At 65.2% G+C, this 56,387-nt stretch carries 55 protein-coding genes and 1 pseudogene (1 of these 56 running past the window's edge); 7 read left to right on the top strand and 49 right to left on the bottom strand.

Going from position 1 to position 56,387, the window contains the following annotated elements; translation table 11 throughout:
* The 18 genes from EFAMC2_RS07195 to EFAMC2_RS07110 all read right to left on the bottom strand — a co-directional run.
* Nucleotides 1-376 carry the start of a sensor histidine kinase gene (locus tag EFAMC2_RS07195; RefSeq protein WP_187325218.1) on the bottom strand. It extends 914 nt beyond the left edge of the window, so the window shows 376 of its 1,290 coding nt (coding positions 1-376); the start codon lies at nt 374-376; its stop codon lies beyond the left edge, outside the window.
* Between the two features lie 42 nt (nt 377-418).
* Nucleotides 419-1,159, bottom strand: a complete 741-nt coding sequence (locus EFAMC2_RS07190) for an ABC transporter permease (protein ID WP_154028152.1) — start codon at nt 1,157-1,159, stop codon at nt 419-421.
* A 12-nt stretch (nt 1,160-1,171) separates the two neighbouring features.
* On the bottom strand, nt 1,172-1,951 hold the full coding sequence (locus EFAMC2_RS07185; protein ID WP_154028151.1) for an ABC transporter permease: 780 nt from the start codon (nt 1,949-1,951) through the stop codon (nt 1,172-1,174).
* Nucleotides 1,951-2,949, bottom strand: coding sequence for an ATP-binding cassette domain-containing protein (locus EFAMC2_RS07180; protein ID WP_154028150.1), 999 nt, complete (start codon nt 2,947-2,949; stop codon nt 1,951-1,953). The genes EFAMC2_RS07185 and EFAMC2_RS07180 overlap by 1 nt, the downstream gene beginning before the upstream one ends.
* Nucleotides 2,950-3,363: 414 nt before the next feature.
* Nucleotides 3,364-3,627, bottom strand: a complete 264-nt coding sequence (locus EFAMC2_RS10575) for a DUF4160 domain-containing protein (protein WP_222838560.1) — start codon at nt 3,625-3,627, stop codon at nt 3,364-3,366.
* Between the two features lie 13 nt (nt 3,628-3,640).
* Nucleotides 3,641-3,874: a hypothetical protein gene (locus EFAMC2_RS07170; protein ID WP_154028148.1), complete on the bottom strand. Its 234-nt coding sequence runs from the start codon at nt 3,872-3,874 to the stop codon at nt 3,641-3,643.
* Nucleotides 3,867-4,157, bottom strand: a complete 291-nt coding sequence (locus EFAMC2_RS07165) for a hypothetical protein (RefSeq protein WP_154028147.1) — start codon at nt 4,155-4,157, stop codon at nt 3,867-3,869. The genes EFAMC2_RS07170 and EFAMC2_RS07165 overlap by 8 nt, the downstream gene beginning before the upstream one ends.
* Nucleotides 4,158-4,278: 121 nt before the next feature.
* Nucleotides 4,279-5,256: a histidine kinase dimerization/phospho-acceptor domain-containing protein gene (locus EFAMC2_RS07160; RefSeq protein WP_154028146.1), complete on the bottom strand. Its 978-nt coding sequence runs from the start codon at nt 5,254-5,256 to the stop codon at nt 4,279-4,281.
* The gene (locus EFAMC2_RS07155; protein ID WP_154028145.1) at nt 5,253-5,939 is read right to left on the bottom strand and encodes a response regulator transcription factor; all 687 of its coding nucleotides are present in this window, start codon (nt 5,937-5,939) and stop codon (nt 5,253-5,255) included. Before EFAMC2_RS07155 ends, EFAMC2_RS07160 begins: the two co-directional genes overlap by 4 nt.
* A 112-nt stretch (nt 5,940-6,051) precedes the next feature.
* Nucleotides 6,052-6,891 (bottom strand): ABC transporter permease, encoded by an 840-nt coding sequence (locus EFAMC2_RS07150; protein ID WP_154028144.1) that lies wholly within the window; start codon nt 6,889-6,891, stop codon nt 6,052-6,054.
* Entirely contained in the window at nt 6,891-7,724 is an 834-nt protein-coding gene (locus EFAMC2_RS07145; protein ID WP_261980177.1) for a bacteriocin ABC transporter permease, read from the bottom strand. Before EFAMC2_RS07145 ends, EFAMC2_RS07150 begins: the two co-directional genes overlap by 1 nt.
* A complete protein-coding gene (locus EFAMC2_RS07140) occupies nt 7,721-8,434 on the bottom strand; it encodes a lantibiotic protection ABC transporter ATP-binding protein (RefSeq protein ID WP_154028143.1) in 714 nt (237 codons plus the stop codon). Before EFAMC2_RS07140 ends, EFAMC2_RS07145 begins: the two co-directional genes overlap by 4 nt.
* A gap of 101 nt (nt 8,435-8,535) precedes the next feature.
* The gene (locus tag EFAMC2_RS07135) at nt 8,536-9,807 is read right to left on the bottom strand and encodes an MFS transporter (RefSeq protein ID WP_154028142.1); all 1,272 of its coding nucleotides are present in this window, start codon (nt 9,805-9,807) and stop codon (nt 8,536-8,538) included.
* 125 nt (nt 9,808-9,932) lie between these two features.
* On the bottom strand, nt 9,933-10,598 hold the full coding sequence (locus tag EFAMC2_RS07130; RefSeq protein ID WP_154028141.1) for a TetR/AcrR family transcriptional regulator: 666 nt from the start codon (nt 10,596-10,598) through the stop codon (nt 9,933-9,935).
* 189 nt (nt 10,599-10,787) lie between these two features.
* Nucleotides 10,788-11,378, bottom strand: coding sequence for a DUF4143 domain-containing protein (locus EFAMC2_RS07125; protein ID WP_222838559.1), 591 nt, complete (start codon nt 11,376-11,378; stop codon nt 10,788-10,790).
* 231 nt (nt 11,379-11,609) lie between these two features.
* Nucleotides 11,610-11,849, bottom strand: coding sequence for a hypothetical protein (locus EFAMC2_RS07120; protein WP_222838558.1), 240 nt, complete (start codon nt 11,847-11,849; stop codon nt 11,610-11,612).
* Nucleotides 11,850-11,910: 61 nt separating this feature from the next.
* Nucleotides 11,911-12,285, bottom strand: coding sequence for a DUF488 domain-containing protein (locus EFAMC2_RS07115; RefSeq protein ID WP_154028140.1), 375 nt, complete (start codon nt 12,283-12,285; stop codon nt 11,911-11,913).
* Nucleotides 12,286-12,682: 397 nt separating this feature from the next.
* A complete protein-coding gene (locus tag EFAMC2_RS07110) occupies nt 12,683-12,820 on the bottom strand; it encodes a hypothetical protein (protein WP_187325216.1) in 138 nt (45 codons plus the stop codon).
* Between EFAMC2_RS07110 and EFAMC2_RS07105 the strand changes: the two genes are divergently transcribed.
* From EFAMC2_RS07105 to EFAMC2_RS10355, 3 genes and pseudogenes are all read left to right on the top strand, one after another.
* Nucleotides 12,819-13,040: a hypothetical protein gene (locus tag EFAMC2_RS07105; protein WP_154028139.1), complete on the top strand. Its 222-nt coding sequence runs from the start codon at nt 12,819-12,821 to the stop codon at nt 13,038-13,040. The two genes, EFAMC2_RS07110 and EFAMC2_RS07105, sit on opposite strands and share 2 nt — an antisense overlap.
* Before the next feature lie 19 nt (nt 13,041-13,059).
* Nucleotides 13,060-13,647, top strand: a pseudogene (locus EFAMC2_RS10360) (MFS transporter); the annotation flags it as partial.
* A gap of 46 nt (nt 13,648-13,693) precedes the next feature.
* A complete protein-coding gene (locus EFAMC2_RS10355; protein ID WP_261980175.1) occupies nt 13,694-14,446 on the top strand; it encodes an MFS transporter in 753 nt (250 codons plus the stop codon).
* Nucleotides 14,447-14,499: 53 nt separating this feature from the next.
* Here the strand turns inward: EFAMC2_RS10355 and EFAMC2_RS07095 are convergent, their stop codons facing one another.
* The 8 genes from EFAMC2_RS07095 to ileS all read right to left on the bottom strand — a co-directional run bounded on the left by EFAMC2_RS07095 (nt 14,500) and on the right by ileS (nt 22,081).
* The gene (locus tag EFAMC2_RS07095; RefSeq protein WP_187325215.1) at nt 14,500-14,859 is read right to left on the bottom strand and encodes a lactate/malate family dehydrogenase; all 360 of its coding nucleotides are present in this window, start codon (nt 14,857-14,859) and stop codon (nt 14,500-14,502) included.
* Between the two features lie 544 nt (nt 14,860-15,403).
* A complete protein-coding gene (locus EFAMC2_RS07090; RefSeq protein ID WP_154028137.1) occupies nt 15,404-15,595 on the bottom strand; it encodes a hypothetical protein in 192 nt (63 codons plus the stop codon).
* 15 nt (nt 15,596-15,610) lie between these two features.
* The gene (locus tag EFAMC2_RS07085; protein WP_154028136.1) at nt 15,611-16,156 is read right to left on the bottom strand and encodes a hypothetical protein; all 546 of its coding nucleotides are present in this window, start codon (nt 16,154-16,156) and stop codon (nt 15,611-15,613) included.
* Nucleotides 16,157-16,302: 146 nt separating this feature from the next.
* Nucleotides 16,303-16,812 carry a pyridoxamine 5'-phosphate oxidase family protein gene (locus EFAMC2_RS07080; RefSeq protein ID WP_154028135.1) on the bottom strand — a complete coding sequence of 170 codons (510 nt, stop codon included), beginning with the start codon at nt 16,810-16,812 and terminating at the stop codon, nt 16,303-16,305.
* A gap of 85 nt (nt 16,813-16,897) precedes the next feature.
* A complete protein-coding gene (locus EFAMC2_RS07075; protein WP_187325214.1) occupies nt 16,898-17,515 on the bottom strand; it encodes a D-alanyl-D-alanine carboxypeptidase family protein in 618 nt (205 codons plus the stop codon).
* Nucleotides 17,516-17,641: 126 nt separating this feature from the next.
* Complete coding sequence (locus EFAMC2_RS07070) at nt 17,642-18,595, bottom strand: tRNA dihydrouridine synthase (protein ID WP_154028133.1); 954 nt, start codon at nt 18,593-18,595, stop codon at nt 17,642-17,644.
* Between the two features lie 191 nt (nt 18,596-18,786).
* Entirely contained in the window at nt 18,787-19,269 is a 483-nt protein-coding gene (gene lspA / locus EFAMC2_RS07065) for a signal peptidase II (protein WP_261980174.1), read from the bottom strand.
* Between the two features lie 4 nt (nt 19,270-19,273).
* On the bottom strand, nt 19,274-22,081 hold the full coding sequence (gene ileS, locus EFAMC2_RS07060; RefSeq protein WP_154028131.1) for an isoleucine--tRNA ligase: 2,808 nt from the start codon (nt 22,079-22,081) through the stop codon (nt 19,274-19,276).
* 667 nt (nt 22,082-22,748) lie between these two features.
* On the opposite strand from ileS, the gene EFAMC2_RS07055 reads away from it, so the two are divergent.
* The gene (locus EFAMC2_RS07055; RefSeq protein WP_261980173.1) at nt 22,749-24,671 is read left to right on the top strand and encodes a fructose-1,6-bisphosphatase; all 1,923 of its coding nucleotides are present in this window, start codon (nt 22,749-22,751) and stop codon (nt 24,669-24,671) included.
* A gap of 90 nt (nt 24,672-24,761) precedes the next feature.
* A complete protein-coding gene (gene ftsH / locus EFAMC2_RS07050; RefSeq protein WP_154028129.1) occupies nt 24,762-26,660 on the top strand; it encodes an ATP-dependent zinc metalloprotease FtsH in 1,899 nt (632 codons plus the stop codon).
* Nucleotides 26,661-26,807: 147 nt separating this feature from the next.
* Here the strand turns inward: ftsH and EFAMC2_RS07045 are convergent, their stop codons facing one another.
* On the bottom strand, nt 26,808-28,325 hold the full coding sequence (locus EFAMC2_RS07045; protein ID WP_154028128.1) for a L,D-transpeptidase: 1,518 nt from the start codon (nt 28,323-28,325) through the stop codon (nt 26,808-26,810).
* A 164-nt stretch (nt 28,326-28,489) separates the two neighbouring features.
* On the opposite strand from EFAMC2_RS07045, the gene EFAMC2_RS07040 reads away from it, so the two are divergent.
* A complete protein-coding gene (locus EFAMC2_RS07040; protein WP_154028127.1) occupies nt 28,490-29,386 on the top strand; it encodes a TrmH family RNA methyltransferase in 897 nt (298 codons plus the stop codon).
* Nucleotides 29,387-29,566: 180 nt separating this feature from the next.
* Here EFAMC2_RS07040 and ffh read toward each other — a convergent pair whose 3' ends face one another.
* The 22 genes from ffh to EFAMC2_RS06930 form a co-directional block, all read right to left on the bottom strand.
* Complete coding sequence (ffh, locus tag EFAMC2_RS07035; protein ID WP_154028126.1) at nt 29,567-30,943, bottom strand: signal recognition particle protein; 1,377 nt, start codon at nt 30,941-30,943, stop codon at nt 29,567-29,569.
* A gap of 9 nt (nt 30,944-30,952) precedes the next feature.
* A complete protein-coding gene (gene ftsY, locus EFAMC2_RS07030; RefSeq protein ID WP_154028125.1) occupies nt 30,953-31,852 on the bottom strand; it encodes a signal recognition particle-docking protein FtsY in 900 nt (299 codons plus the stop codon).
* Nucleotides 31,852-35,439: a chromosome segregation protein SMC gene (smc, locus tag EFAMC2_RS07025; protein ID WP_154028124.1), complete on the bottom strand. Its 3,588-nt coding sequence runs from the start codon at nt 35,437-35,439 to the stop codon at nt 31,852-31,854. Before smc ends, ftsY begins: the two co-directional genes overlap by 1 nt.
* Nucleotides 35,430-36,167, bottom strand: a complete 738-nt coding sequence (rnc, locus tag EFAMC2_RS07020; protein WP_261980172.1) for a ribonuclease III — start codon at nt 36,165-36,167, stop codon at nt 35,430-35,432. The genes smc and rnc overlap by 10 nt, the downstream gene beginning before the upstream one ends.
* 174 nt (nt 36,168-36,341) lie before the next feature.
* Complete coding sequence (gene plsX / locus EFAMC2_RS07015; protein WP_154028122.1) at nt 36,342-37,334, bottom strand: phosphate acyltransferase PlsX; 993 nt, start codon at nt 37,332-37,334, stop codon at nt 36,342-36,344.
* Between the two features lie 68 nt (nt 37,335-37,402).
* On the bottom strand, nt 37,403-37,582 hold the full coding sequence (gene rpmF / locus EFAMC2_RS07010; RefSeq protein ID WP_154028121.1) for a 50S ribosomal protein L32: 180 nt from the start codon (nt 37,580-37,582) through the stop codon (nt 37,403-37,405).
* Nucleotides 37,583-37,728: 146 nt separating this feature from the next.
* Entirely contained in the window at nt 37,729-38,292 is a 564-nt protein-coding gene (locus EFAMC2_RS07005; protein ID WP_154028120.1) for a YceD family protein, read from the bottom strand.
* A gap of 3 nt (nt 38,293-38,295) precedes the next feature.
* The gene (locus EFAMC2_RS07000) at nt 38,296-38,781 is read right to left on the bottom strand and encodes an ATPase (protein WP_154028119.1); all 486 of its coding nucleotides are present in this window, start codon (nt 38,779-38,781) and stop codon (nt 38,296-38,298) included.
* A 129-nt stretch (nt 38,782-38,910) separates the two neighbouring features.
* On the bottom strand, nt 38,911-39,462 hold the full coding sequence (gene coaD / locus EFAMC2_RS06995) for a pantetheine-phosphate adenylyltransferase (protein ID WP_154028118.1): 552 nt from the start codon (nt 39,460-39,462) through the stop codon (nt 38,911-38,913).
* Nucleotides 39,455-40,039, bottom strand: coding sequence for a 16S rRNA (guanine(966)-N(2))-methyltransferase RsmD (gene rsmD / locus EFAMC2_RS06990; protein ID WP_154028117.1), 585 nt, complete (start codon nt 40,037-40,039; stop codon nt 39,455-39,457). Before rsmD ends, coaD begins: the two co-directional genes overlap by 8 nt.
* Before the next feature lie 74 nt (nt 40,040-40,113).
* Nucleotides 40,114-42,336: an ATP-dependent DNA helicase RecG gene (locus EFAMC2_RS06985; protein ID WP_154028116.1), complete on the bottom strand. Its 2,223-nt coding sequence runs from the start codon at nt 42,334-42,336 to the stop codon at nt 40,114-40,116.
* A gap of 15 nt (nt 42,337-42,351) precedes the next feature.
* Nucleotides 42,352-44,037: a DAK2 domain-containing protein gene (locus EFAMC2_RS06980; RefSeq protein ID WP_154028115.1), complete on the bottom strand. Its 1,686-nt coding sequence runs from the start codon at nt 44,035-44,037 to the stop codon at nt 42,352-42,354.
* 111 nt (nt 44,038-44,148) lie between these two features.
* Nucleotides 44,149-44,496: an Asp23/Gls24 family envelope stress response protein gene (locus tag EFAMC2_RS06975; RefSeq protein WP_154028114.1), complete on the bottom strand. Its 348-nt coding sequence runs from the start codon at nt 44,494-44,496 to the stop codon at nt 44,149-44,151.
* 345 nt (nt 44,497-44,841) lie between these two features.
* The gene (locus EFAMC2_RS06970) at nt 44,842-46,764 is read right to left on the bottom strand and encodes a heavy metal translocating P-type ATPase (RefSeq protein ID WP_154028113.1); all 1,923 of its coding nucleotides are present in this window, start codon (nt 46,762-46,764) and stop codon (nt 44,842-44,844) included.
* Between the two features lie 256 nt (nt 46,765-47,020).
* Nucleotides 47,021-47,869: an energy-coupling factor ABC transporter ATP-binding protein gene (locus EFAMC2_RS06965; RefSeq protein ID WP_154028112.1), complete on the bottom strand. Its 849-nt coding sequence runs from the start codon at nt 47,867-47,869 to the stop codon at nt 47,021-47,023.
* A gap of 1 nt (nt 47,870) precedes the next feature.
* Nucleotides 47,871-48,791: a cobalt ECF transporter T component CbiQ gene (cbiQ, locus tag EFAMC2_RS06960; RefSeq protein ID WP_154028111.1), complete on the bottom strand. Its 921-nt coding sequence runs from the start codon at nt 48,789-48,791 to the stop codon at nt 47,871-47,873.
* Nucleotides 48,792-48,954: 163 nt separating this feature from the next.
* Nucleotides 48,955-49,332 (bottom strand): energy-coupling factor ABC transporter substrate-binding protein, encoded by a 378-nt coding sequence (locus tag EFAMC2_RS06955; RefSeq protein ID WP_154028110.1) that lies wholly within the window; start codon nt 49,330-49,332, stop codon nt 48,955-48,957.
* 1 nt (nt 49,333) lies between these two features.
* The gene (locus EFAMC2_RS06950; protein WP_154028109.1) at nt 49,334-50,080 is read right to left on the bottom strand and encodes an energy-coupling factor ABC transporter permease; all 747 of its coding nucleotides are present in this window, start codon (nt 50,078-50,080) and stop codon (nt 49,334-49,336) included.
* 861 nt (nt 50,081-50,941) lie between these two features.
* Nucleotides 50,942-51,148, bottom strand: coding sequence for a GTP-binding protein (locus EFAMC2_RS06945; RefSeq protein WP_154028108.1), 207 nt, complete (start codon nt 51,146-51,148; stop codon nt 50,942-50,944).
* An 84-nt stretch (nt 51,149-51,232) separates the two neighbouring features.
* The gene (locus EFAMC2_RS06940; protein ID WP_154028107.1) at nt 51,233-53,074 is read right to left on the bottom strand and encodes an ABC transporter ATP-binding protein; all 1,842 of its coding nucleotides are present in this window, start codon (nt 53,072-53,074) and stop codon (nt 51,233-51,235) included.
* Nucleotides 53,074-55,305 (bottom strand): ABC transporter ATP-binding protein, encoded by a 2,232-nt coding sequence (locus tag EFAMC2_RS06935; protein ID WP_154028106.1) that lies wholly within the window; start codon nt 55,303-55,305, stop codon nt 53,074-53,076. Before EFAMC2_RS06935 ends, EFAMC2_RS06940 begins: the two co-directional genes overlap by 1 nt.
* 2 nt (nt 55,306-55,307) lie before the next feature.
* A complete protein-coding gene (locus EFAMC2_RS06930) occupies nt 55,308-55,868 on the bottom strand; it encodes a MarR family winged helix-turn-helix transcriptional regulator (RefSeq protein WP_154028105.1) in 561 nt (186 codons plus the stop codon).
* A gap of 222 nt (nt 55,869-56,090) precedes the next feature.
* Here EFAMC2_RS06930 and rpmB point away from each other — a divergent pair, with 222 nt between their 5' ends.
* Nucleotides 56,091-56,279 carry a 50S ribosomal protein L28 gene (gene rpmB / locus EFAMC2_RS06925; protein ID WP_154028104.1) on the top strand — a complete coding sequence of 63 codons (189 nt, stop codon included), beginning with the start codon at nt 56,091-56,093 and terminating at the stop codon, nt 56,277-56,279.
* Nucleotides 56,280-56,387 lie beyond the last annotated feature (108 nt).

Below are 56,387 nucleotides of genomic sequence, written 5' to 3'. Positions count from 1 at the left end.
CCTCGCGCCGGGGCGCGCGGGCCACGCAGGCGTAGAGCGCGACGAGCGGGAGGAAGTACACGTACGCGAGCGCGCCCATCACCGAGGCCAGCAGGCCAACGACCGACTCGAAGAGCACGGAGACGACCGGAAGGCGGTAGCGCAGGAACAGCGCCGCGCAGCCGACGGCCATGAGGACGAACAGGGCGGCCTGGGACGAGGGCGCCGACAGCGAGGGGTCCGCCCCCGCGAACACCACGCGGGCGAACATCGCCGCCTCCCACGCCACGCAGAGCACGGGCGCGGCGAGCCGCAGAAGGGGCGCGTCGTCCCACGCGTCCAACGGCGCGGCGGCGCCGGAAAGGCCCGGCCCGCATGGCCTCACGTCCAATCCCATCACCTCACATCCCGACACCACATTGTACGAGCACGCCGGGCGCTACTTCGCCGCGACGACGTCGCGCGTGCGGAGCCAGGCCGAAGCGAAGGCGACCGAGCAGGCCACGTAGACGACGCTCAACACGGCGATCTGGGCGATGTGCGGCGCGTCGAGCACCACGAGGGCGTTGCTGTTCATCCCGGACTGCATGAGCGCGTACGGGAAGACGTAGCCAAGGCCGCCCATCGCCGCCATGATCCCCAAGATCCCGCCACCCAGCCCGACGCCCACCGGCACGGCGAAGTTGCGCACGAGCATGGAAACGACGAGCTGTATGCCGCAGATGGCGAGGCTCCCAATCCAGCCCAGCACCACCTGCTCGGCGAACGACGCCACCGGGAAGGCGCCGGGCACGCGCAGGACGATGCCGCTCGCGACGAAGAACGCCGTCATGGCCGCGAACGCGACGAGGTCCAGGAGGGCGAGGACCGCGAGCTTGGCGACGAACACGTCGCGCGCGGGCACCGGGGCGACCATGAGCTCGTTCCAGTTGGAGCCCATGTGCTCGAGCCGCCACAGGTAGCTCGCGCCCGCGCCGATGAGCGCCGGGAGGAAGAAGTAGCAGATGAACAGGGTGTGCTGGGTCCAGAGGTTCTCCCAGCCGGGCGTGAGGAGGTCAAGGTTGGCCACGTAGTTGGCGCTCCCGATGAGCGCCGAGACCGCCGGCAGCGCCGCGAAGACTGCCCAGACGGGCGCCCGGCGCATCTTGATGAACTCGGCGGATATGCAGGATGCAAGCATGGTCAAACCTCCCTACAGCTCGCGGGCGGCGAAGGCGCGCCTGGAGGCGATGAACGCGGCGATGGTCACAGCGACGCAGATGGCGAGCCCCGCGGCCGGGAACGGCGCCGCCCAGAACCTCATGTGCTGCGAGGCGTCGTAGGCCCCGTCGACGAGGCGACACACGAAGAAGTACGCGCTCGGCACGAACCAGCTGAACACCGGAGGCAGATAGGCGATGAAGAGCCCCAGAAAGCAGAGGCCCACGCCCACGATCATCGGGACGAACTGGTTCGCCGTGGCGAGGCAGACCGCCTGCACGATGGTGACGAGCATGGCGCACACAGCGAAGGTGCAGAGGGCATAGCGGGCGAGCAGGGCCGGCCCCGGCAGGTTCTGTTGGAACCCGATCCCGTACGCGACCGCCGCCACGCCCGCCATCTGGACGCCCACGACCACGGCGAGGATCAGGAGGCACGCCGCCCACTTGGCCACGACCACGCGCCGGGCGTCCTCCATGGTGAGCAACAGCTTCCACATGTTCGCGTGGTTCTCCACGTCGGTGACGGTGGAGGAGACGATGGCGCAGAGCAGCGGCAGCACGATGGCGTTCAGCTGCGGCAGCATGTAGAGGATGCCGTCGAAGTCCGGGTTGTGCCTCACGGTGTTGGAGGCGCCCGCGACGAGCCAGGCGAACTGGAACGCGAGCAAACCCAGGCTCGCCAGCCACAGGTGCTTGCGGCGAGCCTTGGCGAACTCGAGGGCGACGGACGCGGCGATGCCGGGCTGGCCGGCGCTGGTGGCGGTTCCCATCAGAGCGTCGCCTCCATCCCCGTGAGCTTGAGGAATATGTCCTCGAGGCTCTCGCTCCGCTCCTCCAGCCGCACGACGCCGATGCCGCGCCTGGCGAGCCCGAGCGTCACCTGCCCGGCGGTCGCGTCGTCCACGGCCCTGATGCGCAGCCACTCCCCGTCGGCCACCGCGCCCGGCAGCGCCCCCGCCGCCGCGGCGTTGTCCGTGGTGCGCAGCGCCAGCCATCGGCGCGCGCGGGCGTGCAGGTCGGCCATGCTCCCCTGCCAGACCATGCGGCCCCTGTTGATGATCCCGACGTGATCGGCCATCTGGTCGATCTCGGAGAGCAGGTGGCTGGAGACGATGACCGTGCAGCCGAAGCGCCCCGGCATCTCGCGCACGAGCTGGCGGATCTCGTGGATGCCGGAGGGGTCGAGGCCGTTGGTAGGCTCGTCCAGGAGCAGCAGCCTCGGGCGGCCCATGAGCGCGACGGCGATTCCCAGGCGCTGCCTCATGCCGAGGGAGAAGTGCCCGACGAGCTTCCCCTGGGTCTTCGCGTCGTCCAGGCGGACGACCGAGAGGGCCTCGTCGATGCAGCTCTCGGGCAGCCCGCGCAGCCGCCGCACGATCTCGAGGTTCTCGCGCGCCGTGAGGTGCGGATAGCAGCTGGGGGCCTCGATGAGCGAGCCCACTTCGCGCAGCACCTCGAGGCGGTTGGCCGGGGTCATCTCCCGCCCGAGCACGACGGCCTCGCCGCCTGATGCGTGCACGAGCCCGAGCAGCATCTTCATCGTGGTTGACTTGCCCGCCCCGTTGGGGCCGAGGAAGCCGTACACCGCGCCCTCGGGCACCTCGAGGTCCATGTCGTCCACGACCGTCGCGTCGCCGTAGCGCTTGGTGAGCCCGCGGGTGGATACGGCTAGGGACTCGCCCGCTGCCGCAGCGCGCCGTGCCATCGTTGTCGTCCATCCGGTCTCCCCCGCCGTGGCCATCGGACGTTCCAATGTCTGAGAAGCCATATCATGTTCCCTTCTCGTGAATCTCCGCAGCCGCGCCGTATCTCACGACGCGATGACATTCTTTCGCAGAAGAGACACGGAACCGGTGCCGCTGAGCCGGTTGACACCTTTGGGTGACAGCGGATATAAAAGGCAAGTCGCTTCACCCTGAAGCCAGCAAAACCCGCCCGAGAAGCGTGGAGGCCCTGGCGACCAGCAGCGTCGCCACAGCCTGGCTCATCATGAGTCGAAGCGTAGAGGACCCGGACGGGAGCCAGATGACGAACACTCAGTCCATGTGCGATGGCCCGGACTACGGGCAAATGCCACCCGTAGACCAGCTCCTAGGCGGCAGGGAGATGACATCCTCAGGCTAGACGCAAGAAAAACCCGCCCGGCCTCCACACCAGAGCGGGATCCTCTTCATCGCTCAGGCTATATAGCGTCTCCGTAAAACCCCTCATGGCTATACTCACGCCATTTAAGATACATCTCGCGAAAGTTCTTCTTTATGAACTTCTGAATGATGCCGATTTCGCGGTCAGTGAGCATACCGCGATGCTGTAGCTCAGTGTCTCCGTTCGCTCTAACGAAAAAATTCGCCGAGCCCGCTTCCGTCAGCCTGCTGTCACTTGCATGAACGTGCATGCACTCAACAATGCAAAACGAGGTGAAATATAGGTAGTATCCGGCAACCATGAATTGAAAGTACTTAGGCATAATTCGCCCCAAGGAACTCCCTGTTGTTGAGGAAATAGCCCTGCACAATGCCAAGCTCCATGTCGTCCATGCTCGTCTCGAGAACGTTGCCTTCGCTGTCGAAAACGGATGCCGTAGTGGGCGAGTTGAGATTGAGGGCCCGGATGCGTCCATCGTCCTCTCGGGTAAAGGCATAACCATTCACGATCATGTCGGATGTACTCGCGACCGTCTCGATGTCAGGCATGAGCCACCTCCACATTTTTAATGGGAAAGAGGAACGCATCCGGGTCTATATACAGGTCCTTAAGAATCGGCACGAGATCGATGTATTCTTCCTCGTCGCCCGCATTGTGCGCATACTTGGCGTCGGCAACGAGATAGCCCGCATCCCATCGCTTCACGCGGGTGTAGTGCTCAAGTGAATACGGAGCACGAAACCGAATGAGAGCGTCTCTAAATCGGAACTCCGTGAAGCCATTTGAATTGCCAAGGGTTGCCGTGTTCTGAACGTTCGTCCTCACCGCCATGGTCCCACCTCCAACTCAGCCTTTATCAATTCTACCCTTGCCATCGATAGGGCAGCCGATGCTCGGACAACATTGACAGGGCAGCACCCGCTCGTGGGATGACAAATGCGCCAGACAAATGTCAGGTTCGGTCCCGCTCATCCTCCCGCCAGGCGGCGATGATGTCGATGAGGGCCGCATCGAGCCGATGCGTGGCATCGAGGATGGCGCGGGCCTCGTCGGCCTGCTCGCCCTGGAGCCGCTCTTCCTCGAGATCTGCGGCAAGGAGCTCGGCGTTGCCCTGGATGAGGGTGAGCGGGGTCTTGAGCTCGTGGGCGAGCGTCTCCATGCGCTGGCGCCGGGTCTCCTCAGACGCCATCTGCTCCTCGAGGGACCGCTTCAGCGAGACGCGCATGCGCTCCATCGCGGCGAGCACGTCGTCGACCTCGGCCACGTCGCTCGTGCCGGCGGGCACGTCGAGGTCGTCGGCGGCAACGGCATTTGCCGCCGCCACGAGCGGCTCCATCTTGCGCGTGAGCACGCGGGCGGCGCGCAGGGCGACGAGAACGACCACGAGAACCGTGCCGATGATGGTCGAGGCGAGCCAGAGGTCCTGGGGGTTCGGCCAGGACGCGTCCCGCGCGCGGTCGGCCCAGTGGGGCATCATGTCCCAGGAGATTGCCGCCCAGGTACCATCGGCGAGCTTCACGGCCGCCACCCGCTCGTACGAGCCGGACGAGACGTCGGGGCCGGGGCGGGCGGACGTCTCACCGGCGGTGACTGCGGAAGAGACGGACGTCTGGGCGCTGGCGAGTGCCTCCTCCCCCATGTCCGAGAAGAGGACGCCGCCCGTGGCCGAAAGCCGCGCCCCGCGGTATGCGGTGGAGAGCGAGTCGGGATCAAGATGACCCGCCGAAGCGATGCCGCCGACAGTCTCGTCCGCATGGGTCGAGCCCCAGTCCGCCGGGAGCACCTCGCCGCGCGCCATCGCGCCGAGGAGCAGTGCCCAGGGCCCGCCCACGGTCAGCAGCGCCCCGAACAGGACGAGGACGAAGTAGCGACCGACTACGAGGGCAAGCGGGACGCGAATGCGGCCGTCCAAACCGCGAAGACGGCTCATCTCCCCGCCTCCCACTTATATCCGACACCCCACACGGTGGCGATGGGGTCGACGCCCGCAGCCCGGAGCTTGGCACGCGCCTTGCCCACGTGGACCGAGACGGCCGCGTCATCCGCCTCGCTCCCCCAGCCCCGCACCGCCTCGCGAATCTGCGACCGCCCGTAGGCGCGACCGGGATGCTTGGCGAGAAACTCGCAGATGCCATATTCGGTAGGCGTGAGGGGAACGGGCGCGCCGGTCGAGCCGTCGGGAGCTGTCACGCTGAGCTCGCGCGCCCCGAGGTCGAAGCGTGCACGTCCGAGGTCGAGCACGCTCCGGCGCACCCGGCGCTCGCGGCGGAGCGACGCCACCACCTTCGCGCGCAGCTCCGCCACGCCGAAGGGCTTGCGCACGTAGTCGTCGGCGCCGAGGCCGAGGCCCAGCACCGCGTCGTCCTCGGCGACCTTGGCGGTGAGGAACATGATGGGCCCGTCGAAGCGCCCCCGGACGAGGCGGACCAGTTCGAAGCCGTCGAGCCTGGGCATCATCACGTCCGTGAGGATAAGATCGTAACGAGAGAGGTCCATCGCGGGGACCGTCGTTGGGTCGTCGGCGCACTCGACCACGTGACCGTCGCGGGAGAGAGCCCGCTCGAGCAGCTGAAGTATGGAACGGTCATCGTCGACCGCAAGGATGCGGGCCATCACACTCCCCCTCAATAGCGGATTTGCTCGTTCCATCCTAGTTCATGTTACCCGTGCGAGATCGAGCGATGGCAGACGCGTGGCGAGCGGAACGGCAGGCACCCCCGCGAGCTCACTCGCCCTTCCTCCCCTCTTCGAAGAAGCCAATCCAGACGAGTAGGACGACAAGGCAAATCGCCGTGACCACCAAGGCAAGGACAGAGGTCACCTCGAGCTGCCTGATGACTGCACGCAGTGCCGCGCCCGTGGCCAGTCCAAGCTCCACGAGCAGCGACCCCAACCGCTCCGCCCAGGCGAACGGCACGTAGCCGAGCACGCCTGAAGAGGCCGCGGTGAGCTCGCCGGTGACAAGCCCGTGCGCGAGGCCACCCACGGCGAAGAGGGCGCAGGCGAGGCCCGCCGCGCCGACCCCGATGGCGGCGTTCCTGCCGAGGGCGAGCGCGAGCCAGACCGACGCGACGTAGAGCACGAGCGAGCCCGCCGCCATGCCCGCGGCAGCGCGGGCGTAGACGCCCGCCGAGAACCCATCGCGCCCGAAGGCCCCGAGCACCGCCGAGAACGAACCGAGCGCCACCGCCACGGCGATGAAGCCGAGCAGCCACAGCACGAGCACGCGCGCCGCAAGGGCAATGCGCCTCGACGGCACCGCGAGCAGGTTGGCAAGGCCGGACGCCTCGCGCTCACCGTCGACGTCAAGACCGCACACGACGGCGACCATGAGGGGCATGAGCGCACCAACGAGCTGGACGAACGCGTCCGAGCCGAGGCGCGGGTCCCACGGCGCCACACCGAAGTAGGCCCCGCAAGCGATGCCGGCGATAAGGCCGCACGCCAGGTGCAATGCAATCAGCGGCGAGCGCCTGAGCCGAACGCACTCCGAGAGCACGGCGCGCCAGAGCGACATCCGGGACACCCGACCGGCGCCCGCAGCAACATGCCTTCCGTTTCCCATCACAGTTCCTCCGATCCCCTGAACCAGACCGCGCCGACGACCGTAAGCATGAGGAACACCGCCGCGCAAACCGCGAGCGCCGCCGCCTGAACAGGCCCGAAGGACCCAATCGCAGCCGCGAGCTCGGGCGACGCCGAGAGCGGCTCGGCCGTGGGCAGCACAGGCAAGAAGGCGCTCGGCATGATGACGGAGGCCGCCGGCGGAAGCGCCCACCACAGGCCTCCCACCGCGGACCACGCGAAGCCCCCGCCGATCTGTACCGCAAGCGGACCCAGCACGCCGGCGAGCATGCCGACCCGGCAGACAAGGAAGAGCGTCACCGGAACCATCCACGAAGTCGAGATGACGCTCGTCACCGCAGCGGCCGCCATCGCGGAAACCGATGGCCCACCCGGGTTCACGACGGCGCCCACGAGGTACACGGCGAGTACGCAAGCGTTCGAGAGCGCCGAGAGCACGAGGCACCAGAGCGCCTTCGCCCACCAGGCCCGCCCGAGCGGAGCCGGGCTGGAGAGCGGCACGTGGCCGCGCAGCCGCGCATCGTAGTTGGCCACGCACGCGGAGATGAGCGTGAGCGCCACGGGCAAGAGAAGCACGTAGTAGTAGTTCCATGCCGAGAACGAGAGCTCGGCGCTCACGCCGAAGCGCCCTGAGAGCGGGCCGAAGAGCAACGGGAACGGCAACGCAAGCGCGATGGCGACCTTGACCGGAGCCCCGTGGGAGCTCTTCAGCGCCTCGGAGCGCAGGGCGCGGAAGAGGCCGGGACGGCGCGCTGATCCCGCCTGCGGCACCGTCCTCGCGACGCGCTCGGACACAGCAGCAGACCGGCTCATGCGGCCACCCCCGTCCGTCGGCACACGTCCATGAACAGGGCCTCGAGGTCCTGGCCCCTCTGAAGCGGCGCCTCATAGGCGAGCCGCCCGCCGACGATGATGCCGATGTCGTCGGCAGTCTGCTCCACCTCGCCCAGGATGTGGCTCGACAAGATGACCGTGATGCCGCGCGCCGGGAAGCTCCGGATGAGACCGCGCAGTTCCTCGATGCCGATGGGGTCGAGCCCGTTGGTGGGCTCGTCAAGGATGAGAAGCCGCGGGCTCGCGAGCAGCGCGATCGCGATGCCGAGCCGCTGCTTCATCCCCAGGCTGAAGCGCCCGGCGCGCTTGGACCCGGTGTCTTTAAGGTCGACCGTCTCGAGCACCTCGTCGATGCGACCCTCCGGGATGCCGAGCAACGTGGTGCGCACGAGCAGGTTCTCGCGCGCCGTGAGGTTGGGGTAGAGCGGCGGCTGCTCGATGAGCGAGCCGATGGCGTACAGGTCGTCGCGGCTCCACGGGTGCCCGTCGACCAGGATCTGCCCCGAGGTGGGGCGCAGCATCCCCGTCACCATCTTGAGCGTGGTGGACTTGCCCGCGCCGTTGGGGCCGAGCAGGCCGTACACGCGCCCCTCCCCCACGTGCAGGCTCACGCCGTCGACCGCCACCTGCGCGCGGCCGCCGCGGCCGAACCGCTTCGTGAGCCCGCGCGTCTCCAGAACATATGCCATAGGGGCCTCCGTCCGTAGGATTCCTTGTTTGCGATTCCAAGGATGGAGGCCAGTTCTAAAGAAGCGTTAAAGATAACAAAACAACCCGACCGGTTTGTCATCTAAAACCGTCGCGCTGCCTTCGCGACCAGCGGCAACAGGGCCGTTGTCAGCACGAACGTCACCGCCAGCACCCTGCCCGCAGGCCATGCGCCGTACGCCCAGCCGTACGCGATCTGCCCGAGGGGCTGCGCGCACATGCTCGCTGAGAGTGCGAGCGACATCACCTTGCCCGTCATGCTCTCCGGGCAGGACATCTGGATAGCCGGCACCGCGATCAGGTTCGAGAGCGTGATGGACACCATGGTTCCGCAGGTACACGCCGTGAGCACTGCGAGCCGCACTCCCGCGCTCGCCGGCAGCGCCATGGCGAGCGCCTGCGGCAAGATGGTGAGCGAGAAAGCGGCGACAGTCACCGGGAAACGCCGCATGGAGAGCGCCTTCGAAACTCGCCCGGCTACGACCGCGCCGAGCAGGCCCGACACGCCAACGAGGCCGTAGGCGAACCCGTACGCCTCGGAACCGAATCCCAGCACGGTCCGCACCATATAGGGGAACCCGATCTCCGCGTATCCCGTCACCAGGAAGTTAAGCGCCGCGCAGAGCAGCACCAGCTGGAGGGCATGGGGACGCCCGCGCGTGAGGAAGCGACCCGCCGCACGCAGGTCGTCCAGGGCAGAGGCCCGACCACCGTCCTCACGCTCGGGCGCGCCGAGGCGGATGAAGCATTCCACGACAGCCGCTACGCCGAAGCCCACGACCGTGATCCCCATCATGGGCATGGCACCCACCGCCGCGTAGAGCACGCCGCCGAGCACGGCCGGCACGAGCGCGCTCGTCTGGTTCACCACGTTCACCACCGCCATCGCGCGGCGCATCACGTCCTCGCCGTGCGAGCGGAACATCTGCGGCAGCGCCGCCTGCACCGTCGGGGTCTCCATGGCGTCGAGCACGGCTAGGACTACCTGCATTGTGGCAATCACCGCCAGGTTGAAGCCTGTCACCGCGAAGGCTGCGGCACAGGCTAGCACCGTTACGGCGGAAAGCGCGTCAAGCGCCACCATGACGGTTCGACGATTCGTGCGATCCGCCACCACTCCGCCCAAGGGCGAGAGCAAGACCGTCGGCAGGATGCTCGCCGTGAGAATGGAGGCGAACGCCGCCGCCGAGCCGGTCTCATCAAGCACCCACATCGACATGGAAAACCGCAGCATGAGGTTGGCGAAGAGCGATATGCCGAGACCCGCGATGAGCAGGGCAAAGTTGCTTGTGCGCAAGGGATTGGCAGCGCCGTCCGAGGACATCGAGACCCTGCATTGTTCAGTGGATTCCATAGTAGTTTCCCTTCATGATTTCGTCTGGATATCTATTCATACCAGCTGTTGGTATGTATATTGGTGAAATGAAACCGGGTGGCGGCACAAAAGACCCGCCACCCGGACGACGTACGTCAAACGGCCTACGCAGCTGAACCCTGCCCGTCCGGCACCAGAGCCATAAGCCCCTCGACCGCTCGCTGGATAAGCGCCTCGTCGAACAGCGGCACATCGATGGCGTCCAGCATCGCGTCCAAGGAGCGGATGCGCCGCTCCATATCGTCATGCGAGGCCGGATAGAAGCAGGGCATGAGCCAGTAGTTGCAGAGCAGCGCGAGCAGCTGCGCCGCCTCCTCGGGATACGCCGTGGGAATCGAACCATCCTGAACCCCCAGGTCAACGAAGGCGCGGAAGGACTTCGGCAGCTCCGTCGACCAAAAGCGCATGTTGGAGGTGAAGAACGCGGGGTCCTCGAGCAAAGCCAGCTGGGAACGGACGAGTCCGAGATGGTCCTTGTCCTCGACGACGGAGAAGATGAGCGCCCGCAGCTTCTCGAGCGCGGTCAGGTCGCGCCGACACAGCAGCTCGTCCCGCAGACGCACGGTAACGGCCCACTCGTCGTTGTTCAGCCGGTCGAGGATCGCTTCCTTCGACTTGAAATGGTGGTAGATGGCGCCCTTGGAGAGGTCGCCGAGGTCGTTCAGGATGTCTTGGATGGACGTCTTCTCGTAGCCCTTCTCGGCAAACAGCCTCCGGGCAGAATCGAGGATGCGATGCTCGGTCTCCTCGGGATGTGCGTTACGTGCCATATGTCCTCCAATCGCCTGGAGACCAGTATACATACCAACGGTCGGTTTGTAAACTAGGGCAGCTGACAAACCGACCCGACCGTTTTGTCATCACCAAAGCCTTTGCTCCAAGCACCTCCGCAGCAAAAACGCACGGAAATGCGGAATTGTCAGCACGTTGTTGCTCTCCCCACGTTTCCTCCGCGAATCTTAACCCCACCAGCTGATATCCGGGTATTTGTCAGACGAGATCAAGGTGCGCATGGACTTCGCGGTGCCGTTTTTCGCCTTCACCTCAATGGGCACCAGGTATGAACCCGACCTCACAAAGAAATCCTCTTCAAGCGTGGAGTTCTCCCGCTTGTAGTAGAACAGGTCGTACCCCTGCTTGACCAGCGCCTCCGCAACGATGTTCTCGTAGAGCCCGCCCTTGTACACGTCGAGGTTCCTGTTTGATCGCAGGTCATCGCTCGACTCGTCATCCAGCATGGACACGAGAAGGCCGCTGTCGCTGAAGTACAGCTTGTACTTCGCCTGGTCATAGTTGCCTTTGATTGGCAGCTCCGGATCGAGCAGGCAGTGGCACATGTTCACCACGCCCGCGCTCGCCAGCCACTCGATGCAGCCCCAGTAGTCCTTGAACCTGGCGCCGCTCGCCACCTTAGAGATCTGGAACTTCTTGTTTTCCTTGGCAAGCTGCACCGGCATGTGCTTGAACACGTTGAGCACGCGCATCTGCTCGATACCCGAAACATACTTGCGTATGTCCTCTTGATAATCCAAGACCAGCTGACGCTGCATGGCGAGCGTTCCCTCGAATGTCCCTCGCTCCACAAAAGAGCTCAAGACGGCAAGCATACCTCCCAGAACGCAGTATTCAAGAAACGCTCAAGAATAGACAGACTCTTCCGTCATGGAAAAAGGGCGCGCCTCGACAATGTGCCCGAGCATCGAGTTGACGACATCCTCGCCGCAGCCCTAAGTCCAGAGATACTCCTCAAAATCGAGTGACCTCATATCATAGTCAGTCTTTTAGCCGACGCTGTTGCTCTCGATGGTCTTGTAGTCAATCCCCAGCATCAATCCCGAACAGATGGCATCGAAGCGACCATCAATCTTGAAGAACATGAGCGAGGCGGCAACGTCAGGAAGCTCCTGAATCTCATCGAAGATGATGAGCGTTTCTCCAGGTACAAATCGCTTGCTCGGGTCAAGCAACGAAATGTTCCGAACGATGTCGGAGGCGATTTCATGAAAGATGCTCCCAGCCATGCAATCTGAACTAGAGCGTTCTTCATGGCCCTTACCTCAGCTTTTCCCAGCCGCCAAGGGCTCAAGCCGTTTTCGTCTTCTCGGCAAGCCAATCCCCAAGCACGACGGCATGGTTGCAAGAGGCGTCCTTCGCGGCATAGAGCAGCGTCACGTTCCGGCCTTGCACGAGTTGATCTCGGCACCTGCTCGCAAGTTCTTCCGCAGCGGATGAGGACGAGAGCTCGTCGCGATACCGAGCAGAAAACTCCGCGAAACGGTCGGGGTCGTGCCCAAACCATTTCCTCAGCTCCGTCGACGGGGCAACGTCCTTGTCCCACGCAGTGAGCCGGGCGCGGTCCTTCGAGATGCCACGGGGCCACAGCCGGTCGACGAGGATGCGCTCCCCGTCCGCATCGCCTGGCTCGTCGTAGATTCGTTTCGTCGTTATGGTCCCCATAGTTTCGCCCCCGATTTCGACGGAATTGTTATACCCGGCACGCGGAGCCGGGAATCCGGGCGAGGTGCGCGACGCGCATGCGCCCCGCACTTGAGCACGTAGTTCTTCGCGAGGATGGACAGGCCAAGAGTCACGAGCACCAAGGTAACGAGCACACCTTGGTACTTCGCGATCTTCCCCTTGACGAGCGGCTGACTTCAACACCCTCTCGAGCATGAACTGCCCCACCCAATACGAGTGGCATAGATATGGCAATGAACACGCGAAGGCGCCGGTTTCAATTTGACATCTACGAACACTCGAGAAGGGCGTTATTGGCGTCAATGAAGGCCTGAACAGAGACGGCGGGCTCAAGCGGATAGAGCAGCGCACACGCCGCCTCGCGCGGCTCCGCGAGCTACACGGTGACGAGCCCCGGATGAAGGCCCGACCAGGCTCCTGATGTCACGAGCACGCCGGCCTTCTCCGCGCACTCGTTGAAGAGTCCAAGGTCATAGCGGTCGACATCAATCACCTCGAGGCCCAAGGCGCGCATGGCGCAGAACCTCGACATCTGGGATTGGCGACTCTCCGACGAGGAGATGGCACGGATCGCCGCGCTCGACGAGGACGAGGGCCTCTTCAACTACGGCACCGCCGCGGGAGCCCGCGCGCGCCGCGCGTTCAAGGCGACGACTAGGCAGCCTTCGCAACCCTTCGCAGCACTTCGCAACCCCTCGGCCCTTCAATCCTTCGACCAGAGAGGATTCACGTGAGCACGATTTCCCTCACCCGATCACCCGAAAGACCCGCGATGGCCACCGGCGGGCAGCCGCGCTCCACGGCGAGCAGCCGGCCCGGCGCGCCAGCATAATCCCCTGCGCCGCTGCCACCCTCGCCATGTTCCTCATCGGCATGGACACGTTCATCGTGAACGTCGCGCTGCCCACCATCGGCACGGAGCTCCATGCGAACATGGCCGCGCAGCAATGGATCGTCGATGGCTTCACGCTGGCGTTCGCCGCACTGCTCCTGCTCGCCGGCAACCTCTCGGACCGCTTCGGGGCGAAGCGCGCCTTCATGGCGGGCACCGCGGGCTTCGCCGTGAGCTCGCTCATCTGCGCCCTGGCCGTGGGCGCCGGCATGCTCGTGCTGGGCCGCACGCTGCTCGGCGTATCCGCGGCGCCCGTGCTACCCTCGTCGATGTCCGTCATCCGCGAGGCGTATCCGCGCGAGGCCGACCGCTCGCGGGCGCTCGCCATCTGGGGCATCGGCGGGTCCTTGGCAGCAGCCGTGGGCCCCATCCTCGGCGGCGCGCTCGCGCCCATCCACTGGAGCCTCATCTTCTCAATCAACATTCCCTTCTGCCTGGCGATAGTTACGCTCTGCCTGCGCCTGGCGCCGTCGCCCGCGAGCGCACCCCTTCGACGTGCCCGGGCAGGTGCTCGCCGCCGCGGGCCTCACCGGCCTCATCGGTGGCATCATCGAGGGCGGCTCCCGCGGCTTCACGGCACCCGTGCCGGCTGCGCTCATCGCTTGCGGCGCCATCGCGCTGGTGGCCTTCGCCTTCTCGCAGAGGCGGGTCCGCTATCCCATGGTGCCGCCCGCACTCTTCCGCAAGCTCGGCATGCGGGCGGCGGTGTTCGGGGGCTTCGCGATGATTCTCTCGTGGAACGGCGCGATCTTCCTGTCCACGCTCATCCTGCAGCAGAGCGCCGGCCTCGACCCGCTGGCAAGCGGTCTGGTCTTCCAGCCTTCGGCCATCACGTGCTCCATCACCAACATGCTGAGCGACCGGCTCTCCGGCGTCTGGTCCACGCGGCGGATCCTCGTGGTGGGCATCGCGATCCTCTCCGCGGGCTATGCGGTGTTCCCTGCTCTCGGCGGGCAGCTGAGCGCGGGCGGGGTCGCCGTGGCGATCGCCGTCGCAGGCTCGGGTGGCGGGCTCATGACGCCCACGTTCGCGGGGATGGTGCTCAGGTACAGCGAGCCCTCGCAAGCCGGCATCGCGAGCGCCGTGTTCAACACCCTTCGCCAGGTGGGCGGTGCCGTGGGCATGGCACTCTTCGGCGCGCTCGCGAGGTCGATGGAGAGCACGGCGGCGGGCGTCATGACCTCCTTCTCCGTCTCCCTCACGCTGATGGCCCTGCTGCTCGTCATGATTGCATGGCTTCGGGAGTAAAAGGCGGCGCTCATCCCAGTCAAATCGAAACCGCCGCTCCGTCAGACCCACCCTCACCCCGAGGAGTCGCCATGCCTCACAGATACCGCGAGACCAGCTTGCAGTGCTCGCGGACCACATCCACCGAGCTCCTGCATGCGACCCTCGCCGGGCTTGGGCCTTGGGCCCGCAGCCACAATCACGATGTCAGTACAGCGACAGTCATCCCAGTCACCGGCGCGAATCGTCGTGAACCCGCCGAGGTACTCGATGCCGTCCGCCAGGTCCATGGGGAGGCCCTCGGTCTTTTGGTGGTTGTGGTTGATGAGCACGAGCTCGTTGCACAGGCCCTGCTGCACGATGGGGCTCGCCACGGCAAACCCAACGCTCCCACACCCCACCACGACCACGCGGCTTCTGTTCGATGAGACCACGACTGACAACCTCTCTGGCTCACGGGCACGGACCACACAAGCTACATTTCTGGTCCGAGACCTTGGCCTATCCGTGGCGCCGCAGGACCGGGAACTTCTGGCTCCTTAGGGGATCGCGCGTGATATATGCCCGCCCGGAACGTGTCTTATAACCCGCATGCACACACCTCAATACGGATTCCCAGCATTCGGCGCCTTCGTCGTCACCTCAATATGGCTCGGATTGACGGCATTCCAACATATGCACTCATAATTCAATTTATCTGCAGTGTTGGCTTATTCTATGCATAAAGAAAACTGAAGGAGAGACCAAACTCAAAATGAGGTGCAGACGAAGAGCGCATACCCAGCAAATGGGGCAGCGAGGTGCAGATGAGGACCATTTTATACGTAGCAATGTGGCTGGCACCACATGAGACGGCAGTGAGATGCGAAAAACGAGTTGGCACACACTGCAGACTCTCAACCGTATGGTTCAGCACCGATTGTGGTCATCGCCCTATCCTTCTTTCGGAAAGCGGCCGAGCGACTCGAACCAATAGGATCAGTCGGTCCCTATCCGTACAGCCCGAACCACGAGTGCCACAAGGACGAGGGGGCCGGCGACCCATTTGGGGAACTGCAGCGCGTTAAGGGCGAGCGCGATCGCGAGTATCAGCGTGTATGCAAGGAGTTCCCACCACATCAGGGCTGGGCGGCGGTAGGGTGCTTCCGGCCTCTCCCCGTACTCTCTCATGGGAACCTCCTCTCGTCAGGCCTGCATGCGACCCAGCAGGGCCAGGCGCCGGTCTGCGAGGGACTCGTCGCGCCAAGGGGATTCATCCCCCAAGAGCAGGCAAGCGAGCCGGGTGGTGTTATCTCCCTGCTGCTCGCCCGCAATGACCTCGAGCTGGTTATGGGCGGCAGCTTCCTCTTCGAGCTCGAGCAGCCTCGCGGCCGCCGTGACACGCAGGCTCGGGACGGGGTCGGCATCCGCGAGCGCCCAACCGAGGGCGGAGCGAGCCTCCTCGCCCCGCTCCGCGAGGCGGGCGATCTCCTCAGCGTCGTCGGCCAGGTTGACCATGCGCATGACCTCGACGAGGACCGCCGCTGCGCCCTCCTCGCCCGCGGCCCTGGCGGTAGTCGCCCACCCGGCGTAGAGCCCGGCAACGGCGACCAGCAGGTTCCAACTCGACCCGTGGTCGCGCAGCTCCCACTCGCAGCGGGCGACGGCGGCGTCGCGGTCAGTCGCGGAGAGCCCCGTGGCCTCCCGAACGATGGCGGCGGCGATGCTCTCGGCGATACTCGTGCTTCTCATGGCTCCTCCTTGCTGGAAGTGGCAGGAGGACCGGTCCTGAGACAGGTAAAGGGCAAGGTACGGTTGACGCAATGGAGCGGTGGTTGACCTTTCCGGGGCTTAGTCAACCGGAGGACGACGAGGCTCGCCATTCAACGCGCAGCCACTCACAGCTCCCCCGCCCGCCGCCTGCGCGCGAGCTCGACGGCTTCCTTACCCGTCATGGTCTCGATGTCGAGAACCAGCACGAAGGTGTGGTCGAAGGCAGGCGCAATCTCCTCGCGGGCCTTCTCCTCGTGACCGGGCCAGAAGCGCTCGGCCATGAAGAGAAGCTCCTCCAAACGCTCATCGGGATCCGTGAGCTGGCGCAGGCGCCCCGTGCAGACCACGCTGCGAAAGTACGAGGTGTATTGCTCGGGGATAATATCATCCTGGCCAATGACCGTGAACGAGGCACGAGCATCGGCTTTGAGCAGGTCGATCTTATGGCCGGTCATAGCCCCGTGGAAGGTAAGCCTGCCATCGCGGTAGCCATAGTTGAGCGGCACCTGGTACGGCGCGCCAAGCTCGAGATCATTGAGCGCGAGCACGCCGGACGTGCCGCGCTCGAGCACCTCGATGCAGGCTTCCTCGCTAAGGGCCTGACGCTTTCTGCGCATGGGAATGAGGTCAATCATGGTCGTCCCTCCAAAGCCGGTCTCAAACTGGAAGCCATCTTAGCCCTCGGCATGCGCGCCGTGCGACGCGGCAACAGTCAGTGCGCTAGAGACACGACGGCCTCAGTCCTGCCGCCCTACCCCTCCGACGACCCACCTCAAGCCTGGCCGCGAGTTCCTCGAGGCACTCGCCCGTACGCCGCAGCTCAGTTGCAACGTCAACGCCAGCGTAAGTGTAGTGCCAGGGCTCGAAGTCCACGCCCGTAAGGGCAGACTTGCCCGGAGGATACCGACAGATGAACCCAAACCGCCACGAATTCTCGAACAGCCAGTCCTGGATCCCCTCGAGACCTCCCGGGCTACCGTCTCCGCAGCTGATGTCGAGCGCGACGCCCAAGGCGTGCTCGCTCCGACCCGGAAGCGCCACGTAGCGGCACGTGGCTCGCCAAGCTTTACAAGGCGAGAGACCCCGCAGCATGTTTGCGCCAACCCTGCAGGCGAGAATCCACGTCTGCCTGACCGGGCTACGATAGGCAGACGTGACCACCGGGTCGAGGCCGGTGGCTCGGCAGGCTTGGAGCAGGGCCTCCGCAGGACCGGCTACGCGAGCGTCAACGAGGCGCCCTCCCTCGATGGGCACAAGATTGGGGATTCCGTGGGAGAAGAAGACTGGCCTTGGCATCGCGATCACCTCGTCCTCGCTAGGGTCTGCGTTCTCCCCCATTGTGCAGCGGGGACACGCGCGACCGATGAGCCGAGGCTTACGGGGCGGTGACGGTTTCCTCACGCGTGGCGCCATGATTGGCGGACGCCTGTGGCGCACGCGTCAGCGAAGGGGCGACGGGCGGCATCACCCCTGGAAACATGGCCTGACAGCAAGCAGTTCGCTGCGAAAGACCTGCTCGGCCGCCGCCCTGTAGTCTTCGACGCGGCGCGCCTTCCGCACCGCTCGATGCACCGCGACGGGGTCCGCGAAGGCGTACCGGGCGTAGGACCACCACTCCTTGAGGCGATAGACAGCATTGCCGCCAATCTCGGCCTCGTAGGCATCGAACAGCCTGTCATGAAACGCATGGAGCTCCTCGGGCGTCATGGGACCACCACCTCGCAGCTGCCGCGGCAACGCGGGGTTGGTGAGGACGCCGCGTCCCACCATCACATGCCGCGTCGCCAGATATGCAGAGAGCAGCGCCTCCAGGTCCTCCGGCGCAAAGATGTCCCCGTTGTAGGCCACTGGGAAGGGCGCCCGGGCAAGGGCCTCGCCATAGGGCTCCCAGCGCGGCGCGCCCTTGTAGAAGTCCTCGCGCACGCGCGGGTGAACGATGAGCCCGGCGAGCGGGTGGCGGCAATACAGGTCAAGCACCGCGCCGAACTCGCCATCATCCGAGACACCGAGCCTCGTCTTGACCGACACGGGAATGGGAGACCGGTCGCAGATATCGCCGAGAAACGCATCGAGTTCGTCGAGGTTGCGCAGGAACCCCGAGCCCTTACCCTTATTGAATACCGTACCAGAGGGGCACCCAAGGTTCAGGTTCACCTCGCAATACCCCATGTCGGCCAAGAGCTGCGCCGCCCACACGAACTCGTCGGCGTTCTTGCCAAGCAGCTGGGGGATGACCTCAAGGCCAGCATTGCGCGCCGGCTCGAGCTCCTTCAGGGCCTTCTTGCCAAAATCGTCGCCGACGCGTGGGGGCGCCACGAACGGCGTGTAATAACGGTCGAGCGCACCGAAGCACTCCGCGTGCACCCGGCGAAACGCGCTGCCCGTAATCCCCTCCATAGGGGCAAGCGACAAAATCATGCAACGAAACCTTTGCCGTACGAAGATAGACCGCCAGATGCGTAACGAGGCCAGGATAACACCGGCGTCGTCCGCGATGCGGCCGAGCAGCCAGACATATGAAGCGTCAAACGCCACGGAAGCGAATGATCAAACGCCAGGCGCGCGGCGCCGAATCGCCCGACCACCAGCGCCGGCACCACGACGCCAGATTACTCGGCGTCCTGCGCCTGGCGCTCGGAGTCCCAACGCCACCAGAGATATATGACGAGCACAACGCCGCAGGTCACAAAGATGTCGGCAACGTTGAAGACCGGAAAGTCGGCGAACGTCGTCGCAAAGAAGTCCGTAACCTCGCCTGCCACCACGCGGTCGATGAGATTGCCTACGCCACCGCCGGCAACGGCGCCGAGCGAGCACACAAGCCCCATGGGCATCTCGCACTCGCGCACCACCCACACCGTGCAGGCGGCAACAATGCCGATGGCCAACAGCGCAAACACCCACGTGGCCCCGGAGCCAATCGAGAAGGCGGCCCCGGTGTTCTTGACGAGCGCGAGGTCAAGGTATCCAGGCACAACCGTGACGGGGCCGCCCGCCAGCGCCGTGCGGGCCCAGGCCTTGGTGACCTGGTCAAGCACGACGCCGCAGACGGCGACCCCAGCAAATCCGGCTATGCGCACGCGCAGCGACAAGGCACTACTCCTCACAGCCACAGGCCGCTACGGCCTCGTGGCAGCGCGGGCAGAGGCCATCGGCGCCAAGGCCGCGCCAATACCAGCAGCGCGGGCACTTCTCGCCCTCGGCCGGCAGCACCTCGGCCGCAAGCTCGTCACCCTCGCGAACCTCGACGGCGGAGCACACGAGCGCCTCGGCAAGCAGGTCGGCGTCGTTGGCGAGCAGCTCGTAGGCGTCGCTCGGCAACGTCAGGACGCAACGGGCGGCCTGCGTGGTCTTCTCGCTGATTGTCTCGGTGCCAAGCGCCTCCTCGTAAGCCTTCGTAAACGCGCCGCGCGCCTCGAGCATGGCGTTGTAGGTCGGCAGGAGCTTCGCCACCTGGTCCTTGGCAAGCGGGCTCTTCCACCAGTCGAGCAGCGCAGCGAAGGTCTGGCCGTCGCGGGCGCTCTCGGGCAGGTGTGCCATGACCTCGTCCGTGGTGAAGGACAGGATCGGCTGGAGGTCGCGGAGCAGCATCTCGAGCAGGTAGTACCAGCAGGTCTGGGCGCTCTTGCGGGCCTTGGAGTCCTTGGCCTCGCAGTACATGCGATCCTTGGTGGCGTTGAGGTAGCCGTTGGAGAGCTCCGTCACCACGAAGTCATAGAGCGCACGATAGACCTGGTAGAAGCGGTAGCCGGCGTAGGCCTCGGACACCTTGTCGTGCATGTCGCAGGCGCGCGCGAGCACGAGCAGGTCGTACGGCTCCATCTCCGCAACCGGCACGAGGTCGCGCTCGGGGTCGAACTGGTCCTCGAGCTCGCCCAGCAGGAAGCGGAAGGTGTTGCGGAAGCGTCGGTAGGCGTCAGAGGTGCGTGCGAGGATCTCGTGGTCGATGGCCACGTCGTTGGACGTGTCCGTGGAAGCCACCCAGAGGCGCAGGATGTCGGCCCCCATCTCGTCGCAGACCTTGTTCGGGTCGATGACGTTGCCGAGCGACTTGGACATCTTGCGGCCCTGGCCGTCGAGCGTGAAGCCCTGGGAGACGACCGCCTTGTAGGGCGGGATGTCGTTGGCGCCAACGGAGGTCAGAAGCGAGCTCTGGAACCAGCCGCGGTGCTGGTCGGATCCCTCGAGGTACATGTCGGCCGGGTAGTGGAGCTCGTCGCGGAACTCGCAGACGGCCTTCCAGGAGACGCCGGAGTCCCACCACACGTCGAGGATGTCCTTGTCGGCCTTGAGGTGATGGCCACCGCACTTGGGGCACACGCAGGCGTCGCCCAGGTAATCCTCGGGCTTGTCGGTGAACCAGGCGTCGGAGCCCTTCTCGTGGAAGAGCTTGATGACGGCGTCGAGCGTGGCGTCGTTCATGACCGTCTCGCCGCAGTCCTCGCAGGTGTAACTCGGAATGGGCACGCCCCAGTTGCGCTGGCGGGAGATGCACCAGTCAGGACGCCCCTCCACCATGGCGTGGATGCGCTTGCTCGCACGCTCGGGGTACCAGGCGACCTTGTGCTCGATGGCGTCGAGCGCCTCGCCGCGCAGGTTCGTCTTGTCCATGGAGACAAACCACTGGTTGGTGGCACGGAACAGGACCGGCTGGTGGCAGCGCCAGCAGTGCGGGTAGCTGTGCGTGATCTTGACCTCGGCCACAAGGGTGCCCTTATCGCGGAGGAACTGGATGATCTTGGGGTTGGCCTCGTCGGTGTCCATGCCGGAGAACGGGCCGCCCTTGCCAAACTCGTCGCCAACGTAGAACTTACCGTCGTCGTCGACCGGCATGCAGATGTCCATGCCCTCGGCGGCGCAGACGTAGTAGTCGTCGACGCCGTGGCCGGGCGAGTTGTGGACGATACCGGTACCGTCCTCTGTGCCAACGTAGTCGGCGAGCAGGGCCACACCCTCGACGCCGTCAAAGATCGGCTGCTTGTAGTGCAGGTGGTCGAAGGTCTCGGCCTTCACCACGTAGGGCTTACCGTCAACCATGACCGGCGTGTAGTCCCACCCCGCGATCTCGCAGACCTTGGGCGCAAGGTGCTCGAGCATGATCTCGGCACGGCCGTCGTGCTCCACGGCCACGTAGTCGGCCTCGGGCTTGAGCGAGACAGCCTGGTCGGACGGCATGGTCCAGGGCGTGGTGGTCCAGATCACGAAGTCCACCGGACCGTCGAAGGACTCGAGGCCGGCCGGCTTGCTCGTGAGCTCGAAGCGCACGTAGATGGACGGGCTCGTCTCGTCGCCGTACTCGATCTCGGCCTCGGCGAGGGCGGTATGGCAGTGCTTGCACCAGTGCACGGGCTTACGGCCGCGATACACCATGCCCTTATCGAACATCTTCTTGAAGACCTCGATGTCGGCGGCGTCGTGCTGATGATAGAGCGTGAGATAAGGGTGGTCCCAGTCACCAAGCACGCCGAGCCTGCGGAAGCCCGCCTTCTGCAGCTCGATGTTCTCGACGGCGAACTTGTTGCACATCTCGCGGATCTCGGCCGTGGGCATCTCGTTGAACTTCTTGGTGCCCACCTTCTCCTCGACCTTGTGCTCGATGGGCTGGCCGTGGCAGTCCCAGCCGGGCACGTACGGGACATCTCTGCCCTGCATCATCCAGTAGCGGTTGATGATGTCCTTGGAGATCTTGTTCATGGCGTGGCCCACGTGGATGGGGCCGTTCGCATACGGGGGACCGTCGTGCAGGACGAACTTGTCGTGGCCCTCGTTCTTCTTGCGCGCCAGCTCATAGACGTTGTTCTCGCGCCAGACCTTGAGGCGCTCGGGTTCCCTGGTGGCGAGGCTTGCCCGCATGGGGAAGCTCGTCTTGGGGAGGTTCATCGTCTTCTTGTACTCGTTAGCCATTGGCTCCGTGCCGCTCCTTTCGCGAGCCTGCGCCCGCATCCTCGTGCCGAGCGCCTTCGCGCGGAGCGTCCGCGCACGAAAAAAGCGCCCGTCCCCACAGCTGGGACGAAGCGCCTGAAAGCAGCCGTGCGTGACACGGTCGCAAGACATCCTCGTTCAACCACCCAGCGAGCGGAGATCCGCCTTACTCGGCTGGCCCGTCACGGCGACCAATCCCGGTGGCGCCTACTGGCGGCTGGCGGTTTTCGCGAGACGTGGCTCGCAAGCACCCCAGCCCTGTTCGGGCCACGGCTCCGGGGTGATGTTCGCCTGGGTGCGGCCGTGGGCTTCCACCATCCCCACATCGCTCTTGCCGCAGTGACCGAGCTACTCGTCCCCATCACAGCTTTCCTGGGCATGGTAGCACGAACGCCGCCAAACTGCGACGCAAACGCCCGCAATTGCGCAACACGTAACACTCGGAAGACGGCCGTAGATGACTATCAACCCATGGTCAATCTGTGACCACGCAACGCACGCAGCTAACTTGGCCCTCTCGGGTCTAGGATTTTCTCACAAGCCGCACGCGGCGGCATGGTCGCAGGGGGCGGCCAAAAGAAGAGCTGGCGAGACGCATGCCCTTGAGACATGCGAAGACAGCTGTCCGCATACTCACAGGGAGGCCAACGTGTCGAGCGTCTTCAGAAACGAGCAGCAGACCAAGTATCTCGAGCTGCTGTCAGAGAAGTTCCCGACCTGCCAGGCCGTCTACACCGAGGTTATCAACCTTGAGGCGATTCTCAACCTCCCCAAGGCAACCGAGCACTTCATCTCCGATGTTCACGGAGACTCGCAGCAGTTCGACCACATCATCAACAACTGCTCCGGCGTCATCCGCGAGCGCGTCAAGGCGGTCTTCCGTCACAAGCTCACCGCCGGCGAGCAGGCCGAGCTCTGCACCCTCATCTACTATCCGGACGAGAAGCTCAAGCGCGTGAAGTCCAACCACCAGGACACGCCCACCTGGTACCGCACCTCGCTCATGCAGCTCATCGAACTCGCCCGCTTCCTCTCGGACGCCTACACGCGCTCGAAGGTGCGCAAGGCCATGCCCGTGGCCTACGCCTACATCATCGACGAGCTCCTCCACGCAAGCGGCGGTGCCCAGACGGACCGGCACGTCTACCATGAGCGCATCGTGGAGTCCATCCTCGAGACCGGCAGCGTCTGTGACTTCATCCGCTCGCTCTCGGCGCTCATCAAGCGCCTCGCCGTGGACCACCTGCACGTGGTGGGCGACATCTATGACCGCGGCCCCCACGGGGACGCCATCATGGACCGCCTGATGGCATACCACTCCCTCGACATCCAGTGGGGCAACCACGACATCTGCTGGATGGGCGCCGCCGCCGGCTCAGAGGCTTGCATCGCCACGGTGGTGCGCAACGCCATCCACTACGACACCCTCAACATCCTCGAGGGCTCCTACGGAATCACCCTGCGCGAGCTGGCACTCTTTGCCGAGGAGACGTACAAGAAGGGCGACGTGCTCTCGCCGGCCGAGAAGGCCATCTCCGTCATCATGTTCAAGCTCCACGGCCGGCTCATCATGCGCCACCCCGAGTTCGACATGGCGAATCGCCTTCTGCTCGAGCGCATAGACCTCAGCCACGGCGAGCACGGCAAGGTCAACATCAACGGCAAGGACTACGACCTGACGACCAAGGACCTCCCCACGCTCGACCACGACCATCCCTACGAGCTCACGCCCGCCGAGCGCCACGTCATGGACAGCCTCGTGGACAGCTTCACCAACAGCCGCCGCCTGCAGCGCCATGTGACCTTCCTCTACGAGCAGGGATCGATGTACCTCGCCTACAACGGCAATCTGCTGTTCCACGGATGCATACCCATGCGCGAGGACGGCAGCTTCCGCCCGGTGCGCATGGGCGAGAACCGGCATCTGGCCGGACGCGCCTACCTGGACGCCTGCGACCGCCTGGCCCGCCGCGCCTGGCACGAGCGCTCCGAGGGCCTGCTGGACTGGATGTGGTACCTGTGGTGCGGCCTGAGCTCTCCCCTCTCCGGCCGCAACATCAAGACCTTCGAGCGCACGTTCGTTGCCGACAAGAGCACCTGGGTCGAAGAGCAGGACCCCTACTTCGATCTCACGAACCGCCCCGAGGTCTGCGACCACGTGCTTGCGGAGTTTGGGCTCTACGGTCCCGGCTGCCACATCATCAACGGGCACACGCCGGTGGCGAGCAGCAACGGCGAGAGCCCCATCCGCGGCGGCGGCAAGCGCCTCGTGATTGACGGCGGGTTCTGCCGCGCCTACCACTCCAAGACGGGCATCGCGGGCTACACCCTCATCGTTGACGCGCACGGCATGCGCATCAAGGCCCACCGCCCCTACGACGCCATCGGCGACGTGGTGGCAGACCGCGGCGACATCTACTCCGACGACGACCAGCTCGAGGTGAACCCGCGTCCCTACATGGTTGCCGACACCGACACCGGTGCCCACATCCGCAAGCAGATCGACGAGCTCACGGCGCTTCTCGACGCGTACCGGTCCGGCGAGCTCCCCGAGCGCGGAAAGACGGCGTAGACGCACAACGGCCTGACATAATCCCAGCAACTTGGGTATCTACGTTCAAGCACTTGCTGCAAGCACTGATACCCGACGCAAGGAAACGGCATGGACAACAAGAAGAAGCGACAATCGATGATCATGTACGCGATCATCGCGATCGCGGCCATCGTCGCACTGAACTCGGTGGTGTACCCGAGCATCCAGCGTGCGACGGTGAAGGACGTCTCGTACACCGAGCTCAACACGATGGTGGATGAGGACAAGGTGAACGTCGCCACGCTCGACCAGAGCTCCGGACGCATCACGTTCACCCTCAAGGACGAGCAGAACGTCACATATCGCACCACTGCCATCTCCGGCGACACCTCGTCGCTCGTGCAGAAGATGCTCGAGCACGGCGTAAACCTCGACGGCAAGATCGAAGACGGCAGCTCAGGCATCTGGACCTACATGCTGCTTGTCTATGGCCTGCCCATCCTGATTGCCATCCTCGGCGGCTGGTGGCTCAACCGCCGCATGAAGAAGATGATGGGTGACGACGGCCCGTCCATGAGCTTTGGCTCTGGCTTTGGCGGCATGGGCGGCGGTCTCGGCAAGTCCAGCGCCAAGGAGGTCAAGGGCGAGGACACCGGCGTCACGTTCAAGGACGTTGCCGGCCAGGACGAGGCCAAGGAGTCCCTCAAGGAAATCGTGAGCTTCCTCAAGAAGCCCGAGAAGTACAACGAGATCGGTGCCCGCTGCCCGCGCGGCGCCCTGCTCGTGGGCCCTCCGGGAACCGGCAAGACCCTCATGGCCAAGGCCGTGGCCGGCGAGGCCGGCGTCCCCTTCTTCCAGATCTCGGGCTCCGAGTTCGTGGAGATGTTCGTGGGCCGTGGCGCCGCCAAGGTGCGCGACCTCTTCAAGCAGGCCAACGAGAAGGCCCCCTGCATCGTCTTCATCGACGAGATCGACGCCGTGGGCAAGAAGCGCGACATGTCGCTCAACTCTAACGACGAGCGCGAGCAGACGCTCAACCAGCTGCTCTCAGAGATGGACGGCTTCGACAACCACAAGGGCATCGTGGTGCTCGCGGCCACCAACCGCCCCGAGACGCTCGACCCGGCACTTCTGCGACCGGGACGCTTCGACCGACGCATTCCGGTTGAGCTTCCCGACCTCGCCGGTCGAGAGGCAATCCTCAAGATTCACGCCGACGACGTGAAGATGGAGCCAGGCATCGACCTGCAGGTGGTCGCCAAGTCCACGCCGGGCGCCTCCGGTGCCGACCTCGCGAACATCATCAACGAGGCCGCGCTCAGGGCCGTCCGCAATGGCCGCAAGCGCGTGACGCAGGAGGACCTGCTCGAGAGCGTCGACGTGGTCATCGCCGGCGAGAAGAAGAAGTCCACGGTCCTCTCAGAACATGAGAAGGAGGTCGTGGCCTACCACGAGACCGGCCACGCCATTGTTGCCGCAGCCCAGAAGGGCACCGCTCCCGTCACGAAGATCACCATCGTGCCGCGCACCTCGGGTGCCCTCGGCTTCACTATGCAGGTTGAGGAGGACGAGCACTTCCTCACCACGCGCAACGAGGCCAAGCAGAAGATTGCCACGCTCTGTGGCGGCCGCGCAGCCGAGGAGCTCATCTTTGGCGAGATGACCACCGGCGCCTCCAACGACATCGAGAAGGCCACGCAGATCGCGCGCGCCATGGTGACGCAGTACGGCATGTCGGACAAGTTTGGCATGGTTGCCCTGGGCCAACAGCGCAACAAGTACCTTGGCGGCGGCGCCGAGCTTACGTGCTCCGAGGGCACGGCTCGAGAAATAGACGCCGAGGTAGAGCGCCTCGTGAGCGAGGGGCACCAGACGGCCGTCGACATCCTCACGGCCCACCGTTTCAAGCTGCACGAGATTGCGCACTACCTGCAGAAGAAGGAGACGATCACGGGAGAAGAGTTCATGAACATGTTTACCCGTGACGACGGCTTCGCGCCAAAGCTGCCGACGGTGGATTCGGAGTAGCGCTTCTGACCTAAAGGGCTGGCCGCTGGAGCCGGCCGTGAAACAGAGTCACGTCAGCAGAAGGGCTCAGGCTTACGCCTGAGCCCTTCTGCTGAATGCTCACATAGTTTCTCGACGAGCCCGCGGCCGTCGACCGCACCCAGCTCGCTACGCGTGAACGATAACCACGTCGCCGACCTTGCAGAGGTTGAAGAGCTCCGCGGCCTTGGCAGGCGGGAGGTTGATGCAGCCGTGGCTACCATTGGTCTGGTAGATGGCGCCACCAAAGGAACTGCGCCAATCCGCGTCGTGGAAGGCCCAGGAGTTGCCGATGAAAGGCATCCAATACTCAACGTGACTGATGTACTCGGGCTCGTTGGTGGCAGGGTCAATCTTGCCGCGAAGCTCCACGTTGCCGTTCGCGCGGTAGTCGTTGAGCCGATAGACGCCTTGCGGAGTGTCATAGCCCTTGGAGGAGTTGCCCGTAACGCAGTCACTCTCCCAGACGAGGGCGCCGCTGTCGTCATACATACGGACGTGCTGCTCCGTCACGTCAACGTCGATGAAGCGATTGCCCCAGTCCTTGCCGCCCGCGTCAGGAACGCTTTGGGCCTTCTGCTTCGTAGGAATCTCGAGCGATGCGGTGGAACCGCTTTCGATTGCGGCCGTGAGATCAGAGCAGAGCTTTGCCTCATCAGTAATCCAGCCATAGTTGTTCTTGCCGGAGTTGGCAACCGTGACCTGCTTGCCATCGGGACGCGTGTACGTGCGGGTGGTGTTGATGGTATCAAACTTGTATCCGATGTTCTTGGCAACCCAGTCCGCAAGCTTGTCCTGGTCCAGCGTGGCATTCAGGTCGTCACCGAGAACGATCCAGCCAGAGATCTGCTCGCGGGTCACCTGACCGGCAGGCTGGCCACCAAGGGTAAGCGGAATGTCAGCGGTGAGGAAGCGATTCGCGTTGTCGACCGCCAAAGCGAGGTTCGCGTCATCCTGCCTGACGGAGGGCTGCACAAGCGCCGTGGACTCGTCAACGGTGATGCGCGCAGGAAGGCCCTCCATCGCTGCGCTCACCGCAGAAACAACGGGGTCTACCTCAAGCGCAGTGCCAGCCTTCTCGGGAACGACGGCGTAAGACTGCGTGTCCTTGTTGAACGCGAACGTGGCGTTCGTGGGCTGCTGGGCCGTCTCGTTGTATGTGTTGACCTGGTCCTCAATGAGCGTACGCAGCTTGTCGGCATCAAAGGTGGCGCCGCTCTGGGCCGTAAGCTCGTGGGAGCCGATGATGCGCAGCGGCCACTCCCAAGAGCTCTGCTGGCCGATGGTACCCTTCTCGTACCTGGCCTCGTCGAACGTGAGGCCAATGTCAGAAGCGCGAACGGCGAAGTTGAGGCCTCCGACGCTCACCTGGGCCTGGTACGTGCCAACCTTCGCGGCATAGGAAGAGCTCACAGTGCTCGCGAGCTTCCAGGACACATTCTGGCCGTCAAGCGTCGTGTTGGGCATGAAGAGGAAGTTAAAGGCAACAACGCCAGCCCCATAGACGAGCCCGAGCACCACGACGATGCTCACGATGACAACGGCAACAAGCTTGCCGCCGTGGGTCTCCTCACGATGGGTAGCGCGACGGCTCTGGACGGGCGCGTAATGACGGGCTCCCGTAGCTGGTGATTTGCGTTCGGTCACTGCGATTCTCCTATGTTAATGACCTGATGCGTAGGCGGACGACCAGGCCCAATGTGCGCATTGGGCTATGGTACCGCTAACGGGTCATTTAGAACACAGGAACTCGACCAGCGTAAGAACCGAAGCATTGGGCTGACGAAATCTTGACAAGGCTTGGAGGACACATGGCCATCGTGCACGTCGAATCAGCGGATGACGAGCGTCTGCTGCCGTATCGCGGCCTCACGGACCGGCAACTCAGGAGCCGCCTGGAACCCGATGCCGGCGTGCTTGTTGCGGAATCGGAGAAAGTCGTGCGCGTGGCCCTCAACTCGGGTCTCTCGCCGCTTTCGATGTTGCTGGAGGAGCGCCAGCTCGAAAGCCAGGCCGAGCTCATAGAGGCCCTCGGCAAACTCGATACGGGCGCCGACGTTGCCATGCGTGCCGGGCACCTCGAGGTCTCAGACGCGAGCCAGGCGCCAAGCGTTTACGTGCTCCCCCACGACGAGATCACCAAGCTCGTTGGCTACAACGTCACACGGGGCGTACTCTGCGCCATGCGGAGGCCCCGAGAGCGCTCGGCGGCGGAAGTTCTCGCCGCACTCCCGGACGCCAGGAGAATCGCCGTGCTCGAGGGCGTGACAGACGCCACGAACGTGGGCGCCGCCATGCGAAGCGCAGCCGCACTCAACGTCGATGCGATGCTGCTCACCCCCACCTGCTGCGACCCGCTCGTGAGGCGAGCGGTACGCGTCAGCATGGGAACCGTGTTCCAGGTGCCCTGGGGCAGATTCAAGGCGTGGCCCAACTCGGACAACTCCGCAGATGGCCTTGGCCTGCTACGCGCGCGCGGCTTCGCGTGCGCCGCGCTCGCCCTCAGAGACGACTCTTACGCCCTCGGCGAGGCAGAGCTCAGGAACATCGAGAAACTCGCCATGGTCTTTGGCACCGAAGGCGAGGGGCTGGCGGACGAGACGATCTCGGCCTGTGACCTCACCATCAAGATCCCCATGGCCCACAACGTCGATTCCCTCAACGTAGCCGCCGCCACCGCCGTAACCTTCTGGGACCTCTGCAATTAACAAGCTGGCGGCCCCGGCGGCACGGGCGGGAAGCCGCAACCCGTAAGCGCAAGGAGGCCCCGGGGGGCCGTCGGGTCTGGCGAGGTTCCGCATGAGCCGAAGGTGATTAACGTCACCTTCGTGCGAGCTCGGAACTGCCTGAGCCAGAAACCGGCGCGCCCCGGGGCCTCCGCCGAAACATTACCAGGGCATCTTCCCGCCCATGCCCATCCCGCGCATCATGTCTTGCAGCTGCCTCTTGGCCTGCCGCTTGTTCATGTTTTGCATCATGCCGCGCATCTTGCCCATCATCTTGTTCATCTCGCCCCACTGCTTGAGCAGCGCGTTGACCTCCTGGACCGAACGTCCGGAACCCTTGGCGATACGCGAGCGACGCATGCCGTTGATGGTCTTGGGGCGGGCGCGCTCGTCCTTGGTCATCGAGTGGATGATGGCCTCGATCTTGCACATCTGCTCCTCAGACTGGTCGCCGCCCATCTGGCGCATCGCCTTGTCGCCGCCCGGCAGCATGCCCAAGATCTTGCCCACGCCGCCCATCTTGCGAATCTGCTGCATCTGGGTGAGCATGTCGTCCATCGTGAAGCCCTCGCGCAGCATGCGCTCGGCCTCTGCGGCCTGCTCGGCGTCGGCCGTGGCCTGGGCCTGCTCGATGATGCCCACAACGTCGCCCATACCAAGGATGCGCTTGGCCATGCGGTCGGGGTGGAAGACCTCGAGCGAGTCGGGCTTCTCACCCATGGAGACGAACTTGATGGGCTTGCCGGTCACGGCGCGCACGGAGAGGGCGCCACCGCCACGGGCGTCGCCGTCAAGCTTGGACATGATCACGCCATCGAAGTCGGTGCGCTCGGCAAACTCCGACACAACGTTCACGATGTCCTGGCCCGTCATGGCGTCGACCACCATGAGCACCTGGTCTGGCTTGACGGCACGCTTTATGTCGACGGCCTCCTGCATCATGAGCTCGTCTATCTGCAGGCGGCCGGCGGTATCCACGATCACCACGTCACGCAGGTGGTCGACGGCGTCCTTCACGGCCTCGCGGGCAATGGCCACGGCGTCTGTGCCGTCGCCGCGATAGACCGGCACGCCAATCTCGTCGCCGAGGGTCTCGAGCTGGTCGGCAGCCGCGGGGCGGTGCGTGTCGCAGGCCGCGAGTTCGGGCGTGCGCCCCTGCTTCTTGAGCATGTAGGCAAGCTTGGCCGCGGCAGTGGTCTTGCCGGAGCCCTGCAGGCCCACGAGCATGATCACGTTGGGCGTGCGGTTCTGCATGAAGACGAGCTTGCTCTCCGTGGAGCCCAGGAGCTCGGTGAGCTCGTCCAGCACAACCTTCACCACGTTCTGGGCCGGCGTGAGGGAGTCGAGCACGTCGGCCTCAAGGCAGCGAGTCTTGCAGGTGGCCACGAAGTCCTTGACCACACGGAAGTTGACGTCGGCCTCGAGCAGGGCCATGCGAATCTCGCGCATGGCGACGTTGATGTCGTCCTCGGTGAGCCTGCCCTTGCCGCGAAGCTTGTCGAAGGTGTCGGTGAGGCGGTCGGAAAGGTTGTTGAACATCTGATCCCCCTAGAGGTTCTCGCCCACGAGGGCGCGGCAGAACTCGAGTGCGTCAAAGGTCTGGAAGTCCTCGATGCCCTCGCCCATGCCAATGCGAAAGATGGGCAGGCCAAGCTGCTCGGAGATGGCGAGCGCGATGCCGCCCTTCGCCGTTCCGTCGAGCTTGGTCACGATGAGGCCGTCGACATCAAGCGCCTCGTTGAACTCATGGGCCTGCGCGAGGCCGTTCTGGCCCGTCGTGGCGTCGACCACAAGCACCACTGAGACCGGCATGGTGGCGCGCTTGCGGGTCACGTTGACCACCTTGGCGAGTTCGCGCATGAGCTCGGGCGAGGTGTGAAGACGCCCGGCCGTGTCGATGAGCACGAGCTTGGAGCCGCACTTCTCGGCGCTCTCGACCACGTCGTAGCAGACGCTCGCGGGGTCTGCGCCACGCTCGCGCGTCACAACCTCTACGCCCGCGCGCCTGCCCCAGACCTCGAGCTGCTCGATGGCGGCGGCGCGGAAGGTGTCGGCGCCGCCGATCACGACGCTCCGGCCATGCTCGCGCGCGTCGGCCGCGAGCTTGCCCACCGTGGTGGTCTTGCCGGCGCCGTTGATGCCCACGAAGAGCACGCAGCTCGGGAGGTCGGTAAACGGATCGCGCTTGGCCTCCGGGAACGTGGCCGCAAGACTCTTGGCCAGTGCCTCGCGCATCTGGCGATCCGTACGCAGGCCCTGCTTCGCGGCAAGCTCGCGCAGCTCGTCGGTTACGCGCATGGCAACCTCTGCACCCACGTCGGCCATGACGAGCGAGTCCTCGAGGTCCTCCCAAAACTGCTCGTCGACCTCGCCGCCCATGTAGAAGATCTCGTTGATGGCCTCGCGGGACTTGGCGAGGCCCTTCCTCAAGCGGTCAGCGAGCCCCATCAGGCATCGACCACCTTTCCTGTTGCGCGGTCGAGCCGCTGGGATACGACATGACTGACACCGTCGGCCTGCATGGAGACGCCGTAGAGCACGTCGGCCTGCTCCATGGTGCGCCGCTGGTGCGAAATGACGATGAGCTGTGTGGACTCCTTGAGCTGGTCGATGGCCATGAGCAGCTTGTCGAGGTTAGAGTCGTCGAGCGCCGCCTCGACCTCGTCGAAGAGGTAGAAGGGCACGGTGCGGGTGCGATAGACGGCAAAGAGCAGCGCAAGGGCCGTGAGGGACTTCTCGCCGCCGCTCATGAGCGTCATCTTGGCGATGCGCTTGCCCCTGGGCTGCGCCACCACCTCGATACCCGTCTCCGAGGGATGCTCGGGATCGGTCATCTCCAGATGGGCCTTGCCGCCCGGAAAGAGCATCGAGAACACCTCGATGAAGTTCGCATTCACGGCCTCGAAGGTGGCGAGGAACTGCCGGCGCATTTTGCGGTCGATGGCGGCCGTGATCTTCGTGAGCGCGCCACGGGCGCTCTCGAGGTCTGCCAGCTGCTCGTGGATGTAGTCCGCGCGCTTCTTGAGCGAAGTGTACTCGTCCATGGCCACCTGGTTCACAGGGCCGATGGACTCGATCTGCCTGCGCAGGTTGGCAACCTCGCGCTCGGTGGCCTCGCGGTCCTCGGGCTCGGGCATCTGGAGCGCCTCTTCCAGCACGTGGCGACCGTCTGCCGTAATGGCCGCGATGGCCTGCTCAACACGCACCTCGAGCCTACCGCTCTCGACCTTGAGGTCGCCTTGCGCGGCCTTGGCGCGCTCGAGCTCAGCCATAGCGGCGCTCACCTGGCCCTTGGCGTCGCTGATGGTCTTCTTGAGGGAGTCCGAGTCTGCCTCGGCGAGGCTCGCGCGGTCTCGCAGGCGCTTGGCCCACTCGAGGGCGCACTCGTGAATTACGTCGTAGCGCTCGTGCAAGGGGTCAACGCGAAGCCTCAGGACCTCGAGGGAGCGCGTGCTCTCCTCGGCGGCCCTCGTGCGCTCGTCAACGTCCATGATACGGTGGGAAAGCTCCTTCGAGCGCTCCTCGAGATGACGGAGGCGCTCGCGTGAGGTGGCCAGGTCGAGACGGGCATCGGCCGCGCGCTTTGCGGCCTCGTCCTCGGCACGGGACGCCTCACGACGACGTTGCGCCGCCTCGTCCAGCTCTCGGGTGAGCTCGCCGAGACGATCCCTCGCGGCGTCAGCCTTCTCCTTGAGTCCGGCGAGGCGAGGCCGAGCCTCGGCGGCCTTACGCCCAGCCTCCTCGCGTCGGCGCGTCACCTGGGTGCGCTCGTCTGCCGCACGGCTCACCTGGGACTCGAGCCTGCCCACCTCAGAGGCCACAGAAGAGCGCTCGCCAGAGAGGCGTGAGATCTCGCCGGCTGCCTTGGCCGAGGCATCGCGCGCCTGTGAGAGCGCGGCCTGGGCTGCGTCGACCTCGGCGGAGGCCGAGACGACCCCCTCCTGGGCGGCGCGCACCTCACGCTCGAGCGCGGGCATGGACTGCTCAAGATCGGCTATGCGACGCCTACGCTCGAGGGTGCCGGCGGCAGCCCCGGCCGAGGTGCCGGCAACGGTGCGCCCGTCTGGGTAGGCAACCACGCCACCGGGCGCGACATAGGTAAGCGTGGGCTCCGCCTCGTGAGCACGCACGGCCTCCGCCGCGTCCTTGACAACGCGGACGTCGCCAAGCAGGGCATCGATGAGGCCCTCGGCCTCGGGTGCCACCCTGAGGCGGGAGGCGAGCGACTCGCCAGCGCCGGTGGCGTGCGCGCGAGCGCGCTCGGCAAGAGAGAGCACGGTAAACGATCCGGAGGCCTTGCGCTGGGAGGCTGCCGAGTCCATAAGCTTGGAGACGTCCTCGCCGTGAGCCACCACGGGAGCCGCGAGCGCCTCGCCGAGGAGCCGCTCCACCAGCTGGTCGAGCTCCGCGGGAGCGCTCACGACATCTGCCAGGCGGCAGCGAACGAGACTCGAAAGCTCGGAGTTCTTGAGCACGCGGCCCTCGAGCGTGTCAGAGCCCGCCTGGAGTTGGGCGTCAACCGAGCGAAGCGCCGACAGCGTCGCGTTGGCCGAGGCAAACGCCGAACGCGCCTCGTCGAGGGCATGGGCGGCCGCCCGCTGAGCGGCCCGGGCTGCGTCGTGCCCGGCAGAGCGAGTCGCGATGTCGGCCTTTGCGGCGTCCGCGACCTTCGTGGCCTCGGCAATTGACGCCTCGAGCTCCTCAAGCCTGGACCTGCGGCTCGCGAGCGCGGCCTCGGCGGTCTCGACCTGCTCGTCAATCTGCTCGAGCCGGCTCGCGAACATCTGGTCCTCGACCTCGGCGCTGCTGATCTCGTCCTTGAGCTTGGCATGCGCGAGCGTGGCGGTGTCCAGCTCGCGCTGGCAGCTACGCTGCTCGCCAACCAAGCGGTTCTGCTCGGAGCTCGCCTCGCGCCGCGCGGCCGTGGCGGCCTTGGCCTCGGGCTCGAGCCGAGCCACGTCGGCCTCGAGCGAGCTCGTGGCAACCCGTGTGTCCGAAAGCCTACCGTCAACGTCCTCGAGCTCCGAGCTCGCCTCGCGGCGCTGCCGCTCGAGCTGCGAGAGGGTCATGCGCGTCTCGGAGAGACGGTCCACCATGTTGCGGCCCTTTTCCTCGAGCAGGCGCATGTCGCTCTCGAGCCTGCCGAGGATATCGGCGCATCGACGACGCTGCTCGCCAAGGTCGCCCACGAACAGGCCCTTCTGCTCGAGCATGCTCTGGAGCTTATCGAGCTCGCCGGTCTTCTCGTCCACGCGGAACTGGGCGAGCTCGATGGCACAGGCAGCCTCGCGACCCTTGGCCTGGAGCCCCTCCCACTGGCCCTGGAGCCGGCGAACGTCGTCAACCGCGAGCTGACAGGTGAGCTCGGAGAGGCGCGAGTCGAGCTCGTTGAAGCGCTTTGCGCGGTCAACCTGCCGCTCCAGCGGCCTGAGCTGTCGGTTTATCTCACGCGCGACGTCACGTGCGCGCACAAGGTTCTTGTCCATATCCTCAAGCTTGCGCAGCGAGCGCTCCTTGCGGCGCCGATGCTTGGAGATGCCGGCAGCCTCCTCGACGAGCCCACGACGCTCCTCGGGGCGGCTCGCAAGGATGGCGTCGAGCTTGCCCTGTGAGATGATCGAGTGGGTGTCCTTGCCAAGACCCGAGTCGTGCAGGATGTCCTGAATGTCCATGAGACGCGCGGGCGCGCCGTTGATGAGGTACTCGGACTCACCCGAGCGATACATGCGCCGGGTGATGCCCACCTCGGAGAAGTCCACCGGAAGCGTGCGGTCCGTGTTGTCCAGCACGAGGGTGACCTCGGCCACGCCGACGGGCTTGCGTGCGCTCGAGCCTGAGAAGATAACGTCCTCCATAGCCTGGCCACGGAGCATCTTGGCGCTCTGCTCGCCAAGCACCCACAGGATGCCGTCGGAAACGTTGGACTTGCCCGAGCCGTTGGGGCCCACCACAACGGTGAGCCCGGGGTCGAAGACCATGTGCGTGCGGTCCGCGAAAGACTTGAAGCCCTTCAGCGTGAGGGACTTTAGGTACACGGAATGCCCTCCTCGGCGAGCCGCTTGATGGCATCTGCCGCGGCGGCGCTCTCCGCCTCCTTCTTGGAGGAGCCGGTGCCTCGTCCCATGCGGCGCCCGGACACGAGGACCACGGAGGTGAAGGTAGGGCTGTGCGCGGGGCCCTGCTCGCCCTCGAGACGATACTCTGGACCGCAGCGAAGCTCGCGCTGCGTAATCTCCTGCAGGCGGCTCTTGGGGCTCACCGGATGCTCGGCGAGGTCGCGAGAGATGTGGGGTCCCAGCGTGCGCATGACGAACTCGTGCGCCACCTCGTAGCCGCCGTCAAGGTACAGCGCGCCAAGCACGGACTCATAGACGTTCTCGAGGGCGGAGTGCATGCCGCGGGCGCCCGTGCCCTTCTCGGACTCACCAAAGATGATGCACTCGCCGATGCCGAGCTTCTCGGCCACAACGGACAGGGTCTTGCCGCTCACGAGCGAGATCTTGAGGCGCGTGAGCTCGCCCTCGTCCATGTCGTGAAAGCGCTCGAAGATGTCGGTGGCGACGATGGCGCCAAGGATCGAGTCGCCAAGGAACTCGAGGCGCTCGTACGAGTGCCACACAGGCTCGCCCTCCACGGCACTCGGATGCGTTATGGCAGCGAGCGCGAGGTCGCGCCTCTTAAACTTGTGGTCGGTGATGGCCTCTATATGACAAATCCGCTCGGTGTCGGCGGCGTGGGGCATGCGCACTCCCCTACCTTCCATGGGTTGATGTACGACGTGCACTGCACGCCACGTGACCTAGGCACGCATCTTTTCATTGTACCCATAGCGAATGGGAAGCGCGGCGAGGGATGCGGAGCCCATGCCCTCACCCCAGCGGAGGACCGCCCCGAGAAGAGCGGCCGCCCGGCCCGGCGAAAACGAATGCCCCCTTGACTACGCCTCCGCCGCCACTGCCGCGGCAAGCTTTCCACACAGGTCCTCGCGGACGCACGTGGCTGCCGTGAGGGTGCCGCTGCAGATGGCCTCGGGGTTGGTGGCACCATGGCCCACGAGCACCGGCGACTTGAGCCCAAGCAGGGCGGCGCCGCCAATCCTGTCGCCGGAGAGCAGGCCCGCAATCTGCTTGAAAGCCGGCTTAACGAGCAGGGCGCCCACGCCCACGAGCTTGCTCTTACGAGCGGCGGCCTTGAGTTCGGCGGCAATGTACTTGGCCGTGCCCTCCATGGTCTTGAGGGCGACATTTCCCGTGAGGCCGTCGGTGACGATGACGTCATACGTGCCGGCAAGCAAGTCGCGGCCCTCGCAGTTGCCGGCAAAGTCTATGCCAGATGCCTCGGCGAGCGCCGCATGGGCGGCCAGGGTGGCCTCGGAGCCCTTGGTGTCCTCGGTGCCGTTGTTGAGCAAGGCCACGCGAGGCCGTTCGACCCCAAGGACAACCTGGGCGTAGGCCGAGCCCATCCGAGCGAACTGGACGAGCATCTCCGTGGGGCAGTCAGCGTTAGCGCCAAGATCGAGCAGGGTCGTCATCCTCCCCGTGACGCCCGGCAGGGCGCTCGCGAGGGCAGCGCGCTGCACGCCCTTGACACGTCCCACGCCCAGGGTTCCGGCGGCGAGGATGGCCCCGGTTGAGCCGGCGGAGAAGAAGGCGTCTGCCCTTCCCTCGCGCACCGCCTTGCAGCCTCGGACGATGGAGGAGTTGCGCTTATGGCGCACCGCCTCGGTGGGATGTTCGGCCATGCCGATGACCTCGGTGGTAACAAGGGCCTCCGCACGAGCATGACTCGCGCAGAACGGCGTCACGACGTCCTCGTTGCCGGTGACGAGGACCTCGAGGTTGGGATCGGCCTCAAGTGCCTTGGCGATGCCCTCGAGCACGACCTCGGGCTTCTCGTCCCCACCCATGGCATCAACGCAGATGCGAGTCATACGCAAACTCCCTTCAATAGCAAAAGGGCCGACCCTTGAGGCCGGCCCTTAGAACGCTAAGCTCTGAGCTACTCGGTAACGATGACCTGACGGTCCTTGTAGTAGCCGCAGCTCGGGCACACGCGGTGCGGAAGCTTGACGGCACCACACTGCGGGCACGTGGAGCGCGACGGGGTCGCGAGCTTGCTGTTGGCGGAACGGCGGCTGTGGGTGGCGCCGCGGCCCTTCTTCTGCTTGGGTACTGCCATGGTTGACCTCTCTTACGAATCTCACGTCCACGCGCGGGGACGGTCTTTCACAGACAAACGGAGACTATAGCACGAACCTGCACATCAACACCAGACAGACACAGGATTTCGTGTGCAGCCCCCAAGAAACAAGCGAGCTGAAAGCCCTACTCGCCGGCCTCGTCATCAAACTTCAGGTCCGCGAGCGCCGCGAACGGGTTCTCACGGGCGGCCTCCTCGGCCCGCTTGGCGGCACAGCCGCAATCACCCTCATTGAGATTGGCTCCGCAGGTGGGGCACAGGCCCTTGCAGTCCTCGCGGCACAGCACCACGTACGGCGTCTCCATCAGGATGGCAGCCATGATGGGCTCGGCAAGGTCGATGGTGTGGTCCTCGCCCACGAGCGAATAGTCGACCTCGTCCTCGTCGTCCGCAAGGTCCTCCTCGGCGGGCGCCTGAAAGAGGAAGTACTCGTCCACCTCGCTGGCGATGTCGAACTCCGCCGCCTCGAGGCAGCGGTCGCACTCGCCTACGACGTGGGCCCTCACGATGCCGGAGGCAAGGATGCCCTCGCCGGCGTTGGTGAGCACGAGGTCGTAGTCAATGCCCTCCGGGAGCGTGAAGTCATGCTCGCCCAGGGAGTAGCCGGGCTCGTCGATGTGACCGGAGACGGGCAGAGCAGCGCCGGCGCCTTCGAGACGCTCGTCAATCAGTATCCGAATCGGCTCCATGGGCTACCTGCGATTGTTCGAGCCGTCATCAAGTGCCTGTCGGCTGCGCTCGAGTTGGGCGATGACGCTCTTGAGGTTGTCCTCGATGCCCGTGAGCACACCCTCTGCGTAGTCGTTGATGTGATAGCGAAGGTCACGCTCGTACTGCGTGGCCTGGTCGCGAATCTCGTCCGCCTGCTGGTTGGCGAGACGCACGACCTCCTGGTCGCCCGCAAGAATCATGGCCTGCTGCTGGGCATCGGCCACGATGGAGTCTGCCGTCTGGTGGGCTCGGGCGAGAATCTCGTCCTCCTCCTTGACGATGCGCCTGGCACCCTGGAACTCGTCCGGGAAGATGCGGCGAATCTCGTCGAGCAGCTCAAAGACGGCATCGGCGTCGACGATGCGGGGGTTGTTGATTTGCCCGCCGCCCATGATCGGCTTCTTGCCGTCGGCCACGATGTCCTCGAGCTCGGCGACTAGGTTCTCGATCTCCTCACCCGGCTGCATGCGCAGGCTCCTTTCCACCTTGCCCCGCACGCAAGGCGCGCGCACGGAACCTCAAATCACTCGAAACGGGCACCTTGGATGCCCTATTCGCTCAACTCTACCATACCCGCAGCTATCAGGCATGCATATCTATCGGTCGTGCATATCAAAGCGTTCATGAAGCTTCTTGACCACGCAGGGCGAGACCAGCATGGAGACGTCTGCGCCCAGGCCCGCGAGCTCGCGGACGATGGAGGACGAGACGTAGCCGTAGGAGGGGTTGCTCATGACGAAGATGCTCTCGACGTCGGGCGCAAGACGGAAGTTGAGGTCTGCCTGCTGGAGCTCGTACTCGAAGTCCGTCATGGCTCGCAGACCCTTCACCACGGCACCGGCCCCAACCTCGCGACAGAAGTCCACAAGCAGGCCCGTAAGCGGCATGACGTCCACTCCCTCGATGACCCCCTGCTCGCGCAGGGCCTCACGGGCGAGCTCCACGCGCTCGTCGATGGAGAAGACGGGACCCGTGCCGTTCTTGCCGAGGCTCGCGGCCACCGCAACCGTGACCCTGCCGGCTATGCGACGCGCACGGCGCACGACGTCGATGTGCCCGTAGGTGATGGGATCGAAGGTACCCGGCACGACGACGTGCTCGATGCGCTCCGCGCAACCGGAGAGGTTGTCAGACGTGTTGTCACTCATTCGCTTGGTCCATTCGGAGAAGGTCGACGGCCGTGATGCCGTAGCGCTTTTGCTTGAGCGGGGAGAAGCCCTCGGGCTCGATAGTTGGGGCAGACGAGCTTCGCTCGTAGAGCACGAGGGCGCCGGCCGCAAGGAGCCCCTTGGCGGCAAGCCCCTCCACGAGCGCGGAGACGCGGGCTGCGTCGGTTGCATACGGCGGGTCGAGCAGGGCGATGTCGAACGGAGCGCCCGCAAGCCTGCCGGAGCCAACCATGCGCTCGACGTCTCCCCTGCCAATTGCGAAGCTTGCGGGTGCGGCACCGAGCGCGGTGGCGTTTCTCCTGACGCGTGCCTGGGCCGAGCGGTCCATGTCAACGAAGGTGCACCAGGCAGCGCCGCGGCTCAGCATCTCGAGGCCAAGGGCCCCAGAGCCGGCATAGGCGTCGAGGACGCGCGCGCCCTCGAGGGAGAGCCCGCGGGCGGAGAGCAGCATGGAGGACACGGCCTCGCGCACGCGGTCCGTCGTGGGACGCGTGACGTCGCGCCCGTCCGGCGCCTCGATGGGGTGTCCGCGCCACTCCCCTCCAACGATTCTCATGCTGTCCCCCTTGACCTCACAGACAGGCAAGCCCGCCCTCATTCCGGTGCGTCATTGTCGCACAAGCAATACGCCTAGCGAGAGCGCTCGCCATCAAAAAAGCTTCCGAAGCGCCTGCGCACCACTCGGGCAAGCGCCTTGTGCTCGGGCGCGGAGAGCGCAGGGTCGGCGCTCACGAGGCCAAGCGCGTCCTCATGGGCGGCCTCGACCAGGTCCGCGTCTGCCGTAAGGTCAACGAGGCGCAGCGTGACGCCGCCAAACTGCCGTAAGCCAAGCACCTCGCCCTCGTGCCTGAGCCTAAGGTCCATCTCGGCGAGCTCCAAGCCGTCGGAGATGCGTTCGAGGGCCTCGAGGCGGCGCTTGGCAGGGCTCGTCCCGCGGGCGGCGCTCACGAGAAAGACGGTTCCCGCCACGTCGCCGCGGCCCACTCGGCCGCGAAGCTGATGGAGGGCTGCCAGGCCAAAGCGGTCGGCGTCCCAAATCATCATCACGGTGGCGTTGGGCACGTCAACGCCCACCTCGATGACCGTCGTGGAGACGAGTATCCGCGTGGCGCCCGAGCGAAACGCGGCCATTGCCTCATCCTTCTCAGAGGCAGGCATGCGCCCGGTAACGAGGCCAATGGAAAGCGAGGGGAACACGCGCCCCCTCAGGCGCTCGAAGGTCGCCCGTGCCGAGTGGGGCTTGGCGGTGGCACGCTCCGCCTCCGGCACGTCCTCGAGCTCGGAGCCGTCGTCGGCGTCATCGACGAGCGGGCACACCACGTACGCCTGGTGCCCCGCGGCCACGGCCTCCGCGATTGCGGTATGGGCCACGTCGGCGTTCTCCGGTGTGATGAGCTTCGTCGTGATGCCGGCACCAGCGCGCGGCCTCGTACGGATGCGCGAGCACGCAAGGTCGCCGTAGATGGAGAGGGCGAGCGTGCGCGGGATGGGCGTGGCCGTCATGGTGAGCTGGTCGGCGACGCGCCCCTTCGAGCGCAGGGCGCCGCGCTGGCCCACGCCAAAGCGGTGCTGCTCGTCCACCACGACGAGGCTGAGGTCCGAGAAGCGTATGTCGTCGCCAAGCACGGCCGTGGTGCCAAACAGCACCGACACCGTGCCTTCGGCAAGGCCTTCGGAGGTCCGAGCGCGCTCAGCCGCGGGCGTGGCGCCCGTCACGAGCGCCCAGGAGATGCCGGCCTCGTCAAAAAGGGGCCCAAGCTTCTCGGCATACTGGCGCGCGAGCACCGAGGTGGGCGCCATGACGGCAGCCTGGGAGCCCGAGTCCGCCACGGCGGCGAGCGCAACCGCGGCAACGGCCGTCTTACCGGTTCCCACGTCGCCAAGAAGCAGGCGGTTCATGGGACGGGCCGCCGCCATGTCCGCGAGGATCTCCTCGGTGGCCTGGCGCTGCTCCTCGGAGAGCTCGAACGGGAGCGCCGCGAGCAATGCCTTGAGGCGCGGCCCGTCCACGACGTGCACATGCGGCTCGAGGCCGTCGAGCGCGATGGCCTGGCGAGAGAGCAGCGCCGCCTGCAGCCCAAGCAGCTCGTCATACGCGAGTCTTCGACGCGCCCGCTCGGCCGCCTTCGCGCCCGAGGGGAAGTGGGCCTCCCGAAGGGCACGCGAGAGCGTCATGAGCCCCAGATTCGCCACGAGCGAGGCGGGTATGGGGTCGCAGGCGTCACCGTAGTCTGCAAGGGCGGCGGACTCGATGCGCCGCATCCAGGCGGAAGACAGGCCCTCGGTAACGGGATGCACGGGAAGCATGCGCGCATAGGTGACGCAGGCACCCCGCGGGGAAGCTTCGCCACTCGAGGAGCCCTGTGGCTGGGCGGCGTCCTTCACCTGGGCTATGACCTCGTGAAACTGCGGCCTCATCTGTCGAAAGCCAAAGGCAAACGAGACCTTGCCCGAGACGGCCATGGTGTCTCCGGCGCGCAGCTGCTCCGCGAGCCAAGGCTGCTTGAAGAAAGCGCACATGAGCACTCCCGTGGCGTCGATCAGCGCCACCTCAACGATCTGCATGCGTGGCTTAGGCCGTTTGAGGGTCACCTTGTCAATGGTGCCAACCACCGTGACCTCGCTTCCCACGTCCGCATGGCCGATGGGGGTCACACGGGTGAAGTCGAGGTAGCGATGGGGCACGTGCATGAGGGCATCGCGGATCGTCCTCACGCCAATGCGCGCGAGCGCCACCGATCGGGAGGCGCTCGCGTAGCGCAGGCGTGAGACGTCGGCGTCCCATGCCCTCGTGCGGGCGAGGCGCTCGGCGGCCTCGCCTATGGTTGGAAGAGAGCCAGAGACGGCGCCCACGCTGTCCCCGGGTGCCTACTCGATGGAGAAGATGACGGGGTAGAGAGGCTGGCCACCACGGTGGGCATCAAGCTCGAGGTCGGGGTTTGCGGCCTCGATCTTGTCGCAGAGGGCCTGGAAGTGCTCGTCGTCCATGTCCTCGCCGGCGAGGATGGTGAGGGTGTCACCCTCCTCCTCGCCCTGCATCTTGGCGATGAGGTCGAGCGTGACCTGGTCGACATCGCTGCCGACAACCGTGATGGCGCCACCCTCGATGCCCATGATGTCACCGGAGTGGATGGGGCTGCCGTCGGCGGCCTGGGAGTCGCGCACCGCGTGGGTGACCTCGCCGTCGCGGATGTCGCCCAGGGCCTCGCCCATGGCCTCGGCGTTGTCCCCGATGCTCGCCTCGGGGTCAACCGCGAACATGGCGGCAAAGGCCTGCGGGACGGTCTTCGTGGGAACGACGACAACCTTGACGTCCTCGCTCGCGGCGGCCGCGGCCTCGGCCGCCATGCGGATGTTGCCGTTGTCCGGAAGCACGATGACGCTCTCGGCATTGGTCTGGGCCACGGCGTCGAGGATATCGGCCGTGCTCGGGTTCATCGTCTGGCCGCCGGAGACCACCACATCGACGCCGAGGGACTTCAGGATCTCGGCCTCGCCGTCACCGGCGGCAACGGCCACGAAGCCGAGAGGCTTCTTGGGCTCGGAGGGCTTGGCCTCGGCCTCCGCCGCGTCCTTTGCCTGGTCGGCAGCAATCTTGGCCGTGCGGTCGTGCGCCTCGATGTCCATGTTGTGGATGAAGACCTCGTAAATCTGGCCATAACGCAGCATGTACTCGAGCACGCGATTGGGCTCGTTGGAGTGCACGTGCACCTTGTAGTCGGGATAGGAGCCAACCACGAGCTCGCAGTCACCGAGCGTGGAAAGGTAACTCAGGGCCTCTTCAGGCTCGAACGGCTTCTCGGCCTTGAAGAGGAACTCGTTGCAGTAGCGGAACTCCGAGCCCTCCCAGTCGTCGTTGAGCTCGATCTGGACACGGGAGTCGGCCGCGTTGTGCGCGTCGGTGGGGGTGGCCACGGAGGTCTCGAAGTCCGTGAGCTTGCCCTCGTTGCCCAGCGCCGCGTTCACGAACGCCTCGACGAAGGTGGCGAAGCCATAGGCGCCTGAGTCCACGACGCCGTTTTCCTTGAGGACCGGCAGCAAATCCGGCGTGCGCGCCACAGACTCGTAGGCCTCCACGACAAGCGCCTCGAGCATCTCGGAGACCGACAGCTTCTCCTTCTCGCACTTGTCCGCGCGGGCAGAGACATCGCGGATGACGGTGAGTATCGTGCCCTCGACCGGCTTGCGAACGGCCTTGAAGGCCACCTTCACGCTGTTGCGGAAGGCAGCGGCAATGTCGGCCGTGGTGACGGGCTCGTGCGCGTCAACGAGGCCCTCGGCCATGCCGCGGAGGATCTGGCTCGTGATGACGCCCGAGTTGCCGCGCGCGCCCATGAGTGAGCCGTGCGTGATTGCCTTGGCAACGTCGGCCATGGTGGCGCCGGCCGGCAGGGCCTGGACCTCCTTCACAACCGTGCCCAGGGTGAGCGACATGTTCGTGCCGGTATCTCCGTCGGGCACGGGAAAGACGTTGAGCTTGTTGATGTCCTCGGCCTTGTCGGCCACGACCTTGGCGGCAACGGGGAAGCACGAGCGGATCACATTGGCAATCATTGTTGGGACTCTCTCCAAATCGTCGGGCCGCGCACGGCCACATGAGCATCCGGCGCAGCCGGGAAACGCGGACGCGGCCCGGTGTTGGCGGGCCGCGTGGGTGGCTCTCACTTACTTGTGGGTGCGAAGGTCCTCGACGTGCACCGTGACGTCGACGTTCTCGATCTCGGCAAGCTCCTTGAGCGTAAAGCGCACGGCGCTCTCGAGGTTGCGCGAGACGCTCGCCATGTTGACGCCCTGCTCGAGCACGGTGTGGAGGTCGACCTTAACGCGGCCGTCTTCGACGGCAACGTCTATGCCCTTGCGCAGGCTGCCAAGCGAGAGCAGGCGGACGATGTTTTCCTGGGCATCGGTGTAGGCCATGCCCACCACGCCATAGCACTCGAGCGCGGCGTAGCCGGCGAGGTCGGCGATGACGTCATTGGAGACCCGGAGGTTGCCGGGGATGGGTTCGGCCATGTGCCGCTCCTCTCGTAAGGCTGGCGCGGGCGGCGCCCGCCGATGAGAACTCACATATGTCTAAAGTATAGCGCGCGACTGGGCCCAGGGCGGGGCAAACTGAGCAGGGCACGCAACAAGCGCTGTCGCTCCCACATCCAGCAACACGCGCCGACCCTCTTTCCAAAAGCCGAGTGGAGTAGTTTGTCCCTAAATCAGGCCGAAATCGCCCACTCGTCGGGACAGGCCACTCCGCTCGCTCGCCTCCCCACGTGGGAGCTGGCCGTACATGTTGAAGCTAGGCGCGACGGCGGTACGTCCGCGCACGAGAGCGCCACCGCGTCAGCGGCCCTAGGCGCCGGTGCGTCAGCGACGCTCGGCGCGCCGGCGCAGGAGGGTCGCCGCGTTGATCACCACGAACACTGAGCCGCAGTTGTGGAACAACGCCGCCGTCACAGGCGTAAGCGCCCCCGACACCGAGAGACACACGGCAACGAGGTTGATGACAAGGCCGAGTGCGATGTTCTGCCGTACCTTTCGCATTGTCGCCGACGAGAGGCCGAGGATGTAGGGCACGCGCGTGAGGTCGTCGCTCACGAGCACAGCGTCTGCCGACTCGACCGCAACGTCGCTGCCGATACCTCCCATCGCGATGCCAGCCGAGGCGCTCCTGAGGGCAAGCGCGTCGTTCACGCCGTCACCGACCATGCAGACCTGGCGGCCGCCGGCCACGAGCTGCCGGATGTTGGCCAGCTTGTCCTCGGGAAGCAGGTGCGCTCGCACGTCGGTGATCCCCACGGCCTCGGCCACGCCCGAGGCAGCCGCCGCCGAGTCCCCCGTGAGCAAGACGGGCTCGACGCCCTGCTCACGTAGCTGCTCCATGGCGCAGGCGGCCTCGGGGCGAAGCTCGTCGGCCAGGGCCAGGGCCCCCACGCAGGCACCGTCGGCCGCAACCAGGATGAGCGCGGCGCCCTTGCGCGCCCACGAGTCGGCAAACGCGGCAACCTTTGCCGTATCGACTCCGCGTTCGGCAAGCAGCGCGGCCGTGCCCGCCAAGACGGCGACACCCTCGACGACCCCGGCGATGCCGCGGCCCGGGAGCACCTCGAGACCGGTAGGCTCAGGCATCGGCAGAGCATCGGCATCGCTTGCACGCTCCTCCCAGGAGGCGACGACGGCCTTGCCCAACGGGTGCTCCGAGCGCCGCTCGAGCGCCGCGGCCAGGCGGAGCACCCCCGTCTCGCCAAAGCTCAGGTCACTGGCATTCGCGGCGGGCGCACCCGCCATCGCCGCCACCGCGATCACACGCGGGCGACCCATCGTGAGCGTGCCGGTCTTGTCGAGCGCGACGCACCTCACGCGAGCAAGCCGTTCGAGCGCGCCCCCGCTGCGAACGAGCACGCCGTGGGCCGTCGCGTTAGCAATGCCCGCCGAGACGGCCGTGGGCGTGGCGAGCACGAAGGCGCAGGGGCAGAAGACCACGAGCACGGTGACGACGCGAATGAACTCCCCGGTAAGCGCCCAGGCGCCCAAGGCACAGGCCAGGGCCACCCCCACAAGCCACGCGGCCCAGCGGTCCGCGAGGCTCACGACCGGCGCCTTGGAGGCGTCGGCCTCGCGGGCGAGGCGCACCATGCGCGCCAGGGCGCTATCCTGGCAGACGCGCGTCGCCCTCAGCGTGAAGGGGCCGAGCTGGTTGACCACACCGCTCGTGACCTCGTCGCCGACCCCTTTGTCGACCGGAATGCTCTCGCCGGTCATGACCGACTGGTCGACCGACGTCTGGCCCTCGACGACCACGCCGTCGACGGGCACCGTCTCCCCCGCGAGCACCAGTACCTCGTCGCCCACGGCCACCTCCTCGACGGCAACGGTGACCTGCCTCCCCTCGCGCAACACGCGGGCCGTCTGGGGCGTCATGCGCATGAGGGCCTCGATGCCCTTGCGTGCCCGCTCGCTCGTGTGGTCCTCAAGCATCGACCCGATTTGCATGATGAGCGCCACCTCGCCGGCGGCGACCCCCTCCCCCGCCGCAAGGGACGCGATGAGCGCGAGCGACACCAGCACGTCGGCCGTGACGTCGCACTCGACCACGAGCCCGCGCACGGCGCCGACAACGATGGGCACCCCGCACAGCACCACGGCGAACCACGCAACATCAATCGGAAGGGCCTCGCGGGTCCATCCGCCGAGGCTCACCACAAGTGCCACCGCAGAAGCCGCGGCACAGGGAATCGTGACCACCGGCTCGATGTCCACCCATGAAGCAAGCGTCTCGCGCAAACGCATCGGTTACCTCCCATGCGCAGACACTGCGACCATTCCGGAACACAGTGTTTTGTTATTGGTAACCAGAATCTAGTCACAGGCACGTTTCAAAACAAGTAGTTCGGAAACTAAAAACGCGACACCCGTCCGATTGGGAGACGGATGCCGCGAGGGGCTCAGCCGGTTCGTGTAGGGGATGCGAGGGGCAAGGCCGGTTCGTGCGAGGGGCGCGAGGACGTAGGAGCGGGCGCAGGCGCCACTCGCAGAATACCGACCGCTACGCGTGCAGGTCTGCGATGTAGCCTTCGAGCTGCTTGAGGGTGTGGGGAATCCTCAGCTCGCGAGAGAGCACGCCGCGCTCGCACAGGCTGTCGAAGAGCTCGAAGGCCGCGGGCTTCTCGAGGTTGTTCTCCGCCAGCAGCTGATCGTTGGCGAAGATCTCCTCGGTGGACCCCTGCGCGACGACGCGGCCGGCATGGAACACCGCCACCTCGTCGGCCCACTCGAAGGCGTAGTTGACGTCGTGCGTCGCCATGACCACCGTAATGCCGTCGGCGGTCATGCGCTCCACGGCACGGTTCACAAGCGCCGTGTGACGAGGGTCGAGCGCCGCCGCGGGCTCGTCGAGGATCACGAGCTCGGGACGCATCACGAGCACGTCGGCGATGGAGACCTGCTTCTTCTGGCCGCCCGAGAGCGCGTGGGTGGGCTTGCTCGCATAGGGCCTGATCTCCATCTCGTCGATGATGGCGTCGACGCGCCGACGCGCCTCGGCCTCCTCGACGCCCAGGTTCATGAGGCCAAACGAGATCTCCTGGTACACACTCGCGCTGAACAGCTGGTCATCGGGGTCTTGGAAGACGATGCCCACCCGACGCCGCAGGTCGAGAAGCCCCTTGCGCGAGTAGTCCAGCGGCTTGCCGTCGAACGTGATTGACCCGAAGCACGGCTCGAGGATACCGTTGCAACACAGGAAGAACGTCGACTTGCCCGAGCCGTTCGTGCCCATGCAGGCAAGCCGGCTCCCGCGCCTCACCTCGAGCGAGAGGCCGTCGAGCGAGTTCGTGTTGCCATCGTCGTAGGTATAGTGCAGGTCCTCTGCCTTGAGGATGATGTCGTTGTTCATGCTAGAGCCTCACGGTCAGGGATATGAGAATGAGCGCGATCTCAAAGACCACAACGAACGCCACCTCGCGACGACGGGCGGGGTGTTCCTCCGAAAGCACGCGGATGGTGCCGTCGTAGCCACGGGCCTCCATGGCGTCGAAGAGGCGCTCGGAGCGCTTGATGGCCTGGATGAACAGGCAGGAGCACAGGTCGCCGAACGTCTGGAGCGCCCTTCTGTAGGTCACGTTGCCAAGGCGCGAGTTCTGTGCCGTGCGGATGGCCTCGGCACGATCGAGCAGCACGAAGATGTAGCGGTAGATGAGCATCGTGAGCTCGATGAACAGCGGGGGCAGGTGCAGGCGGCGCAGCACCTCGAGGATGTCGGTCATGGGAGTGTTGCACGACAGGAAGTACAGGCACGAGACACACCCGAGCGCCGTACAGAACAGCTGCACGGCGTAGTGCACGGTCGACCAGCTCGCCGTGAGATACCACGAGCCGAAGCGCAGGGCGAACAGCTCGAGCGGGGTCTGGCGAATGGCCGTGCCGATGACCAGCACGTAGGCGATCAGGAAGAATAGGGGGACCATCATGAGGCCACGGTAGCGGCGTGCGGAAATGCCGCCCGCGCGAATGGTGAGCAGCGCCATGGTAACGACGCACGCGAGCGCCACGGAGATGGAGCGGCTCACGAGCAGCACGACGAGTGTGAGCGTGGCGAGCGCGAACTTGACCCCGGCGTTGACGTAACGGAGCTTGCTCTGGTAGGCGAGGTTGTCGATGGCGTGGCCGTGCGCATGGCCATGGTGATGCCCGTGCGTGTGGGAGCGGCGGTCCCCGTGCGTGTAGGAGTGCCCGTCGCTCGCCCCGCAGCAGTCGTGGGAGCTCGCGTGGTCCGCCTCGCAGCAGGCGTGCCCTCCCCCTGTTTGGCTCCGTTCCATATCCCCGCCTCCTTGGGATTCCTCAACATGGGAGGGCGGCCGACGCACAGACCCCGTCGGCCGCCCTCAAACGCCCGAACGCTCGGGCTTGTCGCATGACCAGGCAGCTGCTGGCTTGAACTCGTCCGGCTTGCCCGGTCATGCCATATACGCAGGCAGCTGACTAGAGCTCGTCTGGTTTGCCCCTGCCGTCTTCCCACTTCTTGCGCTCGACGAGCCGGCCCATGACGAAGGCGACGATGCCCACGCCGATGCCGGTCTGGACGCAGAACAGGAAGCTCTCGGTCTCGCCGGGAAGCTCGGAGCCCAGAATCTGCTCGAGCACCGGGGTGGCCCAGACCTCGTAGGTGGGGTCGGTCTGCTCGACGAGCTGGCCGCCCTTGTCATCGGAGCCGCCGAACTCCATGCCCTGCGGAGCGAGCACGAACAGCGGCACGAACGCGATGAGAATGGCCACTATGAGCAGGCCGATAACGAGGCCCTTGTTGCTCTTCTTCTCAGGCTTGTGCACCGGGGTGTGCGTGGAGGTGCTATCCGTCATGCTACTCACCGTCCTTTGCGTAGCCAATGGCCTTGAGCTCGGGCTTCGCGTAGGTCTCGAGTCCGATCATGATGATGACGGTCAGGATGCCCTCGACCACGGCCAGTGGGATCTGGGTGACCGCGAACACGCCGAGGTTCTCGACGAGGGCGGTGCCGAAGCCCACGGCCTCGTTGTGCGCAAGCGCGAGCTGGAACGCCGTGACGCAGTAGGTGAACAGGTCACCGAGAAACGCCGCGATGAAGATGACGACCTTGCGGTTCAGCGAGGTCTTCGAGAGGCCCTTGTACAGGCCAAAGGAGACAAGCGGGCCGGCGATGGCCATCGAGAAGCAGTTGGCGCCGAGCGTGGTGAGGCCGCCGTGCGCGAGCAGGATAGCCTGGAAGATAAGGACGATGAGTCCGAGGACGCTCGTAGCCGTGGGGCCGAAGAGCATGGCGCCCAGGCCGGTGCCCGTCATGTGCGAGCTGGAACCGGTGACGCTGGGAATCTTGAGCGAGGAGATAACGAACACGAACGCGCCGGCAAGCGCAAGCAGCGTGAGCGTGCGGCGGTTCTTGGCAAGTGTCTTCTTGATCGACTGGAAGCCAACCACCACGAACGGCAGGCTAATGACGCCCCACGCGATGCAGTACTGAACCGGCAGGAAGCCCTCCATAATGTGCATGGCATTGGCAGCCGGCATGACGCCAAAGAGAGCCGCGATGTACACGCTCGCTCCCAGTAGCACCTTCTCTCTTCTGTTCATGAAGTACCCTTCTTCCTCTCTGAGCTGGGACCACCCCAAACCCAGGTTCACTACTGTAGAAATAATGTGGAGGACAAACTAGTCACTTTGGTGACAGTTATGGATGGATTTTTGCCTTTCGCCAATACGTCTTTGACAAATGGCCAAAAAAATAATTACACGTTCAAGGCGTGGGCGTGCACACGTTTGCAATGGTCACAGGCCCGCACACGCGCCAAATTGAGCCTTCGCTGCCAGGGCCGGAGTTGCGAATGGCAGCGCCGACGGCTCCCTAGTTCTCATAGTTGTAGACACTGTCGATCAGGCGGTAGCCCTGCTCGAGGGCATGGCCGACCACGGCGAGGACGTCGAGGCCCTTACGCGATGGGTGCCAAAGCCGATCGCGGCAGCTCTAGGCCGTCATGCGCAACACGAGTGGGATGTGCCATGGGAGCTCCTTCAAACGAGGTCGGTGGCCTGGGTCGCCACATCGGGGCGAGGAACTTCCTGCCAGGTCACATCCACACCCTCATCCTCGCCACGGGTGTCGTCCCGTCCGCCGGCTCACGTGTAATCTACGCACCTGGTCCAAACCTGCCAGCTCGCACATGGTCTATGAAATCGCGAAACCCGGGGGTCGGTAGACCGACCCCCGGGTTTCTTGTACCGACTCAATATAAATTGCTTTATTTTGGCCTCGCTGTCACCGAGCTCGAGATTATCGCGCACGGGAACGCCGAGCGCGTCTTTTGGCAATAGGAGCAGGGGACGAGGCGGCGCAAACGACCCGTCGCACACGGCTTACCCAGAGCAGTGGCTTGACCACGAGCGTGAGCATGCCGAGTGCGAGTAGCACAGGCAGCCGTTCGTCGTCGGGATGAGCTAGCCGTCGACCTGCGAGAGGTCGTCCTGGGCGATGAGGCTCGCGCCGGCGTCGATCTCGCCGATGTCGTTCGCAAGCACGGCGGCGCGGATGCCCTTGTCGTTGGCAAGGATGTGGTTGAGCAGCGTCGTCTTGCCAGCGCCGAGGCACCCGGCGAACAGGATGATCTTCATCTGCTTCTGGGCAGAAGCAGATGAATCGGCCATGTAGCACTCCTTCGTTTTTGGCGTGCCCGACAGCTGGCCGGATGCGCTCCGTGTATTCGCAGGCAAGGATATGCCCTGTTCCGCTTACTCGTTGTCGGCAAACTGGCTGTTGTAGAGCTCGGCATAGAAGCCGTTCTTGACGAGCAGCTCCTCGTGGGTACCCTGCTCGACAATGTCTCCGTCGCGCAGCACCAAAATCACGTCGGCAGCCTTGATGGTAGAGAGCCTGTGGGCAATCACGAAGCTCGTGCGGCCCCGCATGAGCTCGTCCATGGCACGCTGGATAAGCTCCTCCGTGCGCGTGTCCACGTTGGAGGTGGCCTCGTCCAGGATAAGCGCCGGTCGGTTGGCGAGCACCGCGCGGGCGATGGTCACGAGCTGGCGCTGCCCCTGGGAGAGGTTGGTGCCCCCCTCGTTGATCTGGAAGTCATAGCCGCCGGCCAGGGTGTGGATGAAGCGGTCGCAACGCGCGGCGCGGGCGGCGGCCTCCACCTCTTCGTCGGTGGCGTTCGGCCGGCCATAGCGGATGTTCTCGCGAATCGAGCCGCTGAAGAGCCAAGTGTCCTGGAGCACCATGGCAAACTCAGCCCTCAGGTCCGCGCGCCGCCAGTCTCGCACGTCAACGCCATCTACGCGGATGGCTCCCGCGTCCACGTCGTAGAAGCGCTGCGCGAGCTTGATGAGTGTGGTCTTGCCGGCGCCGGTGGGGCCAACGATGGCCACCGTCTGGCCGGGCTCGGCCATGAACGTGAGGTCGCGGATGATGGGCTTGGTGGCCTCGTAGCCAAAGCGCACGTGGTCGAACTCGACCCTTCCCTCGCGCGCGGCGGGAAGCTGGGGCGCCACGGGGTCATCCTCCTCGGGTGCCGCGAGGAACTCGAAGACGCGCTCGGTTGCCGCCGCCATGGACTGCAACGTATTGCTCACGTTGGCAAGCTGCTGGATGGGCTGGGTGAAGTTGCGAACGTACTGGATGAAGCTCTGGATGTCACCGGGCGTTGCCATGCCGGCAAGGGCGAGCCTGGCACCCACCACCACGACGCCCACGTAGCCGAGGTTACCCACGAGCGTCATGAGCGGCATCATAAGGCCGGAGAGAAACTGCGAGCGCCACCCGCTCGTAAAGAGCCGGTCATTCTCGCGCTCGAACTCCTCCACGGAGGCATCGGAGCGGTCGAAGACCTGGATCACGCCCTGCCCGGCAAAGTCCTCCTCCACGATGCCGTTCACGCGGCCGAGCACCTCCTGCTGCTCGCGGAAGTACTTCTGGGAGAAGTGCACCATGATGCCCACGACAACCACCGACACCGGCAGCGTCAGCAGCGTCACGCCCGTGAGGGACAGCGATATGGAGAGCATCATCGCGGTGATGCCAACAATCTGCGCAACGCTCGTGATGAGCTGGGTGATGGACTGGTTGAGCGACTGGCCCAGCGTGTCCACGTCGTTGGTGATACGGCTGAGGACGTCGCCCTTGCTGTGCTCGGAAAAGTAGCTCAGCGGCACGCGGGCGATCTTGTCCGAGATCTCGCGGCGCATGCGGTAGACCACCTTCTGCGTCACGCCCGTCATGAGCCAACCCTGAATGAGGCTGCACAAAGAGCTCGCAAGATAAATGCCGAGCAAGATGGCAAGCGTGCGCCCAATCCAGACAAAGTCGACCTCGCCCGTGCCTTGGACCTTGGCCACCAGCCCCTCGTAGAGCTTGGTGGTGACCTGCCCCAGCACCTTGGGCCCCACGACGTTGAACACCACCGAGCCGATGGCGAACAAAATGCCCGCCAACACGGCAACCTTGTGCCGCCCGATGTAGCCAAGCAGGCGACGGAGCGTACCCACGAGGTCGTGGGGTTTCTCCACCACGCCCCCGACGGGCCCGCCCGCCATTGGCCCGCGGCGCGGCGCAGACTTGCTCTGGTCTGCCATTAGCGAGCACCCCCTTCCTGATCAAGGCCAAGCTCGGCACGCGAGAGCTGGCTCTCCGCAATCTCGAGATATACCGGGCAGCTGCGCAGAAGCTCCTCATGCGTGCCGCGCCCGACGACGCGGCCCTCGTCCAGCACGATGATCTCGTGGGCGCGCATGATCGTTGCCACGCGCTGGGCAACCACTACGACAGCCGTGTCCGTGAGCTCCTCGGCGATGGCCTCGCGCAAGGCCGCGTCGGTCTTGTAGTCGAGCGCGGAGAACGAGTCGTCGAACACCACAACCTCGGGACGCTTCGCGAGCGCCCGGGCAATGGCGAGGCGTTGGCGCTGGCCGCCGGACACATTGGAGCCGCCCTGGGAGACCGCAGCCTCGTAGCCCTCCTCGCGCCCCTCGACGAAGTCGGCCGCCTGGGCGATGCGAGCCGCACGGCGCATGTCCTCGTCCGACACCGAGTCGCCCGCGAACTTGAGGTTGCTCTCGATGGTGCCGGAGAAGAGGCGCCCCTGCTGGGGGATGTAGCCGATGCGCTCGCGAAGCTCGGAGAGCGGCCAATTGCGCACGTCCACGCCATCGAGCGAGACCGAGCCCCCACACACGTCATAGAGCCGGGGTACAAGCTGAACGATCGTAGACTTGCCCGATCCGGTGGAGCCGATGATGCCCGTCATCTGGCCGGCGCGCGTCGTGAAGCTAACGTCCGAGATGACGTCTTCGTCGGCATCGGGGTAGCGGAAGCTTACGTGCGAGAGGACGAGCTCGCCGCGAGGGGCATCCGGGGCGGGAAGCTGGGGCCGCTTCGGCTCCCTGATGCTCGACTCGCAGGCGATGACCTCCTGAACGCGCTCCGCTGCCACCTCGGCGCGGGGCAGCATCACGGCAACCATCGTGAGAATCATGAACGACATGACAATCTGCATCGTGTAGCTCATGAACGCCATCATGTCGCCCACCTGCATGACGCCCTCGTTGACCCCATGGGAGCCAAACCACACGATGAGAACGGTGACGCAGTTCATGACCAGCATCATGAGCGGCATCATGAAGCTCATGGCCCGGTTGGTGAACAGCTGAGTGCCCATGAGCTCGCGACTCGCCTCGTCAAAGCGCTCGAGCTCGTGCTGCTGGCGGCCAAAGGCACGGATGGGCATGAGGCCGTCGAGCATCTCGCGCGCCACGAGGTTCACGCGGTCGATGAGACCCTGCATGCGCTTGAAGCGCGGCATGGTGAGCCCCATGAGGGAGCCCACGACGGCGCACACGGCGATGACCGCCACGCCGATGGTCCACTCGAGGCCCGTGGACGTCTGCACCACACGCGTCACGGCCACCACGCCCATGATCGGGGCGTAGAGGACCATGCGCATGAAGAGCGTCACCGTCATCTGCAGCTGCTGGATGTCATTGGTGCACCGCGTGATGAGCGACGCCTGGGAGAACCTGTTGACCTCGGCGGGCGAGAAGGACATGACCTGCCGGAAGGTGTCGCGCCTGAGGTCGCGGGCGATGGTCGCCGCGGTGCGGGACGCGACGGCGCCCACCACAGCCGCGCAGGCAAGGCCCACAAGGCAGAGCGCAAACATCGTGGCCCCCGTAGAGCCGAGGTAGGAGTCCTGGATGGCAGAGAGATTGACACCCTGTGCCTCGTACTCCTGCTGCACGTACTGGACGGCGAGCTGGCTCGTCACCGAGGAGCCCGTGGCGTCGGCGGCCTGCTGAGCGGCAGCCACGAGCTGGTCTTTGGAGACGAGACCCGCCTCATAGGCTTGGCGCACCTGATAGAGGCTAAGCGTGGAGGAGGCGCCGGAGGACTCACCGGCAACGAACGTCGACGCGCTCGCCGCCCCTCCCTGCGCGCTCGCATCGGCGCCCCGCTCGAGAGCGAGCGCCATCATCTCCGACCGCGCAAGGACGTCAGCCAACTGGGAGCCTTTCTTTGCGTCGGCATCACTCCCCTGGTAGGCGCGCACGCCATCGGTGCCAGCGGGCGCAAACGCCGCCTCCACGAGCGAGGCGTCATCATCGCCCATAAAGAGCTCGAGGTCCTCGAGGGACTGGGCCCTGATGCCCTGCGGCACCGGAGACGCAATGCCACCCTGTTGGATGCCCACGTCCACGATTGCACTCATGTAGCTGGGAAGCGCGAGCTCCGCATTGGCCTGAACGGCGAGTAGGGCAAACGCGATGGCCAGCGCAACCAGATGCTTCTTGAAGAGTCGGATTACCCTCAAGGTCAGTCCTCCTTTCCGGCCTTGTCGCCAAGGGTGGCGCCATCGGCAAACAGCGCCTCCGGCACATGCGGCATGACGTCTCGACCCTGCTTGGCGCGGGCAGAGATCACCTCAAGGATTCGTCCGACCAGACGAACGAGGTCACGAGCGTCCTCAAGACCCAGCTCTCCCAGATAGCCCACAATGAAGCACTCGGCCTCCTCGCCATGCCGGACAATCGACTCCCTGCCGCTCTCAGTTAACGAGACCTCCACGCGCCGGCGGTCCTTGGTGGAGGCACACCGGCTAATGAAGCCACGCTGCTCAAGCGCACGCAGGGCGTTCGCGATGCGCGCGTCCGTAACGCCGGTCCTACGAGCCAGCTCCCCTGGCGACACGGGGCCGTCCGCTTCCATGAGCACGCGCATGATTGCGGGAAGCCCCCTCGCCGAGGCACTCACCTCATGTGCCGACTTAAAAGAGCCCAACTCGCATGCCAGCCTCATGAGGCGGCGAGCAAGCTCGTGCAGCTCGGCCGATGCCTGGGAGCTATCCGCTGTCGGAGACGTACGTTCGTGCTCCATCTGATCCCTCCAAATACCTTCTAGTATTAGCTTCTAGTGTTAGGCAGTATATCCGCGCCTGGCTTGGCTATACTGAAGCCCATCGCATGGGGGAACCTTCACAGCTTGGACACAACATCTCGCATAAATTCTCTTGCACCCACTCCGAGCTGTGTTATTCTGATTCGGCTATGTGTCGAGGGCGGCCGCATCAGAGCGCCGCTTACATGGAGGTCTACAACAATGTCTAAGGTTTGCGCTATCTGCGGCAAGCACGCCGTCGCCGGTCGTTCGATCAGCCACTCGCACCGCGTCACCAACCGCAAGTTCCGTCCGAACATCCAGCACGTGACCGTCGTTCTCAACGGCCACAAGCAGAAGATGAACGTCTGCTCCACGTGCCTCAAGTCCGGCAAGCTCGCCCGCTCCTAAGTTCGAGCAAACAGCAATGCCCAAGGGTCGCCTCGGCGGCCCTTTTTCTTTATGCACCGGGCGAGGCGACCCCCCAGCCTAGCTGTTGCGTGCCATGACGTTGTTTAC

This window comes from Olsenella uli (assembly GCF_901212655.1).
GTDB classification, from domain to species: domain Bacteria; phylum Actinomycetota; class Coriobacteriia; order Coriobacteriales; family Atopobiaceae; genus Parolsenella; species Parolsenella uli_A.
The sequence above is the reverse complement of the archived record's forward strand: the minus strand, read 5'-3'. Positions and strand labels throughout refer to the sequence as shown.

Excerpts from the sequence above, each read along its gene's own strand:
- EFAMC2_RS06950 (WP_154028109.1), bottom strand. The coding sequence starts at position 50,080 with ATGAACAGAAGAGAGAAGGTGCTACTGGGAGCGAGCGTGTACATCGCG.
- EFAMC2_RS07185 (WP_154028151.1), bottom strand. The coding sequence starts at position 1,951 with ATGGGAACCGCCACCAGCGCCGGCCAGCCCGGCATCGCCGCGTCCGTC.
- EFAMC2_RS07135 (WP_154028142.1), bottom strand. The coding sequence starts at position 9,807 with ATGGAATCCACTGAACAATGCAGGGTCTCGATGTCCTCGGACGGCGCT.
- EFAMC2_RS06945 (WP_154028108.1), bottom strand. The coding sequence starts at position 51,148 with ATGGCCGATTCATCTGCTTCTGCCCAGAAGCAGATGAAGATCATCCTG.
- rnc (WP_261980172.1), bottom strand. The coding sequence starts at position 36,167 with ATGGAAGGTAGGGGAGTGCGCATGCCCCACGCCGCCGACACCGAGCGG.
- EFAMC2_RS07150 (WP_154028144.1), bottom strand. The coding sequence starts at position 6,891 with ATGGGAAACGGAAGGCATGTTGCTGCGGGCGCCGGTCGGGTGTCCCGG.
- coaD (WP_154028118.1), bottom strand. The coding sequence starts at position 39,462 with ATGAGTGACAACACGTCTGACAACCTCTCCGGTTGCGCGGAGCGCATC.
- EFAMC2_RS07005 (WP_154028120.1), bottom strand. The coding sequence starts at position 38,292 with ATGGAGCCGATTCGGATACTGATTGACGAGCGTCTCGAAGGCGCCGGC.
- ftsY (WP_154028125.1), bottom strand. The coding sequence starts at position 31,852 with ATGGGGCTCGCTGACCGCTTGAGGAAGGGCCTCGCCAAGTCCCGCGAG.
- EFAMC2_RS10575 (WP_222838560.1), bottom strand. The coding sequence starts at position 3,627 with ATGGTTGCCGGATACTACCTATATTTCACCTCGTTTTGCATTGTTGAG.
- ftsH (WP_154028129.1), top strand. The coding sequence starts at position 24,762 with ATGGACAACAAGAAGAAGCGACAATCGATGATCATGTACGCGATCATC.
- EFAMC2_RS07075 (WP_187325214.1), bottom strand. The coding sequence starts at position 17,515 with ATGGGGGAGAACGCAGACCCTAGCGAGGACGAGGTGATCGCGATGCCA.
- ffh (WP_154028126.1), bottom strand. The coding sequence starts at position 30,943 with ATGTTCAACAACCTTTCCGACCGCCTCACCGACACCTTCGACAAGCTT.
- EFAMC2_RS07145 (WP_261980177.1), bottom strand. The coding sequence starts at position 7,724 with ATGAGCCGGTCTGCTGCTGTGTCCGAGCGCGTCGCGAGGACGGTGCCG.
- EFAMC2_RS06980 (WP_154028115.1), bottom strand. The coding sequence starts at position 44,037 with ATGATTGCCAATGTGATCCGCTCGTGCTTCCCCGTTGCCGCCAAGGTC.
- EFAMC2_RS07090 (WP_154028137.1), bottom strand. The coding sequence starts at position 15,595 with ATGAGAGAGTACGGGGAGAGGCCGGAAGCACCCTACCGCCGCCCAGCC.
- EFAMC2_RS06940 (WP_154028107.1), bottom strand. The coding sequence starts at position 53,074 with ATGGCAGACCAGAGCAAGTCTGCGCCGCGCCGCGGGCCAATGGCGGGC.
- EFAMC2_RS06930 (WP_154028105.1), bottom strand. The coding sequence starts at position 55,868 with ATGGAGCACGAACGTACGTCTCCGACAGCGGATAGCTCCCAGGCATCG.
- ileS (WP_154028131.1), bottom strand. The coding sequence starts at position 22,081 with ATGGCTAACGAGTACAAGAAGACGATGAACCTCCCCAAGACGAGCTTC.
- EFAMC2_RS07180 (WP_154028150.1), bottom strand. The coding sequence starts at position 2,949 with ATGGCTTCTCAGACATTGGAACGTCCGATGGCCACGGCGGGGGAGACC.
- EFAMC2_RS06965 (WP_154028112.1), bottom strand. The coding sequence starts at position 47,869 with ATGAACAACGACATCATCCTCAAGGCAGAGGACCTGCACTATACCTAC.
- EFAMC2_RS07125 (WP_222838559.1), bottom strand. The coding sequence starts at position 11,378 with ATGCAGCGTCAGCTGGTCTTGGATTATCAAGAGGACATACGCAAGTAT.
- EFAMC2_RS07170 (WP_154028148.1), bottom strand. The coding sequence starts at position 3,874 with ATGCCTGACATCGAGACGGTCGCGAGTACATCCGACATGATCGTGAAT.
- EFAMC2_RS07070 (WP_154028133.1), bottom strand. The coding sequence starts at position 18,595 with ATGATTTTGTCGCTTGCCCCTATGGAGGGGATTACGGGCAGCGCGTTT.
- plsX (WP_154028122.1), bottom strand. The coding sequence starts at position 37,334 with ATGACTCGCATCTGCGTTGATGCCATGGGTGGGGACGAGAAGCCCGAG.
- rpmB (WP_154028104.1), top strand. The coding sequence starts at position 56,091 with ATGTCTAAGGTTTGCGCTATCTGCGGCAAGCACGCCGTCGCCGGTCGT.
- rsmD (WP_154028117.1), bottom strand. The coding sequence starts at position 40,039 with ATGAGAATCGTTGGAGGGGAGTGGCGCGGACACCCCATCGAGGCGCCG.
- EFAMC2_RS07105 (WP_154028139.1), top strand. The coding sequence starts at position 12,819 with ATGGCGCAGAACCTCGACATCTGGGATTGGCGACTCTCCGACGAGGAG.
- EFAMC2_RS07115 (WP_154028140.1), bottom strand. The coding sequence starts at position 12,285 with ATGGGGACCATAACGACGAAACGAATCTACGACGAGCCAGGCGATGCG.
- rpmF (WP_154028121.1), bottom strand. The coding sequence starts at position 37,582 with ATGGCAGTACCCAAGCAGAAGAAGGGCCGCGGCGCCACCCACAGCCGC.
- EFAMC2_RS07165 (WP_154028147.1), bottom strand. The coding sequence starts at position 4,157 with ATGGCGGTGAGGACGAACGTTCAGAACACGGCAACCCTTGGCAATTCA.
- EFAMC2_RS06955 (WP_154028110.1), bottom strand. The coding sequence starts at position 49,332 with ATGACGGATAGCACCTCCACGCACACCCCGGTGCACAAGCCTGAGAAG.
- EFAMC2_RS07140 (WP_154028143.1), bottom strand. The coding sequence starts at position 8,434 with ATGGCATATGTTCTGGAGACGCGCGGGCTCACGAAGCGGTTCGGCCGC.
- EFAMC2_RS07080 (WP_154028135.1), bottom strand. The coding sequence starts at position 16,812 with ATGATTGACCTCATTCCCATGCGCAGAAAGCGTCAGGCCCTTAGCGAG.
- EFAMC2_RS07160 (WP_154028146.1), bottom strand. The coding sequence starts at position 5,256 with ATGAGCCGTCTTCGCGGTTTGGACGGCCGCATTCGCGTCCCGCTTGCC.
- EFAMC2_RS07085 (WP_154028136.1), bottom strand. The coding sequence starts at position 16,156 with ATGAGAAGCACGAGTATCGCCGAGAGCATCGCCGCCGCCATCGTTCGG.
- EFAMC2_RS07130 (WP_154028141.1), bottom strand. The coding sequence starts at position 10,598 with ATGGCACGTAACGCACATCCCGAGGAGACCGAGCATCGCATCCTCGAT.
- cbiQ (WP_154028111.1), bottom strand. The coding sequence starts at position 48,791 with ATGGAACGGAGCCAAACAGGGGGAGGGCACGCCTGCTGCGAGGCGGAC.
- EFAMC2_RS07110 (WP_187325216.1), bottom strand. The coding sequence starts at position 12,820 with ATGCGCGCCTTGGGCCTCGAGGTGATTGATGTCGACCGCTATGACCTT.
- EFAMC2_RS07040 (WP_154028127.1), top strand. The coding sequence starts at position 28,490 with ATGGCCATCGTGCACGTCGAATCAGCGGATGACGAGCGTCTGCTGCCG.
- EFAMC2_RS06975 (WP_154028114.1), bottom strand. The coding sequence starts at position 44,496 with ATGGCCGAACCCATCCCCGGCAACCTCCGGGTCTCCAATGACGTCATC.
- EFAMC2_RS06970 (WP_154028113.1), bottom strand. The coding sequence starts at position 46,764 with ATGCGTTTGCGCGAGACGCTTGCTTCATGGGTGGACATCGAGCCGGTG.
- EFAMC2_RS07190 (WP_154028152.1), bottom strand. The coding sequence starts at position 1,159 with ATGCTTGCATCCTGCATATCCGCCGAGTTCATCAAGATGCGCCGGGCG.
- EFAMC2_RS07120 (WP_222838558.1), bottom strand. The coding sequence starts at position 11,849 with ATGGCTGGGAGCATCTTTCATGAAATCGCCTCCGACATCGTTCGGAAC.
- EFAMC2_RS07000 (WP_154028119.1), bottom strand. The coding sequence starts at position 38,781 with ATGCAGCCGGGTGAGGAGATCGAGAACCTAGTCGCCGAGCTCGAGGAC.
- EFAMC2_RS07155 (WP_154028145.1), bottom strand. The coding sequence starts at position 5,939 with ATGGCCCGCATCCTTGCGGTCGACGATGACCGTTCCATACTTCAGCTG.